Annotated in this window: 50 protein-coding genes and 1 tRNA gene (1 of these 51 running past the window's edge); 17 read left to right on the top strand and 34 right to left on the bottom strand. The window is 69.1% G+C overall.

Translation table 11 applies throughout. The features are described 5' to 3' along the window. The 3 genes from HXX10_RS07130 to HXX10_RS07120 all read left to right on the top strand — a co-directional run. Positions 1 to 55: the end of a phasin family protein gene (locus HXX10_RS07130; RefSeq protein WP_296521101.1), read on the top strand. Its footprint begins 377 nt before the window's first position; the window shows 55 of its 432 coding nt (coding positions 378–432); the start codon falls outside the window, past its left edge; its stop codon occupies positions 53 to 55. A 525-nt stretch (positions 56 to 580) separates the two neighbouring features. Next, a complete protein-coding gene (gene recG / locus HXX10_RS07125) occupies positions 581 to 2,680 on the top strand; it encodes an ATP-dependent DNA helicase RecG (protein ID WP_296521099.1) in 2,100 nt (699 codons plus the stop codon). Positions 2,681 to 2,858: 178 nt separating this feature from the next. Continuing rightward, on the top strand, positions 2,859 to 3,173 hold the full coding sequence (locus HXX10_RS07120) for an HdeA/HdeB family chaperone (protein ID WP_296521097.1): 315 nt from the start codon (positions 2,859 to 2,861) through the stop codon (positions 3,171 to 3,173). Positions 3,174 to 3,315: 142 nt separating this feature from the next. On the opposite strand, the gene HXX10_RS07115 is transcribed toward HXX10_RS07120, so the two are convergent. The 4 genes from HXX10_RS07115 to glmU form a co-directional block, all read right to left on the bottom strand. Beyond that, positions 3,316 to 3,858, bottom strand: a complete 543-nt coding sequence (locus tag HXX10_RS07115; RefSeq protein ID WP_296521094.1) for a hypothetical protein — start codon at positions 3,856 to 3,858, stop codon at positions 3,316 to 3,318. A gap of 5 nt (positions 3,859 to 3,863) precedes the next feature. Next, positions 3,864 to 4,637 (bottom strand): DUF502 domain-containing protein, encoded by a 774-nt coding sequence (locus tag HXX10_RS07110; RefSeq protein WP_296521125.1) that lies wholly within the window; start codon positions 4,635 to 4,637, stop codon positions 3,864 to 3,866. Between the two features lie 135 nt (positions 4,638 to 4,772). After that, entirely contained in the window at positions 4,773 to 6,596 is a 1,824-nt protein-coding gene (glmS, locus tag HXX10_RS07105; protein ID WP_296521092.1) for a glutamine--fructose-6-phosphate transaminase (isomerizing), read from the bottom strand. Positions 6,597 to 6,840: 244 nt separating this feature from the next. Continuing rightward, entirely contained in the window at positions 6,841 to 8,205 is a 1,365-nt protein-coding gene (gene glmU, locus HXX10_RS07100) for a bifunctional UDP-N-acetylglucosamine diphosphorylase/glucosamine-1-phosphate N-acetyltransferase GlmU (protein WP_296521091.1), read from the bottom strand. Between the two features lie 199 nt (positions 8,206 to 8,404). Between glmU and HXX10_RS07095 the strand changes: the two genes are divergently transcribed. Beyond that, positions 8,405 to 9,394 carry a hypothetical protein gene (locus tag HXX10_RS07095; protein ID WP_296521089.1) on the top strand — a complete coding sequence of 330 codons (990 nt, stop codon included), beginning with the start codon at positions 8,405 to 8,407 and terminating at the stop codon, positions 9,392 to 9,394. A 78-nt stretch (positions 9,395 to 9,472) separates the two neighbouring features. Next, positions 9,473 to 9,850 (top strand): hypothetical protein, encoded by a 378-nt coding sequence (locus HXX10_RS07090; protein ID WP_296521087.1) that lies wholly within the window; start codon positions 9,473 to 9,475, stop codon positions 9,848 to 9,850. Here HXX10_RS07090 and HXX10_RS07085 read toward each other — a convergent pair. Further along, positions 9,813 to 11,423, bottom strand: a complete 1,611-nt coding sequence (locus HXX10_RS07085; protein ID WP_296521085.1) for a beta-(1-6) glucans synthase — start codon at positions 11,421 to 11,423, stop codon at positions 9,813 to 9,815. The two genes, HXX10_RS07090 and HXX10_RS07085, sit on opposite strands and share 38 nt — an antisense overlap. 230 nt (positions 11,424 to 11,653) lie before the next feature. On the opposite strand from HXX10_RS07085, the gene HXX10_RS07080 reads away from it, so the two are divergent. Together HXX10_RS07080 and HXX10_RS07075 are read left to right on the top strand one after the other, a co-directional pair. Beyond that, positions 11,654 to 12,217, top strand: a complete 564-nt coding sequence (locus tag HXX10_RS07080) for a beta-1-3, beta-1-6-glucan biosynthesis protein (RefSeq protein ID WP_296521083.1) — start codon at positions 11,654 to 11,656, stop codon at positions 12,215 to 12,217. A gap of 190 nt (positions 12,218 to 12,407) precedes the next feature. Continuing rightward, a complete protein-coding gene (locus tag HXX10_RS07075) occupies positions 12,408 to 15,065 on the top strand; it encodes a glycosyltransferase (protein ID WP_296521081.1) in 2,658 nt (885 codons plus the stop codon). 190 nt (positions 15,066 to 15,255) lie between these two features. On the opposite strand, the gene HXX10_RS07070 is transcribed toward HXX10_RS07075, so the two are convergent. Further along, complete coding sequence (locus tag HXX10_RS07070; RefSeq protein WP_296521079.1) at positions 15,256 to 16,428, bottom strand: M20 aminoacylase family protein; 1,173 nt, start codon at positions 16,426 to 16,428, stop codon at positions 15,256 to 15,258. Positions 16,429 to 16,653: 225 nt separating this feature from the next. Between HXX10_RS07070 and HXX10_RS07065 the strand changes: the two genes are divergently transcribed. From HXX10_RS07065 to HXX10_RS07055, 3 genes are all read left to right on the top strand, one after another. Continuing rightward, positions 16,654 to 16,729, top strand: a tRNA-Lys gene (locus HXX10_RS07065). A gap of 144 nt (positions 16,730 to 16,873) precedes the next feature. Next, on the top strand, positions 16,874 to 17,098 hold the full coding sequence (locus HXX10_RS07060; protein WP_296521078.1) for a DUF3222 family protein: 225 nt from the start codon (positions 16,874 to 16,876) through the stop codon (positions 17,096 to 17,098). Positions 17,099 to 17,468: 370 nt separating this feature from the next. Beyond that, positions 17,469 to 18,260: a DUF2189 domain-containing protein gene (locus HXX10_RS07055; RefSeq protein ID WP_296521076.1), complete on the top strand. Its 792-nt coding sequence runs from the start codon at positions 17,469 to 17,471 to the stop codon at positions 18,258 to 18,260. Positions 18,261 to 18,436: 176 nt separating this feature from the next. Here HXX10_RS07055 and HXX10_RS07050 read toward each other — a convergent pair whose 3' ends face one another. From HXX10_RS07050 to HXX10_RS07035, 4 genes are all read right to left on the bottom strand, one after another. Further along, positions 18,437 to 18,880: a hypothetical protein gene (locus tag HXX10_RS07050; RefSeq protein WP_296521073.1), complete on the bottom strand. Its 444-nt coding sequence runs from the start codon at positions 18,878 to 18,880 to the stop codon at positions 18,437 to 18,439. Between the two features lie 350 nt (positions 18,881 to 19,230). After that, positions 19,231 to 19,728: a MaoC family dehydratase gene (locus tag HXX10_RS07045; RefSeq protein WP_296521071.1), complete on the bottom strand. Its 498-nt coding sequence runs from the start codon at positions 19,726 to 19,728 to the stop codon at positions 19,231 to 19,233. A gap of 220 nt (positions 19,729 to 19,948) precedes the next feature. Then, the gene (locus tag HXX10_RS07040) at positions 19,949 to 20,422 is read right to left on the bottom strand and encodes a hypothetical protein (protein ID WP_296521069.1); all 474 of its coding nucleotides are present in this window, start codon (positions 20,420 to 20,422) and stop codon (positions 19,949 to 19,951) included. Positions 20,423 to 20,645: 223 nt separating this feature from the next. Further along, a complete protein-coding gene (locus tag HXX10_RS07035) occupies positions 20,646 to 20,897 on the bottom strand; it encodes a hypothetical protein (RefSeq protein WP_296521067.1) in 252 nt (83 codons plus the stop codon). Positions 20,898 to 20,993: 96 nt separating this feature from the next. Between HXX10_RS07035 and HXX10_RS07030 the strand changes: the two genes are divergently transcribed. Together HXX10_RS07030 and trmFO are read left to right on the top strand one after the other, a co-directional pair. Further along, positions 20,994 to 21,155, top strand: a complete 162-nt coding sequence (locus tag HXX10_RS07030) for a DUF1127 domain-containing protein (protein ID WP_296521065.1) — start codon at positions 20,994 to 20,996, stop codon at positions 21,153 to 21,155. Positions 21,156 to 21,363: 208 nt separating this feature from the next. Continuing rightward, positions 21,364 to 22,770: a methylenetetrahydrofolate--tRNA-(uracil(54)-C(5))-methyltransferase (FADH(2)-oxidizing) TrmFO gene (trmFO, locus tag HXX10_RS07025; protein ID WP_296521063.1), complete on the top strand. Its 1,407-nt coding sequence runs from the start codon at positions 21,364 to 21,366 to the stop codon at positions 22,768 to 22,770. 71 nt (positions 22,771 to 22,841) lie between these two features. Here the strand turns inward: trmFO and HXX10_RS07020 are convergent, their stop codons facing one another. The 5 genes from HXX10_RS07020 to yajC form a co-directional block, all read right to left on the bottom strand. Continuing rightward, complete coding sequence (locus HXX10_RS07020) at positions 22,842 to 23,678, bottom strand: phytoene/squalene synthase family protein (RefSeq protein WP_296521062.1); 837 nt, start codon at positions 23,676 to 23,678, stop codon at positions 22,842 to 22,844. Positions 23,679 to 23,875: 197 nt separating this feature from the next. Continuing rightward, positions 23,876 to 24,259, bottom strand: a complete 384-nt coding sequence (locus tag HXX10_RS07015; RefSeq protein WP_296521058.1) for an Mth938-like domain-containing protein — start codon at positions 24,257 to 24,259, stop codon at positions 23,876 to 23,878. 7 nt (positions 24,260 to 24,266) lie between these two features. Then, positions 24,267 to 25,256, bottom strand: coding sequence for a protein translocase subunit SecF (gene secF, locus HXX10_RS07010; protein WP_296521056.1), 990 nt, complete (start codon positions 25,254 to 25,256; stop codon positions 24,267 to 24,269). 39 nt (positions 25,257 to 25,295) lie between these two features. Continuing rightward, positions 25,296 to 26,903, bottom strand: coding sequence for a protein translocase subunit SecD (gene secD, locus HXX10_RS07005; protein ID WP_296521054.1), 1,608 nt, complete (start codon positions 26,901 to 26,903; stop codon positions 25,296 to 25,298). Between the two features lie 64 nt (positions 26,904 to 26,967). Further along, a complete protein-coding gene (yajC, locus tag HXX10_RS07000; RefSeq protein WP_296521050.1) occupies positions 26,968 to 27,315 on the bottom strand; it encodes a preprotein translocase subunit YajC in 348 nt (115 codons plus the stop codon). 261 nt (positions 27,316 to 27,576) lie between these two features. Between yajC and HXX10_RS06995 the strand changes: the two genes are divergently transcribed. Further along, complete coding sequence (locus HXX10_RS06995; RefSeq protein WP_296521047.1) at positions 27,577 to 28,488, top strand: ATP-binding protein; 912 nt, start codon at positions 27,577 to 27,579, stop codon at positions 28,486 to 28,488. Between the two features lie 112 nt (positions 28,489 to 28,600). Here HXX10_RS06995 and HXX10_RS06990 read toward each other — a convergent pair whose 3' ends face one another. The 4 genes from HXX10_RS06990 to HXX10_RS06975 all read right to left on the bottom strand — a co-directional run bounded on the left by HXX10_RS06990 (position 28,601) and on the right by HXX10_RS06975 (position 32,831). Further along, positions 28,601 to 30,052 (bottom strand): LysM peptidoglycan-binding domain-containing M23 family metallopeptidase, encoded by a 1,452-nt coding sequence (locus HXX10_RS06990; protein ID WP_296521046.1) that lies wholly within the window; start codon positions 30,050 to 30,052, stop codon positions 28,601 to 28,603. Positions 30,053 to 30,341: 289 nt separating this feature from the next. Continuing rightward, complete coding sequence (locus tag HXX10_RS06985) at positions 30,342 to 31,109, bottom strand: ABC transporter permease (protein ID WP_296521044.1); 768 nt, start codon at positions 31,107 to 31,109, stop codon at positions 30,342 to 30,344. Beyond that, positions 31,106 to 32,032 carry an ABC transporter ATP-binding protein gene (locus HXX10_RS06980; RefSeq protein WP_296521042.1) on the bottom strand — a complete coding sequence of 309 codons (927 nt, stop codon included), beginning with the start codon at positions 32,030 to 32,032 and terminating at the stop codon, positions 31,106 to 31,108. Before HXX10_RS06980 ends, HXX10_RS06985 begins: the two co-directional genes overlap by 4 nt. A 145-nt stretch (positions 32,033 to 32,177) precedes the next feature. Next, on the bottom strand, positions 32,178 to 32,831 hold the full coding sequence (locus HXX10_RS06975; protein WP_296521041.1) for a protein-L-isoaspartate(D-aspartate) O-methyltransferase: 654 nt from the start codon (positions 32,829 to 32,831) through the stop codon (positions 32,178 to 32,180). Between the two features lie 321 nt (positions 32,832 to 33,152). Between HXX10_RS06975 and HXX10_RS06970 the strand changes: the two genes are divergently transcribed. Continuing rightward, positions 33,153 to 33,542: a response regulator gene (locus HXX10_RS06970; RefSeq protein ID WP_296521039.1), complete on the top strand. Its 390-nt coding sequence runs from the start codon at positions 33,153 to 33,155 to the stop codon at positions 33,540 to 33,542. A 168-nt stretch (positions 33,543 to 33,710) separates the two neighbouring features. Here the strand turns inward: HXX10_RS06970 and surE are convergent, their stop codons facing one another. The 11 genes from surE to HXX10_RS06915 form a co-directional block, all read right to left on the bottom strand. Then, positions 33,711 to 34,475 (bottom strand): 5'/3'-nucleotidase SurE, encoded by a 765-nt coding sequence (gene surE / locus HXX10_RS06965; protein ID WP_296521037.1) that lies wholly within the window; start codon positions 34,473 to 34,475, stop codon positions 33,711 to 33,713. A gap of 178 nt (positions 34,476 to 34,653) precedes the next feature. Beyond that, positions 34,654 to 36,090, bottom strand: a complete 1,437-nt coding sequence (gene serS / locus HXX10_RS06960) for a serine--tRNA ligase (protein WP_296521035.1) — start codon at positions 36,088 to 36,090, stop codon at positions 34,654 to 34,656. 85 nt (positions 36,091 to 36,175) lie between these two features. Beyond that, on the bottom strand, positions 36,176 to 37,012 hold the full coding sequence (gene tatC, locus HXX10_RS06955; RefSeq protein ID WP_296521034.1) for a twin-arginine translocase subunit TatC: 837 nt from the start codon (positions 37,010 to 37,012) through the stop codon (positions 36,176 to 36,178). Beyond that, positions 37,009 to 37,539 carry a Sec-independent protein translocase protein TatB gene (tatB, locus tag HXX10_RS06950; RefSeq protein ID WP_296521032.1) on the bottom strand — a complete coding sequence of 177 codons (531 nt, stop codon included), beginning with the start codon at positions 37,537 to 37,539 and terminating at the stop codon, positions 37,009 to 37,011. Before tatB ends, tatC begins: the two co-directional genes overlap by 4 nt. Before the next feature lie 212 nt (positions 37,540 to 37,751). Further along, a complete protein-coding gene (locus HXX10_RS06945; protein ID WP_296521030.1) occupies positions 37,752 to 37,997 on the bottom strand; it encodes a twin-arginine translocase TatA/TatE family subunit in 246 nt (81 codons plus the stop codon). A 284-nt stretch (positions 37,998 to 38,281) separates the two neighbouring features. Beyond that, positions 38,282 to 39,313: an SMC-Scp complex subunit ScpB gene (scpB, locus tag HXX10_RS06940; protein ID WP_367141937.1), complete on the bottom strand. Its 1,032-nt coding sequence runs from the start codon at positions 39,311 to 39,313 to the stop codon at positions 38,282 to 38,284. Positions 39,314 to 39,376: 63 nt separating this feature from the next. Beyond that, on the bottom strand, positions 39,377 to 40,306 hold the full coding sequence (locus HXX10_RS06935) for a ScpA family protein (RefSeq protein ID WP_296521028.1): 930 nt from the start codon (positions 40,304 to 40,306) through the stop codon (positions 39,377 to 39,379). 10 nt (positions 40,307 to 40,316) lie between these two features. Then, positions 40,317 to 41,339, bottom strand: coding sequence for a beta-N-acetylhexosaminidase (gene nagZ / locus HXX10_RS06930; protein ID WP_296521122.1), 1,023 nt, complete (start codon positions 41,337 to 41,339; stop codon positions 40,317 to 40,319). 332 nt (positions 41,340 to 41,671) lie between these two features. Beyond that, on the bottom strand, positions 41,672 to 43,459 hold the full coding sequence (locus HXX10_RS06925) for an SPOR domain-containing protein (RefSeq protein WP_296521026.1): 1,788 nt from the start codon (positions 43,457 to 43,459) through the stop codon (positions 41,672 to 41,674). Between the two features lie 80 nt (positions 43,460 to 43,539). Continuing rightward, complete coding sequence (gene argS / locus HXX10_RS06920) at positions 43,540 to 45,360, bottom strand: arginine--tRNA ligase (RefSeq protein ID WP_296521024.1); 1,821 nt, start codon at positions 45,358 to 45,360, stop codon at positions 43,540 to 43,542. Positions 45,361 to 45,398: 38 nt separating this feature from the next. Continuing rightward, positions 45,399 to 46,604 carry a deoxyguanosinetriphosphate triphosphohydrolase gene (locus HXX10_RS06915; RefSeq protein WP_296521022.1) on the bottom strand — a complete coding sequence of 402 codons (1,206 nt, stop codon included), beginning with the start codon at positions 46,602 to 46,604 and terminating at the stop codon, positions 45,399 to 45,401. A gap of 74 nt (positions 46,605 to 46,678) precedes the next feature. On the opposite strand from HXX10_RS06915, the gene erpA reads away from it, so the two are divergent. Continuing rightward, positions 46,679 to 47,005: an iron-sulfur cluster insertion protein ErpA gene (erpA, locus tag HXX10_RS06910; RefSeq protein ID WP_296521020.1), complete on the top strand. Its 327-nt coding sequence runs from the start codon at positions 46,679 to 46,681 to the stop codon at positions 47,003 to 47,005. Positions 47,006 to 47,175: 170 nt separating this feature from the next. After that, the gene (locus HXX10_RS06905; RefSeq protein WP_296521018.1) at positions 47,176 to 48,198 is read left to right on the top strand and encodes a tripartite tricarboxylate transporter substrate binding protein; all 1,023 of its coding nucleotides are present in this window, start codon (positions 47,176 to 47,178) and stop codon (positions 48,196 to 48,198) included. Between the two features lie 12 nt (positions 48,199 to 48,210). Here the strand turns inward: HXX10_RS06905 and HXX10_RS06900 are convergent, their stop codons facing one another. Further along, complete coding sequence (locus HXX10_RS06900) at positions 48,211 to 49,440, bottom strand: sensor domain-containing diguanylate cyclase (protein WP_296521016.1); 1,230 nt, start codon at positions 49,438 to 49,440, stop codon at positions 48,211 to 48,213. A 237-nt stretch (positions 49,441 to 49,677) separates the two neighbouring features. Beyond that, a complete protein-coding gene (locus HXX10_RS06895; protein ID WP_296521015.1) occupies positions 49,678 to 50,646 on the bottom strand; it encodes a tripartite tricarboxylate transporter substrate binding protein in 969 nt (322 codons plus the stop codon). A gap of 130 nt (positions 50,647 to 50,776) precedes the next feature. Here HXX10_RS06895 and HXX10_RS06890 point away from each other — a divergent pair, with 130 nt between their 5' ends. Then, positions 50,777 to 51,544, top strand: a complete 768-nt coding sequence (locus HXX10_RS06890; RefSeq protein ID WP_296521014.1) for an SDR family oxidoreductase — start codon at positions 50,777 to 50,779, stop codon at positions 51,542 to 51,544. A gap of 54 nt (positions 51,545 to 51,598) precedes the next feature. Here HXX10_RS06890 and HXX10_RS06885 read toward each other — a convergent pair whose 3' ends face one another. Together HXX10_RS06885 and HXX10_RS06880 are read right to left on the bottom strand one after the other, a co-directional pair. Next, positions 51,599 to 54,799 carry an efflux RND transporter permease subunit gene (locus HXX10_RS06885; RefSeq protein WP_296521010.1) on the bottom strand — a complete coding sequence of 1,067 codons (3,201 nt, stop codon included), beginning with the start codon at positions 54,797 to 54,799 and terminating at the stop codon, positions 51,599 to 51,601. An 82-nt stretch (positions 54,800 to 54,881) separates the two neighbouring features. After that, a complete protein-coding gene (locus HXX10_RS06880) occupies positions 54,882 to 56,033 on the bottom strand; it encodes an efflux RND transporter periplasmic adaptor subunit (RefSeq protein WP_296521008.1) in 1,152 nt (383 codons plus the stop codon). Positions 56,034 to 56,277 lie beyond the last annotated feature (244 nt).

Here is a 56,277-nt window from a genome sequence, read left to right as displayed (position 1 = left end):
TGGGTTCATCGGCCGCGCCACGAACGGAAGCGCAAAACCGGTGACTGACGGGTGAGTCGGCGCCGCGTGCATCGAGCACCGGATTGCCGGCCGACCGATGTCTGTCGCCATCGTCATGCACCGGGTGAGCCATGCATATGCGCCAAGGAGCCGAACGCACCCGCCAAGTCGCCAGGTCGCCCGATACGATAAGTCAAGCGCCCAAGACGTTTGGCGCGAAGACCCGCAGCCGAAAGATCGGGAAAAAGCCGACGGACCTCACGTCCAGCTCCTGGTACGAGAAGGCTGGGTTGTCGGTCGCGATCCCGATCGACCGACGCGACTGTCGCTGAACGGGGCGGCGACGCCGGGGTGAACTGCCGGCCGGGGTGCGGTATAGGGCAAGGACCACGACCGCGTAAGCATGCCCGGCCGCCCGGCTCTCTCCGACGGAGCTCCACACTCCTCTCAGTCCCGCGCAAGCGCGAATCCAGCCGTCTGGACGTCTGGGGCCCGGCTTTTGCGGGGACGAGCGGAAGAAGCCGCGAGAGCAAATCCGGACCGAGCGTCGCTGCGCCACAGCGGACCACGGACCGAACCCTTGCGACCGGATGCATTGAATCCCCTGTTCGCCGCCGTCACGACCCTGCCGGGGATCGGGGCGAAGATGGAGCGGCTGTATCGTCGGCTGCTCGGCCGCGACGACGTCCCGCGCGTGCTCGATCTCCTGTTCCATCTGCCGAGCGGCGTCGTCGATCGGCGGTCCCGTCCCGTGCTGCGCGACGTGAAGGTCGGCCAGGTCGCGACCGTCGCCGTCACGGTCGAGCGCCACCGCCCGCCTGCCCCCGGCCGCTCGCGCGCGCCGCATCTCATCTATGCGAGCGACGGCACCGGCGACCTGATCATCACGTACTTCAAGGCGCGGCCCGAGGTGCTGGAAAAGCTGCTGCCGGTCGGCGAGACGCGCTGGGTGTCGGGCACGGTCGCCCAGTACGACGGCATGCTGCAGATGGTGCATCCCGACCGGGTGGTGTCGGAGCAGGATCTGGCAAAAATGCCGGCCGTCGAGCCGGTCTATCCTTTGACCGAAGGGCTGGCCATCTACGGCGTGCGCCGCGCCATCGAGGCGGCCGTGACGAAGCTGCCGGCGCTGCCCGAGTGGCAGGACCCGGCGTTCCTCGTAAAAATGCGCTTTCCCGCCTTCGCCGATGCGCTGCGCACCGTGCACCGGCCCGCCGTCCCCGAGGATCTGGCGCCCGAGCAGCCGGCCTGGTCGCGGCTCGCCTATGACGAGTTTCTGGCCGGCCAGCTCGCCCTGATGATGGTGCGGGCCCGGATGAAAAAGGCGGCCGGGCGCAGCACCGCCGGCGACGGGCGCCTGCGTGAAAAGCTCGCCGCCGCCCTGCCCTGGTCGCTCACCGGCTCGCAGGCCAAGGCGGTCGCCGACATCGCCGCCGATCTGGAAAAGCCCGAGCGCATGCTGCGGCTGCTGCAGGGAGACGTCGGCTCGGGCAAGACCGTGGTCGCGTTGTTCGCCTGCTCCGCCGCCGTGGAGGCCGGCAGCCAGGCCGCCATCATGGCGCCGACCGAAATCCTGGCCCGACAGCATCTGAAAACGATCGCGCCGCTCGCGGAAAAAGCCGGCCTGCGCGTCGCCATCCTGACCGGTCGCGAGCGCGGCCGCGAGCGGTCCGAGACGCTGCAAAGGCTCGCGGACGGCGAGATCGATATTCTGGTCGGGACGCACGCGATTTTTCAAGACGAGGTGACGTTCAAGGATCTGGCGCTCGCCGTGGTCGACGAGCAGCACCGCTTCGGTGTCCACCAGCGGCTCGCGCTGGCGCAAAAGGGCCGCGCCGTCGACGTGCTGGTGATGACGGCGACGCCGATCCCGCGCACGCTCGTGCTGACCTACTTTGGAGACATGGACGTCTCCGAACTCCGCGAAAAACCCGCCGGGCGAAAGCCGATCGATACCCGCACCATCGCGCTCGACCGGCTCGACGACGTGGTCGCCGCGGTCGGCCGGGCGCTTCACGACGGCCGGCAGGTCTACTGGGTGTGTCCGCTGGTCGAAGAGTCCGAGACCATCGACCTCGCCGCGGCGGAAGACCGTTTTCGCGACCTCTCGGGCGTGTTCGGCGACACGGTGGGACTCGTGCACGGAAAGATGCGCGGCTCCGAGAAGGACGCCGCGATGGCGCGCTTTTCCGCCGGCGAGACCACCCTCTTGGTCGCCACCACCGTGATCGAGGTGGGCGTGGACGTGCCGCGGGCGAGCGTCATGGTGATCGAGCACGCCGAGCGCTTCGGCCTCGCCCAGCTTCATCAGCTCCGCGGCCGCATCGGCCGCGGCGCGGAGAAATCGACCTGCCTGCTGCTCTACAAGGCACCGCTCGGCGAAGCGGCCAAGGCGCGCCTCGCCACCATGCGCGACACCGAAGACGGCTTCCGCATCGCCGAAGAGGATTTGAAGCTGCGCGGCGAAGGCGACGTGCTCGGCACTCGCCAGAGCGGCCTGCCGGGCTTTCGCGTCGCCCGCATCGAGACGCACGGCGGGCTCCTCGAAGCGGCCCGCGACGACGCCGGTCTGGTACTGTCGCGCGACCCTGATCTCAAGACAGAGCGCGGCCAGGCGCTGCGCACGCTGCTCTATCTGTTCGGCCGCGACGAGGCCGTGCGGCTGCTGCGGGCCGGGTGAACCACCCGCTGGTCTCGACGCACTTCTGTCACATCACACGCTTGTGCACGAAGCGGTCACCATCCTGCGCCGAAAGAGAGGACAGCGACCCGACGTCTTCACCATAATCGCGCCGCCGCGAATCGCAGGCCGTGGCCAGGCGCCGCGCAAACCCCCGTCCAGCTCAGGAGCCCATTCCATGAAGGCCCGTCTCGCCCCCGTGACGACGCTGCTCTCTCCGATCCTCGTCGCCGCGGCCCTCGGTCTCGCCTCACCCGCCGCCGCCGAAAAGATCGACCTGTCGACCAGCACCTGCAAGCAGTTCCTCTCCAGCAGCAAGGACGACATCACGATCACGCTCGCCTGGCTCGACGCCTACTACAAGGACGAGGACGCGCCGCCCGTGATCGACTCCGACAAGCTCGCCGAGAACGCCAAGAAGCTCGCCGAATACTGTGTCGCCAACCCGACCATCGGGCTGATCACGGCCGCCGACAAGCTGTTCGACAAGTAGGTCCAACGGCACGAGCCATCGACTCGTCATTCGCGGGCTCGACCCGCGAATCCATCCTCGAAACATGTTTATTTCGAAGCGATGGACCGCCGGATCAGGTCCGGCGGTGACGGCCTGGGCGGATAGGCACCCTTGCCCTCGGCTATGGCTCTGATCGCACCAGCATGGCGCGGTAACGCTCGTGAACGACCGCTATCGGCGTGCCGTCGGGCAGGTCCAGGATCGCCCGGTGCTCGAGGACGTGCAGCGGGGGCGCGGGCCCGTCGACGGCTTCGCGCGCGGCAAAGCGAACCAGGAAGGTTTTTCGGCGCGGCTCGAGTTCGCAGATCGCCTCCCCGAACGGCGTGTCACCGAGCAACCGTTCGTGCATGGCCGGTGTCAGGCGGTCGGCGAAATACCAGTTGGCGGCGTCGACCAAAGTGATGCCGCCCAGGCGGATGTCGACCCGGCGGAAGACGAGGCCGCGCGGGTCGCCGCCGAGCAGCGCCAGACTGTCGGGATCGAGCGGTTCGGGCGCGGGCGCCTCGTTCCGGCGAACCACGATCGTCCCGTCCGCGATGCCGCGTTCGCGACACCACGGCTCCAGCGCCCGGGTGGCGAGCGGCGTGGCGAGCAGCCGCTCACTCAGCTCCTCGGCCGCGCGAAAACCGCGCGACAGGCCGCGATCGAGCACGTCCTGCAACATGAACTTTACCCGGCCGTGGCCGTCGCCTTCTCGGCGGTCCCGGCCGGAGCCGGATCGGCCGTGCCGGAACCGCCTGCCTGCGCCGCCTGGGCCGCCTGGACGGTCTGCGCGGCGGCGGCGAGCGCGGCGAGCTTCTTCTGCCCGTCATTGCCGTTCGGCTGGATCATGCCGGCCGACATGACCAGCTTGGCGGCGGCCTCGACCGTCATGTCGAGCTCGATCAGCTTGCTGCGCGGCACATAGAAGAAGAATCCGGTGGTCGGATTGGGCGTGCACGGCATGAAGGCGGAGACGTGCTCCTCGGGCGGCAGGCGGTCCGACACCTGCTGGCCCGGCGAGACCGACAGAAACACCAGCGACCACATGCCGGGCGACGGGAACTCGACCAGCCCGACCTTGCGGAAGCTCGACCCGGTCTCCGAGAACAGCGTCTCGAACACCTGCTTGAGCCCCTTGTAGAGCGAGCGCACCAGCGGCATGCGATCGAGCAGCCGCTCGCCGAACTCGACCAGGGTCCGCCCGACCAGGTTGGCGGTGAGGAAGCCGAGCATGGTCAGGGCCACGAACGCGATGATCAGCCCGGAGCCGGGAATGACCCAGGGCAGATAGGTCTCGGGCCGGTACTGGACCGGGACGAGCGGCCGCACCAGCGCGTCCACCCAGGTGACGAACGACCAGGTCAGCCACGCCGTGATGGCGAGCGGCCCGGCCACCACCAGGCCGGTGAGGAAGTAGTTGCGCAGGCGCGCCCCCGCGCCGAGCCCCGGCCCCGGAAGCACCGGCTTGTCGGACGTCGTCTTGGGCTCGGCGGTGGACGGCTTGGGCTTGGGCGTCTCGGTCACGGTGATGGGACCCTGTGTCGTCACGGTCGAGGATCGGCGCGGCACGGCGCCGCCGTGGCGGCCGAAACGAGTCTATTCGACCGTGACGGACTTGGCGAGGTTGCGGGGCTGGTCGACGTCGGTGCCCATGATGACGGCGGCATGATAGGCGAGCATCTGCACCGGCAGGGCATACACCATCGGTGTGACGGAGGCCGGCATGTGCGGCAGCACCAGGGTGGCGAGCGAGTCGACCGTCGCCTCCTTGGCGCCCTGCGGGTCGGTCACCAGGATGATGCGTCCGCCGCGCGCCGCCACCTCCTGCATGTTCGACACGGTCTTCTCGAAGACGCGGTCGTGCGGCGCGATGACGATCACCGGGATGGTCTCGTCGATCAGCGCGATCGGGCCGTGCTTGAGCTCGCCGGCGGCGTAGCCCTCGGCGTGAATGTAGGAGATTTCCTTGAGCTTCAGCGCCCCTTCGAGAGCCAGCGGATAGCTGGTGCCGCGGCCGAGATAGAGCACGTCGCGGTTCTTGGCGATGTCGCGGGCGAGCTTCTCGATCGTCGGCTCGAGCGCCAGCGCCGCCGTCATGTGGCGCGGTACCTCGATCAGCGCCCGCACCAGCCGCCGCTCGTCCTCCTCGGACAGATTGCCGCGGGCGCGCCCCGCCGCGATGGCCAGGCAGGCCAGAACCGTGAGCTGGCACGTGAACGCCTTGGTCGAGGCGACGCCGATCTCGGGGCCGGCCAGCGTCGGCATCACCACGTCGCTCTCGCGCGCGATCGTCGAGGTCGGCACGTTGACGACGGAGATGACGTGCTGGCCGTTCGCCTTGGCGTGGCGCAGCGTCGCCAGCGTGTCGGCGGTCTCGCCCGACTGCGACACGAAGACCGCGAGATTGCCGGCCGCGAAGGGCGCATCGCCGTAGCGCAGCTCGGAAGCGATCTCGACCGCGACGGGCAGCCGTGCGAACCGCTCGAACCAGTATTTTCCGACCAGCCCGGCGTAATAGGCGGTGCCGCAGGCCGCGATGGTGACGCGCTGCAGGTCGCGAAAGTCGAAGGGCAGCTCGGGCAGCACGATCCGCTCGGCGGCGAAGTCGACGTAATGCGCCAGCGCGTGGCCGACCACCTCGGGCTGCTCGTGGATTTCCTTGGCCATGAAGTGGCGGAAATTGCCCTTGTCGACCAGGAAGGCCGAGGCCGACGACTTCAGCACATGGCGCTTCACCGGCGCGCCGGCCTCGTCGAAGATCTGGACGCCGCCACGCGTGAGCACGGCCCAGTCGCCGTCCTCCAGATAGCTGATGGTCGACGTGAAGGGGGCGAGCGCGATGGCGTCGGAGCCGAGATACATCTCGCCGTGGCCGTAGCCGATGGCGAGCGGCGAGCCGCGCCGCGCCCCGATCAGCAGGTCCTCCTCGCCCTCGAACAGGAAGGCGAGCGCAAAGGCGCCGCGCAGCCGCGGCAACGCCGCCTTGACGGCCTCGACCGGGCCGAGCCCTTTCGCCATCAGGTCGTTGACGAGATGAGCAACCACCTCGGTGTCGGTCTCGGTGGCGAAGTGGGCGCCGCGGCCTTCCAGCTCGCTGCGCAGCTCGTTGAAGTTCTCGATGATGCCGTTGTGGACGACCGCCACCCGGGCGCTCGCATGCGGATGGGCGTTGGTCTCGTTCGGCCGCCCGTGGGTCGCCCAGCGGGTGTGGCCGATGCCGATCGTGCCGGCGAGCGGCTCGCGCTCCAGGCGGTGCTCCAGGTTCTTGAGCTTGCCCTCGGCGCGGCACCGGGTCAGGTGCCCGTGCTCCAGCGTCGCCACCCCGGCCGAATCGTAGCCGCGGTATTCCAGCCGCTTGAGGGCGTCGACCATCTGGGGTGCGACCGCCTCGCGCCCGAGAATTCCGATGATTCCGCACATGGGAGCAGCACCTCTTTCCGGCAGCGGGATCGCCCGGAGGCGATCCGCGACCGGCACCGTGACGAGAGCTTAAAGCGGGTTCAGCAAAACTGGATTCCGGTTTTGCGTCCGAAAACGCTCCAATATTTTAAAGTTGGGGCGTTTTCTTCATGCGAGCCGGCCCCCGCTTTGCTCGACAACGCTCGAACAAGAACGAGACCGCAAGAACGAGACCGCCGAATGGCCTGCCCCGACGGCGGCGAGTTCAGGGCGGCGATCCGGGCTTTTTCTTGGCGGCCGCCGCGATCTTGCGCCAGCGCGCCGCCCAGCCTTCCTTGACGATCTGCCGGCCGCGCGCCACCGCGAGACCGTCCGGCGGCACATCTTTCGTCACCACCGAGCCCGACCCGACATAGGCGCCGTCGCCGATCTTCACAGGCGCCACCAGCGACGAGTTGGAGCCGATGAAGGCGCCGGCGCCGATGTCGGTGCGATGCTTGAGGACGCCGTCGTAGTTGCACGTGATGGTGCCGGCCCCGACATTCGCCTTCGCACCCACCCGGGCGTCGCCGATATAGCTGAGGTGGTTGGTCTTGGCGCCGGCCTCGATCGTGGACGCCTTGATCTCCACGAAATTGCCGACATGCACGTCGTTTTCCAACACGGCGCCGGGCCGCAATCGGGCGTAGGGACCGACCAGCGCGCCGGGGCCGACTGTCGCTCCTTCGAGATGCGAGAACGCCTTGATGACGGCGCCCTCCGCCACCGTGACGCCGGGGCCGAACACCACATAGGGCTCGATGACGACATCGCGCGCGAGCGTCGTGTCATAGGCGAGATGCACGGTCTCGGGGGCCGCCATCGACACCCCTCCATCGAGGGCGGCGGCGCGCAACCGCTGCTGCAGCACGGCGCCGACCTCGGCGAGCTGGGCCTGCGTGTTGACGCCCAAAACCTCGCTGTCGTCGTCGGCCGCCGTCGCGACGGCCCGCAGGCTGGCCGAACGGGCGAGCGCGACCGCGTCGGTCAGATAGAACTCGCGCTTGGCATTGTCGTCGCCGATGCGGTCGAGCAGCGTCAGGGCGTGGTCACCCGACAGGCCCATCAACCCGGCATTGCAGAAGCCGATCGCCCGCTCGGCCGGGCTCGCGTCCTTTTCCTCGCGGATGGCGACGAGGTCATCTCCGTCGGTCACCAGACGCCCGTAACCGGTCGGATTTTTCGGGCGAAAACCCAGCACCGACACGGCGGCGCCGGCGGCGAGCGGCGCCCGCAGGCCCTCCAGCGTCTCCGGCCGGATCAGCGGCGTGTCGGCGAAGGCGACCAGCACGTCGTCGGCGCCCCGTTCGAGCGCGGCGCGGGCGGCCAGCACGGCATGCGCGGTGCCGCGCCGCTCGGCCTGGACGAACACCTCGGCCTCCGGCGCCAGGCTTTTCACCGCCGCCGTCACGGCGTCGGCGCCGGGCCCGACCACCACGGCGATGCGGCTGCCGGTCGCCTGCACGGCGGCCAGCACATGGGCGATCAACGGCCGGCCCGCGATCGCATGCAGAACCTTCGGCCGGGACGCGCGCATGCGCGTCCCTTCGCCGGCGGCGAGAACGATGGTCAGGCAGGATCGCGCCGGCATGGAGTCTCCTCGTGGCGCCCGGACGGTGCGCCCTCATAGCCTGCAAAGGCGCCAGCGAAAAGCGGCATCGAGGATTGTCCCGAAGCGGCGAGGGCCGCGGAAATCTGGTAAATATCCGTGACTTGATTCGAAGTTTTAGAGCGTCATGGCGGACCGGCCCCGACAACGACTGATCGACGACGGCGACGAGCGGGTCGACATGAGTCCTCTGCTGCGGCTGGTCGCATGGGGCATCGCCGCGTCCGGCGCTCTGGCGATCGCCGTTCTGGCGGCCCAATCCGACATGGGCGAGCGCCGGGTCGCCGCCGCGACGGCACCGCTTGCGGCCCAGACCGAGGCGGCCCGCGCCGCCACGGCGCAGGCGATGGTGCGGGCGCTCGACGCCGAACGCGAGGCCAAACGGCTCGGCGACACGGTGCGCAGCCTCCAGGCCGACCGCGACAAGCTCGCCGGCCGGTTGGCGGCGCTGGAAACCAGCGTCGAGGATCTCACCGGCTCGATCGCCCAGGCGAACCGCCGCAGTCCGGTCGGGTCCGACCTGTTCATGGTGCCGCCTGGGACCCCGCCGGCCTCGTTCAAGCCGCCCGAACCCGCGGCGGCACCGAAATCCCTGGCGGCCGCGGCCGAGGCGCACCCGCCCGTCCCTGACCCGCGCGCGCTGCCGCCGATCGAGCCGCGCGAGGCGCCGGCTCCGCCGCCCACCACGGTGGCGACCGCCGTGGTGCCGCCGACAATGGTGGATCCCGTGGTCCCATCGGTGGTCGGTACGGTGGCCGGCATGGACCCGAGCGAGATCCCGCTGCCCCGACCCAACCCGCTGGCCAACAACCTCGCCACCCAGGCGGCGGCGACCCGGACGCCGCCGCCCATGGAGGCCCCCGCCCCGGCCCCGGCCCCGGACACCGGAAACAAGCGCTTCGCCATCGAGATCGGCGGGCCGGCCAGCATCGACACGCTGCGGGCGCTGTGGACCAAGGTTCGGGAAGGCCAGTCGGGCGATCTGGTGGCCGATCTGAAACCCGCCATCGCGCTGCGCGACGCCGCCAAGCCGGGGCTCGTCGAGATGCGGCTGGTTGCCGGGCCGGTGCCGACCTCGCTCGCCGCCGCACGGTTGTGCGCCTCGCTCTCCATCAGCGGCATCGCCTGCCGGGCGACGCCCTACGAAGGCCAGATGCTGACGCTGCCGTGACCCCGGCGAGGCGATGCCCTTCAAGATGGGCTCCGAAGCCGCTATACGGACCGGTGTCGCCCTCAGCCCAGGCCCCGCATGCGTCCACGCTTCCTGCCCTCCTGTCGCACCACCAACTGGCTCCTCACGGTCGGCTTCCTGGCGCTCGGCTACGCCTTCTACGTCCGCTATCTGGTGATCGAGAACACGCCGGTCGGGCTCGCCTGCGACGCCGGACAGCAGAGCACCGTCTGTCTGGTGCGGCTGGTGGCGACCCGGCTGTTCAACGTGCAGGTGTTCGGCTGGGTGGCGCTGGGGGCGGCGCTGATCAACCTGATTCGCCCCGCCGTGCCACTGTTCGGCCTGGCGCTCGCGGCGACCGCGCTCGGGCTCGTCCTCTACAATGCCGGGCTCGCCGGCGTCGCCGCCGCGGTCCTGTTCATGAGCCTGGCGCGACCCGCACGCGACGAAGCGTGACGGCGAGCGCCACCAGGCAGACCGTCAGCCACACCGCCTGCCAGTTCGCCGGCGTCTCGTTGAAGACGATGAACACGGCCGAGAGGCCGAGCACGACCGCGATCGCCGTCTCGGCCGGCCCGCGCAGGCCGGGTCCGGCCGGCTGCAGCACGGCGAGCAGCAGGAACGGCACCGTGCCGGCCGTCAGGGCCGCAAACGGAAAGTCGCGATAGCGCGGATCGAACACGAGGCCGAGCGCCGTCTGCACGGCCAGCACCGCCACCAGCACCAGGAGCCAGGCGCCGGCGGCGACAAGCGGATCGGCGGCGCGGTCCTGGCGGGCGCCGAGCGCCAGCACGAAGGCCGGCGGCCGGGCGCCGCGCACCATCAGGGCGGCGCCGATGATCGGGGCCGCGATGGCGGTCACGGCCAGCGCCGTGCCGCGAAAAACGCCGCCCCAGCCGAGGCTCTCGACCATGATCTTCTCGGCCGCCCAGCCGGTCAGCATGCCGGCCGCGAGCGCGTCGACGGCGACGGCGACCCACACGACCGGGGCAAGCTTGCTGCGCCCTGCCCCGGCCGAGACGAAGGCGGCGGCAAACACGGCCAGCACCACGGCGAGCCCGAGCCCCGCCTGCCGCGGCCAGTCCGGATGGTCCGACACCGGCTCTCCGACGACGAATTTCGGCGTGCGACCGGCATCGGTCAGCAGGCCCCAGTGGCCGCCGACCGTGCCCTCGAGGATGCGCTTCCAGGGCTGATCGAAAGCCTCGATCACATTGACCCGAAAGCCGCCCCGCCCGGCCCGCGCCAGCACGTCCTGCACCACCAGCGCCTGGTTGGAGAGCGACGGCAGCGCGCTCTCGCGCATGCGGCCGGCACTCGGCCAGCCGACCTCGCCGACCAGGATATCGCGGCCGGGAAAGACCGCGGCAACGCGCCGCACGATCGATTCGACATGGGCGCCCGCCTCGGCGGCCGGGATCGGGATGTCCTCCCAGTAGGGCAGGATGTGGATGGTGATGAAGTCGGCGACATTGGCGAGGTCGCGGTTGCGCAGCCAGAACTCCCAGACATCCGCATAGGTGACCGGCACCGGCACGGCAGCCTTCACCTCACGGATGATGGCGCCGAGATCGACGGCCGACAATTCGCCGCGCAGCAGCACCTCGTTGCCGACCACGATGCCGGTGATCACCTGGGGAAAACGCTTGGCGAGCGCGACAGTGCCGTCGATCTCGGCGCGGTTCTTCTCGCGATGGCTGCTCAGCCACAGGCCCTGCAGCACCTTCAGGCCGTGCCGCTCGGCGATGGCCGGAATCTGGTCGAGCCCGTGCTGGATCGAATAGGTGCGGATGCACTTGGTCACGGGCGCCAGTCGGGCCAGGTCTTCCTCGATCTGCCAGGGCTCGACCCGGATGCTCTGGTCGAGCGGGTTCTGGGCGCCGCGGAACGGCGAGTAGGACACGCATTCGAGCTTGCGGTCGCCCGCCGCCTGCGCAAACGACGCCATCGGCACCGGCCAGCCGAGCCACCACCAGAAGGCGGCCACGAGCGCGGCGGCGATCACGAGCAGGCTGAGCGGGAGACGCATGGAGGGTCCGTGCTGGAGGCCGCGGTGAAAGGCAACCGTCAGGGCCTAGCGCGCCGTCGCCGCCGCGCCAAGGGGGCGTACGAGGCGGCGTTCGATCTGCGTTCGCCTGCGCGGCTCACGAGGAGCAGAACGGCGCGCGGACAAGTGGACAAGTCGTTTGTTCCGTCGCAAGATTGACATTGTCGCCATGCCGTAATGCCGCTCCGGTCCGCGATGGCGTGTGCGCCGTCATGGACGATCTCGCCCAGAATCACAGCATCGTCATGCCCCTTCCTGGTTTGCGCGTCGCTGCCGTTGCCGTCTCAGCAGCGGTCATTTTTCTTGCGCCTTGCCTCGGTCCCGCCTCTGCCCAGGCGCCCGAGCAGAAGCCTCCTGAACAGACCGCACCGCCGCAGCCGCAGCCACAACCGACGGCGCCGGCGCAGCCCGGCGACGCGGCGCGAGCCGAGCGCAAGACCCGCGCCGACCAGACCGTCGAGGCGGGGCGTGCCCTGCAGGGTCCGGCGGCGGCGGCCGAATGCGTCTGGCTCGGCGAGCGGGTGGTCGGCCTGCTGTGGCGCGACGACCTCGACACGGCGTTCCGGCACCTCGAGCTGTACGACCGCTTCGGCTGCCCGGGCGGTCACGTTCAGACGACGTTCAGGTGCGTCGTGCGACAGGGGAACATCGATCCCAAAGCGACCGAAACACTGAATGCGCGCGTCCATGCTTGCTGGCTCGACCCCGACTTCGTCCCGGCCCCTGCGGCCGCGGCCGCAGCGCCTCCCGCGCCGCAAGGAACGAATGCGCGTTAGAGTCGTTTACGGCTCATTGTACATGCGGCGCACGGTGGTCGGGTCGCCCTGAATTCGCCATGTCCAAAGTCTACTTGAACGTGCCGGCGCGGTATCCATATGGTGCAGCGCAAGGGCATCCCCGGTCCCGGTCGAGCCTAGGGGACAGGCTCGAGACCGCTTACCTCCGCCCCATTCGGTAGAACAGGCCATGCGCTCCGTCGCTGCCGTGGTCGCGCTCGTTGCGTGTGTGCACGCGGGCGCGTGGGCCATTTGGCAAAGTCAGACGTCTGCTCCCAATGTCTCCGGGCCGCTGACCAGCGTCTCTTACTCGCCCTTCGAAGGGCATCCGGAGGACGGCAACCGGCCGACCACCGCGTCGATCCGAAACGATCTGAAGACGCTGTCCCCCTACACCCGCGCGATCCGAACCTATTCGGCGACCGGCGGGGCCGAGCTGGTGCCGCCGATCGCCGCCGAATTCGGTCTCAAGGTCGCGGCCGGCGCCTGGCTCGACAAGAACCGCGACCGCAACGAGCGCGAAATCCGCGCCGTGGTCGACATGGCCCGCAAGAACCGCAACATCAACGCCATCGTGGTCGGCAACGAGGCGATCTACCGCGACGACTTCAAGATCGACGAGCTGATCCGCTACATCCAGCAGGTCAAGCGCGAGGTCGGCGGGTCGGTGCCGGTGACCACCGGCGAAATCTACTCGACTTGGCTCGATCATCCCGAGCTGGCGTCGGCCGTCGACTTCATCGCCGTCCACATTCTTCCCTACTGGGAAGGCTTCTCGGCGACCGAGACCGTGGATCTCGCGGTCAACAACTACTTCAAGCTCCGCCAGGCCTTCCCGGGCAAGCGCATCGTCATCGCCGAGTTCGGCTGGCCGAGCGCCGGATACAACCGCCGCGCGGCGGAGCCGGGCCGCATCCTGCAGGCGACTCTCCTGCGAGATTTCGTCGCACGGGCCGAGGCGCTGGGCATCGACTACAACATCATCGAAGCGTTCGACCAGCCGTGGAAGACCTTCGAAGGCAGCGTCGGCGCCTACTGGGGCCTGTTCGACGCCGCCCGCCAGCCCAAGTTCGCCTGGACGGGACCGATCTACGATCCGGCCTTCGTGACGGTCGCGGCCGTCGCCGTGGTCGCCGGCTTGGTCATCTCGCTGCCGATCCTCTTCCTGGCGGGCGCCACCCTGCTGCAGGCACTGCTGCTCGCCGTGTTCGCCAATGCGGTCGGCGCCTGGGTCGGCGTCATCTGGGACTACTGGAGCGGCCACTACTTCGTGGTCGGCTCGGCAATCGCGCTGGGCGTCGGCCTCTTGATGATGATCCCGCTGGTCGTCATCGCCATGTGGAAGATCGACGAGATCGCGGCGGTGCTGTTCGGCCGCCGCCCACAGCGGCTGATCCCGGCCGGCCTGAAGGCGCCGGAGGGCTTCGCCCCCAAGGTGTCGATCCATGTGCCGGCCTATTTCGAGCAGCCGGAGATGCTGAAGGCGACGCTCGATTCGGTGGCGCGGCTGGACTACCCCAACTTCGAGTGCGTGGTGGCGATCAACAACACCACGGATCCGGCCTACACCGGCCCGATCGAGGAGCACTGCCGCCTGCTCGGCGATCGCTTCAAGTTCCTGAACCTCCAGAACGTGACGGGCTTCAAAGCCGGTGCGCTGCGCATCGCCATGCAGCACACCGCGCCGGACGCCGAGATCATCGGCCTGATCGACGCCGACTACACGGTCGCGCCCGACTGGCTCAAGGACATGGTGCCGGCCTTCGCGGATCCGCAGATCGGCCTCGTACAGGCCCCGCAGGACCATCGCGACGGCGAGAAGACCCCGCTGCACAAGATCATGAACGGCGAGTATGCCGGCTTCTTCGACATCGGCATGGTCCAGCGCAACGAGGTCGACGCCATCGTGACGCACGGCACCATGTGCCTGATCCGCCGCGCCGCCATGGACGACGCCGGCGGCTGGTCGAGCGACACGATCTGCGAGGACACGGATCTCGGCCTCACCATCTTCGAGCAGGGCTGGCGCGCCCTCTACACCAACCGGCGCTACGGCCACGGCCTGCTGCCCGACACCTTCGAGGCGTTCAAGAAGCAGCGCCATCGCTGGGCCTATGGCGGCTTCCAGATCGTCAAGAAGCACTGGCGGCGTTTCCTGCCCGGCGTGAGCAACCTGACGTCGGCGCAGCGGCGCGAGTTCGCGCTCGGCTGGCTGAACTGGATGGGCGCCGAGAGCCTCGGCGTCGTCGTCGCCATGCTCAACCTGATCTGGGTGCCCGTGGTCGCCTTCGTCGGCATCGCTATCCCTGACAAGGTACTGACCATCCCGATCCTGGCCGCCTCGGTGGTCTCGATGCTGCACTTCGCGACCCTCTACCGGGCCCGCGTCGGCATCGGCCCGGCGCATGCGACCGGCGCCATGCTGGCCGCCATGGCCATGCAGTGGACGGTCGCCAAGGCGGTCGCGGCCGGCCTGATCAAGGACCACCTGCCCTTCGTGGTCACCGCCAAGGGCGGCAAGGCCAAGAAGCGGATGTCGTTCCCGGCCTTCGACGAGGCGGTGTTCGGCATCCTGCTGCTGATCGGCGCACTCACGGTCTACGTGACCAATTACGAGAGCGTGCGCGAGGTGAACCTGTTCGCCGTCGTCCTCGTGGTGCAGAGCCTGCCGTTCCTCTCGGCCGTGGCGCTGGCCGGGCTCGAGGGCTCGCGGCTCAACGACTTCGCCTTCTGGCGCAGCCTGCAGGCCCGCACCGCCGAGCTCCTCGGTCTCGCCCCGGCGCAGCCGGCGGCCCGCCTCGTCGAGCCGTCCGTGACGGCCGACAAGGGCATCGAGCCGGCGCAGTAAAACTGCTGCTCGAACGATCGCACAGAAACAAAGGCCCGGCTCGCGCCGGGCCTTTTTGTTTGCGATCCGTCATTCCGAGGCGCACCGCAGGTGCGAACCCGGAATCCAATCACGACCGCGGAGTTCTTAGCTGGATTCCGGGTCCGGCGCGTTGCACCGGCCCGGAATGACGGCCTGAATGCCAGCAATCTCACCCCGGCAGCGCGGTCTCGACCAGGCGGACCCAGTAGGAGGTCCCGAACGGGATGACGTCGTCATTGAAATTGTAGGACGGGTTGTGCAGGCCGGCACTGTCGCCGTTGCCGACGAACACGAAGGCGCCCGGGCGCTTCTGCAGCATGTAAGAGAAGTCCTCGGCCCCCATGAAGGGCGGAATGTTCGGGTCGACATTGTCGGCCCCGATCACGTCCGCCGCGACGGCGGCGGCGAACTCCGCCTCGCGGGCGTGGTTCACCAGTACCGGATAGCCGCGCCGATACTCGAACCGCGCCTTGGCGCCGTAGGCCTCGGCGATCGCCGGGATCATGTGGGTCAGCCGCTTCTCCAGGAGGTCGCGCACCTCCGGCGCGAGGCTGCGGGCCGTGCCCAGAAGCTTGGCGGTCTGCGGGATGACGTTGTCGGTGTTGCCGGCCTGGAACATGCAGATCGACACCACGGCGTTCTTCAGCGGGTCGACGTTGCGCGACACGATCGACTGGATCTGGTTGACGATCTGGGAGCCCACCAGGATCGTGTCGATGGCGAGGTGCGGCCGCGCCGCGTGGCCGCCGACGCCCTCGATATCGATGTGCAACGTGTCCTGCGCCGCCATGATCGGCCCGATGCGGGTGGCAAAGCGGCCGACCGGCTGGCCCGGCCAGTTGTGCATTCCGTAGACCTCGTCGATGCCGAAACGCTCGAACAGGCCGTCCTCGATCATGGCGCGGGCGCCTGCCCCGCCCTCCTCGGCGGGCTGGAAGATCACCACGGCCGTGCCGGCGAAGTTGCGGGTCTCGGCGAGATGGCGGGCGGCGCCGAGCAGCATCGCGGTGTGGCCGTCGTGGCCGCAGGCGTGCATCTTGCCGGACGTCGTCGACTTGTAGGGAAGGTCGTTCGCCTCCTCGATCGGCAGCGCGTCCATGTCGGCGCGCATCCCGATCACCTTGCCGGGCGAACCGTTGCGCTTGGCGCCGCGGATGACGCCGACCACGCCGGTGCGGCCGATGCCGGGCACCACCTCGTCGCAACCGAAGGCCTTCAGCTTCTCGGCAACGATCGCGGAAGTGCGCGGCAGGTCATAGAGGAGCTCGGGATGCGCGTGAAAATCCCGCCGCCATTCGGTGATCTCGGCATGCAGGTCGGAGACACGGTTGACGATCGGCATCGGCATCCTCGTTCGGTCGGCAGCTCGAGCCGAGTATCGCGCGCGGGACGGTGGATTGCCACACACGGACCGGTGCGCGCCGGCGTCGTCATGCCCGGGCCGCGTCCGACGCATCGGAGCACCGCGGGGGGCGGCACCGCAGCAGGCCAGAGCGGCCTGCGAAGCCGTCGCGCAGCGTCTGCGACTTGCCACTGCGGCGCCGGGTCTTTACACACGCTGGCGCAGGAGCCCGTAGCTCAGTCGGTAGAGCACGTGACTTTTAATCATGGGGTCCCGGGTTCGAGTCCCGGCGGGCTCGCCAGCAAAACGACGAATTTCAAAGCGGAGCGCGACTCGTTGGAGTCGGCCGATCTCTCGCTCCGTTCAGGACCGGCCTCGGACCGAGGCAGATCCTTCGGACTCGCGGCGGTCCTGGACCACCGCGGATAACCACGGAACACCGACAATGCCCGAACTGACCGCAGACGATGCCCGCAAGATCGCCACCGCCCTCTTGAAGACAGCCATCGAGACCGTCTCCGAGGAGGACGGCGGCGCCCGCAACCAGTGCAAGCTGTGCGGCGCCTCCGTGCCGTGGGCGCAGACGGGCGACACGATCGTGCACAAGCCCGACTGTCCGGTCGTGGTCGCGCAGAGCGTGCTGGCGCGGCCTCGGCCGCACGGCGTCTAGACGCGCGCCGCGCGTCGTCCGTTTCGTTTCCGCCGGATTGCCGTGACGACCCGGCGGACGGGATTGCGTCACCATCCGCGTGCCCTCGCCCCTCGGTGCGATGGCACGCGCCGAGGGGCGGCACCTGCGGCATTCGGACCGCCCTGCCCGTCTCCTCCCGCCGTCCCGCGCGCGGCGCGATCGTCCGTCCATCGGTATCTGCGTGCGGTCGCGATGCGACAAAACGCGCGGTTGTGCTGCCGTGTTCGTGATGCCGCGTGACCGCCGCCGACGGCTACCCTGCGAGACTGGACAGGCGACGCGCTGCAAGCGGCCGGCCGAGCCGCATCGTCGCCGCCACCGAATCCTTGCCGTCTCGAGGGAGGAGACCATGGCCACGCTCCACGTCTTCGCGGGTTCGATCGAGCAGCCGGTGCGGCCGGCAATTCGTCGGATCGGCCTCGCCGACCTCGGCGACGCGCTCCGCCGCGGCCTCGATGATTTCCGCGCCATGCCGAGCCACGTCATCTTCCTCAGCATGCTCTATCCGGTGGTCGGCCTGGTGCTGGCACGGCTGAGCTTCGGCTACGACGTGGTGCCGCTGCTGTTCCCGCTGGTCGCCGGCTTCGCCCTGCTCGGACCGTTCGTGGCGCTCGGCCTCTACGAGCTCAGCCGCCGCCGCGAGCAGGGCCTGCCGGTGCGCTGGACCGACGCCTTCGGGGTGCTGCGCTCGCCCTCGCGCGATTCGATCGCGCTCCTGGGCGGCCTGCTGATGGTGCTGTTCGTGATCTGGCTGGCGGTCGCCGAAAGCCTTTACCAGGGCCTGTTCGGTTATGGCGCGCCGAGCTCGCTGTCGGCTTTCGTGACCGACATTTTCGGCACCCCGCACGGCCGGACCCTGCTGCTGGTCGGCAACGGGATCGGCTTCCTGTTCGCGCTCGCGGTGCTGGTCGTCAGCGTGGTGTCGTTCCCGATGCTGCTGGACCGCGACGTCGGGGCGGTCACGGCCGTGCAGACCTCTGTGAGGGCCGTGGCGACCAATCCGATCGCCATCCTGGCCTGGGGCCTGATCGTCGCCGTGTCGCTGGCGCTCGGCGCCCTGCCGTTCTTCATCGGCCTCGCCGTGGTGCTGCCGATCCTCGCCCACGCCACCTGGCATCTCTACCGCAAGGTCGTGGCTTAGGACGGACGTTCGGGGCACCACGGCGACGAGCGGCTCGACGATCGGTCGAGAGCAATACGTCGCGGGCAATACTCGGTCGCGAGTGAGTCGCGAGTGATCGGTCGCGATAAACTGGTTGCGCAGCAATTTACGGCGCGGCGGGCAGACGCCGCGCTCCATCCGGCGAGGCAACCGCCTCAGCCGCCCGCCGGCGCGCTGATCTCGTCCGGCCCGCAGCCGCGCAGCGCGCTGAGGATGCTCAACGTCGTCGCGTTCGGACAGTAGTTGCGCCAGTCCTGCCACCCTGGATCGGAGAACTCGTCGCCGAGATCCCGGGCGCAGCGTGCCGGAACGCTGCAGGTGGCGCACAGCTTGCGCAACACGCTGAACGCCCGCGGCTCGTTGCAATAGAGCTCGTCCGGATCGAGGCGCAGGGCCCGCATGCGCCGGCACAGAAGCAGATCGTCCACGCCCGCGTCGGTTGCCGGCTCGACGCCGAAATCGACCTCGAACTCCGACGCGACATGACCTCCGACATTGCTGGTCGAGAGCGAACCCGTGGCTGGTGCACCGAGCGGCCGGCCGTTCCTCATGCGCAGGATCGCGGCGAGCTCGCCCCAGGCTTCAGGTGGAGGAGTCATCCGACTCTCCTCTTGGAGGAAGCGCGTCGACCAAAAGTGAAGTCCGGTTTTGGGTCCGAACGCGCTCCGAGAGTCCATCGACAGAGCGTCTTCTCCACACGAACCGGTTCTCACTTCGCCTGAGGACGCTCCAACTACCCCTTCATCTCCGCGTGCACGCACAAGTATACACGCTCTCTCACATCCGGCTAATTCAAACGCCGTATGTGACTGTCGCACGCTGTTATGCGGCTCGCTGAGACGCCCACGCGCGCCTTCCCGGGACCGCGACTTGTGTCGCGGCGCCGCGGTTATGCGAGCGTCGGGAGCGGGCCGCCGTCATGGCTTCGACGCGTTTGAGCCTGCCGCCGTCACGCCTTGGGTGCGCCCGGCTTCGGGGCGTCCGGCTTCGGGGCGTCCGGCTTGGGCAGCCGCGACGGCACCTTCACCCAGGCGTCGCCGTCCAGCACCACCTCGCCCGCCACCGTGCAGGTGCAGGCGATCCTGGCCCGGCACTTCTCCGGCATCAGCTCGGCGATCTCGAGCCGCACATGCACCACGTCGCCGATCCGCACCGGCCCCCGGAAGTTCAGGGTCTGCGAGAAATAGATCACGCCCGGGCCGGGCAGCCGCATGCCGAGCACGGCCGAGATCAGGCTCGCCGTGAAGACGCCGTGGGCGATGCGCGACTTGAACAGCGTGCCGGCGGCGTAGTCGGCGTCCAGATGGATCGGATTGCGGTCGCCGCTCACCTCGGCGAAGGCCCTGACGGCGGCGTCGGTGACGGTGCGCTGAAGGCTCTCGCTCATGCCGATGGCGAGATCCTCGAAAAACAGGCTGCGCGGCTCCAAAACGGTGTCGGCGTCCATGGTCCCACTCTCGTTGCAGGTCGTTCGCGTTGCGGGTCGGTCGCGTTGCATCAAACGGGTCAAGAGCACCATGGGATGTGGGCCGTGACAAGCGGTAACCCGGAGTGGCGCGGCGCTCCTGCCGGCCGCACACCAAAAAAGCGGGCCGCCTTTCGGCAGCCCGCTCGTCGATCGATCGCCATCGGCACAGCCGGGGGCCGTGCCAGTGCCGTCCCGCGGCTCAGCGCTGCGGAACGAAGCCGCCGCCACCGCCACCGCCACCCATGCGAGGGGGCGGGCCGCCATCACCGCCCACACGAGGCGGCGGGCCGCCGCCACCGCCCATACGCGGCGGCGGGCCTTGCCGATACATCGGGCGCGGCGGCGGGGGCGGACCGACGCGGCCCGGGCCCGGGCCGTAGTAGGCGCGCGGCGGCGGACCGCCATAGCTCCAGCCGCGCCAGCCCATCGGGCCACCCCAGCCGAAGCCTTGGCGCCAGGCGAAGCCGCAGCGATACCAGCCCGGCCCGCGCCAACCACCCGGGTACCAGCAATATTCGGCGCCGCCGTAATAGTACTGGACGGTCTCGCCGATCGCCGCGGCATCCGCGGCTGCGCCGAGCCCTGCGGTCGCGCCGAGCGGCGCGGCCTGAAGGCCCGGACTGAACGTGATCGCGGCGGCAGCGGCCGCCAAGGCAATCAAGTGACGACTCATTCGTGTCCTCCGGTGAGATGCACACAATAATGCATTAAAGGCTCGGACGTTTCGGCATCGGCGGCCTATCTTGGCGAGACGCCCGGGCGGGTCGTCGCAGACGCAGCCGCGGCGGCGCACGATGTCGGCGTGCCGCAGAGCGTGAATGGCTGGCTCGTTCGCTGGCCCATGAACGGGCGCTTTCGTCCCCTGCACCGCCCCCCGCGGCGGATCCTCATTCTGGTCAGTCGTGGCAGCCGTCGGAGAGGTTCATCCGAATCTTGTGCCCGCCCGAAGCGGCGACACCATGGCGTGCATTCCCCTCCATCACCCGCGCCGACCGCTCCGAACGATCTTTGAAATGCCGATCCTCGTCCCGGATCGGTGTCCCGGTAGTCCGGATGAACAGCCGAAAAGCATCGCAGCCGACGAAGGAGCTGTTGCCTAATTTCTGATCTTTGACCTGCACGCGACTGCAGCAGATGAATAGCTGCATCGCAAAATTTGAGGGTTTCGCTCCCATTTCAGCAACTTATTTATGCAACAACAAGCCTGCGCGGGACCACCCGCGTACCGGAAATCGGGGGTCAAAATGTATCTCGTCTCCAGTCTGGTCCGGATGGTCCGGGTGTGGCGCAAGTACAACGAGAGCCTTCGCGAGCTGAGCCGCCTCGGCGACCGCGAGCTGGCCGACATCGGCATCCTGCGCGCCGACATCCAGAAGATCGCCTGGGATGCCGCCAAGGCCGACTGAGGCCCGAGTCCCGGCGAACGGTGGACGACTGGCGCATCGATCCGCGCCGGCCCTGGAGGTTCCTGCCCGTCGTCGACTGCCCTCCTCGAACACTGCATGAAAAGTCGCCCGCCCCCAAGGCGGGCGCTTTTCATTTTTGGCCCGGGCCTCCTATATCGGGCCGACGCCGCCCGGACGCCCCGGGCGGAACCAGGAGACGAGCGGTCCGATGGAGCCCATCCATGTCGTCGGCGGCGGCCTCGCCGGCAGCGAGGCCGCCTGGCAGATCGCCTCCCGCGACGTGCCCGTGGTGCTGCACGAGATGCGGCCCGTGCGCACCACCGCGGCCCACAAGACCGAAGGGCTCGCCGAGCTCGTCTGCTCCAACTCGTTCCGCTCCGACGACCCCTCGACCAATGCGGTCGGCCTGCTGCACGAGGAGATGCGGCGGCTCGGCTCGCTGGTGATGCGGTCAGCCGACGCCAACCAGGTCCCGGCCGGCGGCGCGCTCGCGGTCGACCGCGACGCCTTCTCGGGTGCCGTGACGGCGGCACTCGAAGCCCATCCGCTGATCGAGATCTGCCGCGAGGAGATCGACGGCCTGCCGCCCGACGACTGGGACAACGTCATCGTCGCCACCGGCCCGCTGACCTCGGCGGCGATGGCCGAGGCGGTGCGCAACGTCACGGGCGCCAAGGCGCTGGCCTTCTTCGACGCCATCGCCCCGATCGTCTATCGCTCTTCGGTCGACATGTCGGTCGCCTGGGCGCAGTCGCGCTACGACAAGGCGGGGCCCGGCGGCTCCGGCGCCGACTATCTCAACTGCCCGCTCGACCGCGCCCAGTACGACGCCTTCGTCGATGCGCTGCTGGCCGCCGAGAAGGTGTCGTTCCACGAGTGGGAGGCGTCGACCCCCTATTTCGACGGCTGCCTGCCCATCGAGGTGATGGCCGAGCGCGGCCGCGACACGCTGCGCTACGGCCCGATGAAGCCGGTCGGCCTCACGGATCCGCACCGGCCGGAGCAAAGACCCCATGCGATCATCCAGCTTCGCCAGGACAACCGGCTCGGCACGCTGTTCAACATGGTCGGCTTCCAGACCAAGCTGAAGCACGCCGAGCAGGTGCGCCTCTTCCGCACCATCCCGGGCCTGGAGCGGGCCGAGTTCGCCAGGCTCGGCGGCATGCACCGCAACACCTTTCTCGATTCGCCGCACCTGCTCGACCCGGCGCTGCGGCTCAGGGCGATGCCGCGGCTGCGCTTCGCCGGCCAGATCACGGGCTGCGAGGGCTACGTCGAGTCGGCCGCCGTCGGCCTGCTGGCCGGCCGCTTCGCGGCAGCCGAGCGGCGCGGCGAGCCCGTGCTGCCGCCGCCGCCGACCACGGCGCACGGCGCCCTGCTCGGCCACATCACGGGCGGCCACGTGGTGACGACGATCGATGCCGGGCCGCGCTCGTTCCAGCCCATGAACGTCAATTTCGGCCTGTTCCCACCGCTGACGCGGTCGGTGGTCAAGCTCCCCGATGGCGGTCGCCTGCGCGGCACGGCAAAGACCCTCGCGCGAAAACAGGCCCTGTCGGCTCGCGCGCTCGCCGATCTCGACGCCTGGCGGGGCGCGGCGGGGCACAATCCGTAGGGCGTAATGAGCGCAGCGAATTGCGCCGCCAAGAATTCGAGGCCGGCGCAATTCGCTGCGCTCATTGCGCCCTACTGGTGCGCCCGACTGGCGCGCCACAAAATCCATTGCCGCCGCCACGCCGGCAGGTCGACGAGTGCAAACGGGTCGGCAGCCTGCTGCCGCTCGAGCCGGTCGAGCAAGGGCCCGGCGAGCGCGACCGGCAGGAAGGCCGGCGCCGCCGCAACCGGCAGCATTTTGGTCGCGCGTGCGGCCTCGGCCAGTTCCAGACGGGCGCGAGCGCGGAGATCGGCCAGCGCTGCAGAAAATCCCGGGCCGGTGCGCCGCGCCAAAATGTCGGCCGGATCGACGCCGTGCTCTCGCAAGAAATCGGCCGGCACATAGACTTGGCCGCGCGCCGCATGCAGCGGCACGGCCTGAAGGATGCGCGCGAGGCCCCAGCCGATGCCGGCCGGCCCGGCGAGCGCCGCGATAAAGGGATCAGGGCCGGCGAGGATGCGGGCCGCGCTGTCGATCAACCCAGACGAGGTTTTTCGCACATAGCCGTAGAGCGCCTCGAGGCTCGGCATCGGGTCGTCGTAGAGATCGAAGCTGCGCGCCTCGATCAGATCGAGAAGCGGCGCGACCGGCAAGCCATGCGCCGCGACGGTGGTCAGCAGCGCGTCGGCGACCGGATTGGCCCGCACCTCGCCATGGCCTTCGCCCGAAAGCGCGTCACGCCACCACTGCAGGCGAATTTCGCCCGCTATCGGGGTCTTCGCCGCGTCGCGCACCCGCGCCACCTCGGCATTGAAGGCGTAGAGCGCGAAAAGATGCGGCCTGAGGCCGGCCGGCGCGAACAGCGCCGCCAGGAAGCGGTCGCGATCCGCCTCCCGCACCAGCACCTCGCAGTGGCCGTAGGAGTCCATGCTCTCTCGCCTTCACCCTCCCCTGGAGGGGGAGGGTCGGGCGCGTGCATCGCACGCGCTCGGGGTGGGGTGAAGCCCCAAACGCCGGCTTCGCCGATCACCCCCTCCCGGCGGACTGCGTCCGCCGACCTCCCCCCTCCAGGGGGAGGTGGAGTGTAATGCCACCGGCTCGGCCCAACGGTCAGCCCGATTCGATCTCACGCCACCGCGATCAGCAGCGCCCCGACGCGGCGGCGCTCGACCAGCAGCATGTTCCAGGTCCGCACCGCGGCGCCCGTCGTCATGCTCTCGGTGACGATCCCGTTGTCGCGCAACTGCGTCCTCAGCGCCTCGGGGAGCGGCCAGGGATCGCGCCCCGCCCCGATCAGCAGATGCTCGACCGGCGGCGTGCTGCCGAGCAGGAGCTCGATCTCGCTTGCACCGATCTCGGCCGGCGTCGCCGCGGCGATCGCCCAGACGCCGTCCGGCAGGCACAGCACCGAGCCGCGATGCGACAGATGGCCGAACCGGAAGCCGCCGTCCCCGTATGAGTCGATCAGGGCCGGGCGGGGAAGATGCGGGCTCGCGCGGTCGGCCGGCACCGCCGCCTCAGGACTTGGTCTTGGCCTTGGCGGGCGGCTTCGCGGGCGAGCTGGCGGGCGGCTTGCCGGCGCCGGACGACACCTCCTCGGCGTCGCGGCGTGTCGTGCCGACGCCGAGATAGAGCAGGATCGGCGAGGCGATGAAGATCGACGTGTAGGTGCCGACCAGCACGACGCCGAACATCATGGTGGCCGTGAAGCTGTGGATCGCCTGGCCGCCATAGACCAGCAGCGCCAGCAGGGCGAGCGACACCGTGACGTGGGTGATGACCGAGCGCGACAGCGTCGAGTTGATCGAGTGGTTGAGCAGCTCCGGCATCGGCATCTTCTTGTAGCGCCGCAGCATCTCGCGGATACGGTCGTAGATGACGACGGTGTCGTTGAGCGAGTAGCCGAGAATGGTCAGCAGCGCCGCGATGCTGGTCAGGTCGAAGTCGATCTGCGTCACCGACATGAAGCCGATGGTGAGCACGATGTCGTGCATGTTGGCGATCATGGCGCCGAGTGCGAACTGCCATTCGAACCGGAACCAGAGATAGATCAGGATGCCGACGATGGCGAAGAACATGCCGATCGTCCCCATCGCGAGCAGCTCGCCGGAGACGCGCGGGCCGACCACCTCGACGCGGCGATAGTCGACGCTGTCGCCGAAGGCGGCCCGGACCTTGCGCACCGCCGCCTGCTGGGCCTCGTCGCCGCCCGGCTGCTGGGCGAGCCTTATCAGCACGTCGGCGGGCGAGCCGAACTGCTGGAGCTGGACGTCGCCGAGATCGAGGCCGGCGAGCGTCGAGCGCATCTGCGCCAGCTCGGCGACGCCCGACTTGGCCTGCACCTCCATCAGGGTGCCGCCGCGGAAGTCGATGCCGAAGTTCAGACCGTGGAAGAAGTACAGCACGATGGCCAGGATCGACAGCGCCCCCGAGACCGGGAAGCTGATCCGCCGAAAGCGGATGAAGTCGAAATTGGTGTCGTCCGGGACGATGCGGAGGAGGCGCACGGGGTTTGGTTCTCGTCGGTTATGGGCCGGTGGCGCGGGTCAGATCGGCACGGTCTGCGGGCGCCGCCAGCGGACCCACCAGGCGACGATCAGCCGGGTGAGCGTGAAGGCGGTGAACAGGGTCGTCAGGATGCCGATCCCGAGCGTGACGGCGAAGCCGCGGACCGCGCCGGTGCCGATGAAGAACAGCACGGCGGCGGCGATGAAGGTGGTGATGTTGGAGTCGAGAATGGTCGCCAGCGCGCGCGAGAAGCCGGCGTCGATCGCCAGGATCGCCGAGCGGCCGGCGCGCACCTCCTCGCGTATGCGCTCGTAGATCAGCACGTTGGAGTCCACCGCGATGCCGACCGTCAGCACGATGCCGGCGATCCCTGGCAGCGTCAGGGTGGCGTTGAGCAGCGACAGGATGCCGAAGATCATGGCGACGTTGACGGCCACCGCGATGTTGGCGAACAGGCCGAACAGGCCGTAGGTCGCGAACATGAACACCACCACCAGCGCCGCGCCCAGATAGGAGGCGAGCTTGCCGCGGGCGATCGAGTCCTGGCCGAGGCCGGGGCCGACCGTGCGCTCCTCGATGATGGTGAGCGGCGCCGGCAGCGCACCGGCGCGCAACAGGATGGCGAGGTCGTTGGCGCTCTGGACCGTGAAGTTGCCGGAGATCTGGCCGGAGCCGCCGAGGATCGGCTCGCGGATCACCGGCGCCGAGATCACCTCGTTGTCGAGCACGATGGCGAAGGGCCGCCCGACATTCTCCTGCGTCGCCTGGGCGAAGCGGCGTGCGCCCGCCGTGTTGAAGCGGAACGAGACGATCGGCTCGCTGGTGCGGTTGTCGAAGCCCGGCTGGGCGTCGATGAGGTCCGCGCCCGACACCATCACGCGCTTCTCGACCAGGACCGGCACGCGCTGCCCGCCCCGCCCCTCGTAGAGGAGCAGGTCGTCGGGCGGCACGCGGCCGCTCTGCGCCGCGTCCTGAGGGTTGTTGTTCATGTCGACCATCTGGAAGTCCAGCTTGGCCGTGGTGCCGATCAGGGCCTTCAGGCGCGAGGGATCCTGCAGGCCGGGCACCTGCACCAGGATACGGTCGACGCCCTGGCGCTGGATCGACGGCTCGACGGTGCCGAGCTCGTTGACGCGCTTCTCGATGATCTGGATCGATTGCTCGACCGACTGGCGGATGCGCTCCGTGATGGCGGCCTGCGTCACGGCGAGGCGAATCGTGCCGTTGCCCTGGTCGGAGACGTCGATGGTGCGTTGCCCGGTGTTGCCGAGGATGCCGCCGAGCGGCTGCGACAGCTCGCGCAGCTTGGTCAGCGCGAGGGTCGAATCGCTGCCCTCGCGGATGCGCACCTCGACGCCGTCGCCACGGATGGCGAGGCCGGTGTAGCCGACCTTGGCGTCGCGCAGCACGCGGCGGACGTCGTCCTGCAGGTTGCGCAGCTTCTCGGTGCGCACGAAGTTCGAGTCGACCTCGAGCAGGATGTGCGAGCCGCCCTGCAGGTCGAGGCCGAGCACGAGGTGGCGCTGGGCCCATTTGGGCCAGGTGTCCACCACCTTGTCGGGGAAGAAGTTCGGCACCGCGCAGAGGCACACGAGCAGCGCCACGGCCAGGATGCTAGTCGCCTTCCACCGCGAGAAATAAAGCATCGGTCTCGGATTCCCGTTTCGGCGCGCCGGTCGGCGCGCGGCCTCCTGGGTCGGCTCGCGCCGCTCAGCTCTGCTTGGCCGTCTCGTCCTTCACGGGCTCGCCCTTGGCCCGGACCTCCGCCACCATGCTGCGGATCTGGCGAGCCCGGACCCCGTCCGCAAGCTCGATCTCGATCTCGTTGTCGTCGATCACCTTGGTGACCTTGGCGACGATTCCGCCCGAGGTGACGACGCTGTCGCCGCGGCGGACGTTCTTGATCATCTCCTGGTGCTGCTTGGCGCGACGCTGCTGCGGCCGCAGGATCAAAAAGTACATGATCACGAAAATGAGGACGAAAGGCAGCAGCGACATCATCATTTCGGTGCTGCCCCCGGCACCGGAGACCTGGGCAAAGGCAGGCGTCACGAACATCGGTCGAACTCCTTCGGAAGGCGGATGGCCTGCAGGCCCCGGCGCGGCATGCGCGGGTCCAGGGGCGAAAAACCGCCGGGACTATACCGGTGGGCCGGCTGATTGCAACGCCGCCAGCCGGGTCGCCGTGTCGCGGCACACCCGACCATGCCGCCCGAGCGGGGCTGGCGAGGTCGTGCCGACAACGCGGCCGGGGCCCGCGATTGGGCGCCTTGCGGCGCGGCCCGGGCCCCGCTAAGGGAACGGCCGGAACCCAAAACCATGCATCAGACCTCAAAAAATTCCATCGCTGCGTCCCCCGCGACCTCGGATGCCCGCCAGGACGCGCTCCTGGAGCGTATCGCCGCGGCGCTCGAGCGCCTCGCTCCCCCTGCCCCGGCCGCGCCCGATTTCGCCGTCGCCGACGCCTTCATCTGGCATCCGGAGGGCCACCGGCTCGCCCCGGTGCCGCGCGTCAACCGGGTCGACATGTCGCTTTTGTGCGGCATCGACGCGGTGCGCGACCTTCTGCTCGCCAACACGGAGCGGTTCGCCCGCGGCCTTCCGGCCAACAATGCGCTGCTGTGGGGCGCGCGCGGGATGGGCAAGTCGTCGCTCGTCAAGGCCGTGCATGCCGGCGTGAACGCCTCGCTGGGGCCGAAGGCCGGCACCCTCAAGCTGATCGAGATCCACCGCGAGGACATCGAGAGCCTGCCGGAGCTGATGGGCCTCGTCCGCGGCCTGTCGCTGCGCTTCATCGTGTTCTGCGACGACCTCTCCTTCGATGCCGCCGACACCTCCTACAAGTCGCTCAAGGCGGTGCTCGAGGGTGGCATCGAGGGCCGGCCCGAGAACGTCATCCTCTACGCCACCTCCAACCGCCGCCACCTGATGTCGCGCGACATGATGGAGAACGAGCGCTCGACCGCCATCAATCCCGGCGAGACCGTCGAGGAGAAGGTGTCGCTGTCCGACCGCTTCGGCCTGTGGCTCGGCTTCCACCGGTGCAGCCAGGACGAGTATCTGTCGATGGTGCAGGGCTATGTCGCCCACCACGCGATCCCGATCGAGGCAGACGCGCTTCGCCGCGAGGCGCTGGAATGGGCGACCACCCGCGGCTCGCGCTCCGGCCGCGTCGCTTGGCAGTTCATCCAGGATCTGGCCGGCCGCCTCGGGGTCGGGCTGAGCGAGTAGGCCGTAGGGCGCAATGAGCGACAGCGAATTGCGCCGGAAATGCCTCTTCGCGGCGTAATTCGCTTCCGCTCATTACGCCCTACGAAGATTTACGCCCTACGAAGACGGGCGCTCACGCCCCGGGCAGATGCTGCATCGGGTCGACCGGCGCCGAGCCCTTGCGGATCTCGAAGTGGAGCTGCGGCGACGTCACGGTGCCCGACTGGCCCGACTTGGCGATCACCTGGCCGCGCCGCACCTGGTCGTTGCGCTTCACCATCAGCTCGCTGTTGTGCGCGTAGGCGGTGACGAAGCCGTTGGCGTGGCGGACCAGGACCAGATTGCCGTAGCCCTTGAGCTCGCTGCCCGCATAGGCGACGACGCCGTCCTCGGCGGCCCGCACCTGCGTGCCCTCGGGCACCGCCAGGTTGATGCCGTCGTTCTGCTGGCCGTTGGCCTTGCCGAACGTGGTGATCACCCGCCCCTTGACGGGCCAGCGGAACGCCAGCCCGGCACCGGTGCGGTCGCCGCGGTCGTCGTCGGCGGGCGGCGTCTCGATGCTGGTGCGGTGGACCGAGGCGGTGGCGGCCGGCTCGGTCGGCCCCTGGGCCAGCCGGGTATTCGGTTGCGCCGGCGGCTGGACGGGTGCAGGCGCCGCGACCACGCGGGTCGGGGGAGCCGGCTGGGCGACCGGAGGCGCGGCGACGGGTGCCGGCGCCGGCTGCGGTGCCGCGCCAGGCGTCTGCAGCAGCGCCGTGCGGCCACCGCCGCGGCCCGGAATGACCAGTCGGTCGCCGATCTTCAGCACCGCATGCGGCTGGATGCTGTTGGCCGAGGCGATGTCGACGATCTTGACGTTGTAGCGCTTGGAGATGCCGACCAGGGTGTCGCCCGGGGCGACGACATGCACGCCCGGGCTGCCGACCCGCGGCCCCGCGGCGACCGGCGTGACCGGGGGCATGGCCGCCGGCGCCGCCGCGGTCGGACCCGCGTAGCGCGGAATGACCAGGCGCCGGCCCGGCTGCAGCACGGCCGGCCCGGCGAGGCCGTTCGCCTCGGCGATCACATTGGCCGGCACGCCGTAGCGCTTGGACAGCGACGACAGGGAATCGCCCGGGGCGACCGTGACGGGCGTGCCGCCTTCCCACTGCCAGCCCGGCGCGCTCGCGGCCGGCTTGGCAGGAGATTGCAGGCGGGGAACCGAGCCGGTGACCTCGGGCGCCGACGCCGTGCGGTCGCCCGCCGGCATCGGCTGGTAGGAGCCCAGCCCGCGACCGCCTCCGGCGACCCCGCCGCCCGCGACCGATCCATGCGACCCCGGCGTATAAGTGGAAGGCGGTGGCAGGGGCTGCGCCGCCACGGTCTGACCAAGCGGCCGGGAATCGACGCGTCCGACCGGGGCGCCCTGGCCCGGCACCGAGCCGGTGGCCTCGGGCGACGGCCGGCCGGAGTATGGATTCTGGAGGGGGCTTTCCGTCAGCCGGGTCGAGTCCGTGCTGCAGTTCGCCAAGCCGAGCCCGACCATGAGCACCACCAGCACCCGCGAAACGCAATACGGGCTCGACGACTCGACGATCGTACGCATCGGCTTACTCACTCTACGCGACGGACACACGGCAACGGATACGCGAGTGAGTTAAGCACCGGTCGAGTAAAGATTGATTTAACCCTCGCCGGTCGGCAAAGACGTTTCCTTTACGATTACAATGGAACCCGCGGCGAGTATTTTCGTTTCGGCGCCGCTGCTTGGTAAATGGCCGGCTCCTTTACGATCCCGTTATGTTCTATTTACGTTCTATTGGCAACAACCGCCGGCTGCCGCCCGTCCAGCGGCCGGCGGCGCTCCGTGTCGGCGCCTCCCCCCGCCCTGCCGATCATGCTTTCAGGCGATAGCCGGTCCGGAAGATCCAGGCGATGCCGGCGAGGCAAAGCCCCAGGAACAACAGCGTCATGGCCAGGCTGACCCCGACATGGACGTCGGCGGTCTCGAAGAAGCTCCAGCGGAAGCCCGAGATCAGGTACACGACAGGATTGAACAGGGCCACGGTCTGCCATGGGGGCGGGAGCACCGAGATCGAGTAGAAGGTGCCGCCCAAGAAGGTCAGCGGCGTGATCACCAGGAGCGGCACGAGCTGCAGCCTCTCGAACCCCTCCGCCCAGATGCCGATGATGAAGCCGAGCAGGCTGAACGTCACGGCGGTGAGCACCAGGAAGGCGAGCATCCAGACCGGATGGGCGATGCGCAGCGGCACGAACACGCCGGCGGTGGCGAGCACGATCAGGCCGAGAATGACCGACTTTGTGGCCGCGGCCCCGACATAGCCGAGCACGATTTCCCCATAGGACACCGGCGCCGAGAGGATCTCGTAGATGGTCCCGGTGAAGCGCGGAAAATAGATGCCGAACGAGGCGTTGGCGACGCTCTGGGTCAAGAGCAGCAGCATGATCAGCCCGGGCACGATGAAGGCGCCGTAGGGCACCCCGTCGATCTCGCTGATGCGCGACCCGATCGCCGCCCCGAACACGATGAAATAGAGCGAGGTCGACAGCACCGGCGAGACGATGCTCTGCAGGAGCGTCCGCGCCGTGCGGGACATCTCGAACATGTAGATGGCGCGCACCGCCCGCAGATTCGAGATCATCGGCGCTGCCTCACCAGATCGACGAAAATGTCCTCGAGCGAGCTCTGCGTCGTGTGGAGATCGTGGAATTCCAGTCCGGCGCGCGAGAGATCCTGGAGCAGCGCCGCAATCCCGATGTGCTCGCCCTGCGTGTCGTAGCTGTAGACCAGCGCCTTGCCGTCCTCGGCAAGCGTCAGGGCATGCGCGGCGAGCGCGTCCGGAACCGCGTCGAGCCGCCGATTGAGATTGAGGGTGAGCTGCTTGCGGCCGAGATCGCGCATCAGGGTCGCCTTGTCCTCGACCAGAATGATCTCGCCCTTGTCGATCACCCCGATGCGGTCGGCCATCTCCTCGGCTTCCTCGATGTAGTGCGTGGTGAGGATGATGGTGACGCCGGCGTCGCGCAGCGCCCGCACGACGTCCCACATGGTCTTGCGCAGCTCGACGTCGACGCCGGCCGTCGGCTCGTCGAGGAACAGCACGCGCGGCTCGTGCGACAGCGCCTTGGCGATCAGCACGCGGCGCTTCATGCCGCCGGACAGCGTCATGATCTTGCTGTCCTTCTTGTCCCACAGCGCGAGCTCGCGCAGCACCTTCTCGATATAGGCGGGGTTCTTCGGCTTGCCGAACAGGCCGCGGCTGAACGAGACCGTGTCCCAGACGCTCTCGAACGCGTCGGTCTTCAGCTCCTGCGGGACGAGGCCGATCAGCGAGCGCGCCGCCCGGTAGCCGGAGACGATGTCGTGGCCGTCGACCGTGACGGCGCCGGTCGAGGCCCGCACGATGCCGCAGACGATGCTGATCAGCGTGGTCTTGCCGGCGCCGTTCGGTCCCAGCAGCGCGAAGATCTCGCCGCGCCTGATGTCGAGATCGATGGTTTTCAGCGCCTGGAAACCGGTGTCGTAGGTCTTCGACAGGCCCTTGATGGCAATCATGGTCGACATTGAAGGCAGGCGGCTCCGGCGGGCGATCGGGGGATTTTTGGCGCGGCCGAGCCGCCCGGCGACATATCGGGGCCTCCAGGCGGAACGGCAACCCCGTCCGGACGCTATTCGGGCTTGCGGGGCCGGCAGCGTGGCCGGAACGCCACTACAGCTCGCGCGCCTGGCCGGGCAGCAGCGGAACGAATCGCACCGCGATGAAATTCTCCCGCACCAGCCCCTGCGCCGACTTGGTCAGCCGCACGATGATCTGGGCGCCGTCATGGGGCCCGACCGGCAACACCATCATGCCGCCCTCGACCAGTTGCTCGGTGAGCGCGCGTGGAATCGACTCGGCCGCGGCCGTCACCAGGATGCGGTCGAAAGGCGCGCGCTCCGGAACGCCCTTCAGCCCGTCGCCGACCACGACCTCGATATTGCCGTAGCCGAGCGCCTCGAATTTCGTCCGCGCGGCGTCGGCGAGCGTGCGGTAGCGCTCGATGCTCACCACGACGTGCGCGAGCCGCGACAGCACGGCGGCCTGATAACCGGAGCCGGTGCCGACCTCGAGCACCCGATGGGTCGGCTCCACGGCGAGCCGCTCGGTCATGTAGGCGACCACATAGGGCTGGCTGATCGTCTGTCCACAGGCAATCGGCATCGCCTGGTCCGCATAGGCGGCCTCGATGTCCTCGTCGCGCACGAACTGGTCGCGCGGCACCTCGTCCATGGCGCGCAGCACGCCCGCATCCGCGATGCCGCGGCGGCGGAGGTTGAGGAGGAACTCCATTCGGCCGATACGCTGATCGGCGAGGGTCGTCATGGGCCCGATGTCCTTTTCGGCGGGGCCGCGGCGCGGCGGCCATCGCCAACTTGCCCCATTCGGTCCTCACCGACCATACAACCAGCGCTAGCCAATTACGGTTATAATATCGCCGATCCGGAGGAACCAATCCGGCCCGAATGGATTGGTTCACGGGTTTGTTCGTTCGAGCCGACGGTCGGCGCATTCCGCGCGCCGTGAACGGCTGTTACAAAGGACGGATAATCGGCAGACCCTTGGTCGCCCGGGGGGACGTTCGTGGTGATCCGGGTTCCGCCCGGACAATCATCACGCCGGCGAAAGGGAATATAGGACGGAGCAATGATGGACAAGGCTGTGAACCTGGCCGCCGAATCAAAGAACATCCTCGTCGTCGAGGACGAGATCATGATCCGAATGCTGCTGGAGGACATGCTGGGCGATCTCGGTTACACCATCGCCGGGGCGGTGGGGCGGATCGAAGACGCCATCAAGCTGGCCAGGACCGGCGAGTTCGACATGGCGATCCTCGACGTCAATCTCAACGGCCAGACCGTCAGCCCGGTCGCCGAGATCCTCGAGGCGCGTGGCCTGCCCTTCGTGTTCGCGACCGGTTATGGCGAGCGCGGCCTGCCCGAGCGGTTCATGAACCGCCCGACCCTGCAGAAGCCGTTCCAGCAGGAAAACCTCGGCAAGATTCTCTCGCTGGCCTTCGAGCGCGCCGCCGCCTGACCGCCTCGCCTCGGCAAGATTGTTCGATCCGGGTCGACCCATGGTCGGCCCGGATTTTTTCATGGTCGCGGGTAGCGAATGGCGATTGGGGAGTAGGGAGCGGGGAGCGGGAACAACGACTGGCCCCTAGCCGGCCCCCTACTCGCCAATCGCCATTCGCTACTCGCCCTACCCGAACACTTCGGCGAGCTTGGTCATGAACGGCTCGTCGGTCAGGTCGATCCGCAGCGGCGTCACCGTGATGCGCCCGGCGGCGATCCCGGCGAGATCCGTGCCGCTGGACGGCTCGGGCTTCGGACCGCGCGAAAAGGCGATCCAGAAATACGGATTGCCGCGGCCGTCCTGGCGCGGATCGATGCGGATCCATTCCTGGTCGCGCTTGCCCTGCGTCGCCACCGCGATGCCCTTGACGCCGTCCGGCGTGCAGTCGGGAAAGTTGATGTTGACCAGCACGTCGCGCGGCATGCCGGTGTCGAGCACCTTTCGCACCAGATCCGGCGCATGGCGGAGCGCCGTTTCCCAGTGCGGCCGCTGGCGGCTGTCGGCCCCGTAGGCCTGCGACAGCGCGATCGAGGGAATCCCCAGGATCGTGCCCTCGATGGCGCCGGCGATGGTGCCCGAATAGGTGACGTCCTCGGCCGTGTTGGAGCCGCGATTGACGCCGGAGAGCACGAGGTCGGGCGCCTTCCCCTCGACGATGTGGCGCACCCCCATGATGACGCAGTCGGTCGGCGTGCCCTTCACGGCGAAGCGGCGCTCGTCGATGGCGCGCAGCCGCAGCGGATCGTTGAGCGACAGCGAATGCGAGACGCCGGACTGGTCGAACTCGGGGGCGACGACCCAGACGTCGTCTGCGAGCGCGCGGGCGATCTCGACGCAGACGTCGAGCCCGGGCGCGTTGATGCCGTCGTCGTTGGTGACCAGGATACGCATCAGCGAAATCTGCTCCAATACAGATCCTGCCCGGCAGCCGTCATTCCGGGGCGCGCTGAAAGCGCGAACCCGGAATCCACCCGCGAAGCAGGAGCCTGCCGCTGGATTCCGGGTTCGCGAGCCTTCGGCCCGCGCCCCGGAACGACCGCGGTATGTGACGAGGTCGATACGGTCGCTCTCACGCCGTCGCCTCGATGACCTTCAGTCCGCCCATATAGGGCTGCAGCACGTCGGGCACGGCGATCGACCCGTCCGCCTGCTGGTAGTTCTCCATCACGGCGACGAGGGCGCGGCCGACCGCGACGCCCGAGCCGTTGAGCGTGTGGACGTGGCGCACCGCACGCCCTTCGGTGGTGCGATAGCGCGCGCCCATGCGACGCGCCTGGAACTCGCCGCACACCGAGCAGGACGAGATCTCGCGAAACAGGCCCTGCCCCGGCAGCCACACCTCGATGTCGTAGGTCTTCTGGGAGGCGAAGCCCATGTCGCCGGTGCACAGCGTCATCACGCGGTAGTGCAGCCCGAGGCGGCGCAGCACCTCCTCGGCGCAGGCGAGCATGCGCTCGTGCTCGTCGCGACTCTTCTCCGGCGTCGTCACCGAGACCAGCTCGACCTTGTAGAACTGGTGCTGGCGGATCATGCCGCGGGTGTCGCGTCCGGCGGCGCCCGCTTCCGCACGAAAACAATACGTTCCGGCCGTGAGCCGCAGCGGCAGCGCCTCCTCGTCGACGATCTGCTCGCGGACCAGATTGGTCAGCGGCACCTCGGCGGTCGGGATCAGCCACATGCGCTGCTGGCGCGCCTCGCGGGTCTCGGCCTCGCCGGCGGCGTCGCGAAGCCGCGCCAGCCGCTCGCCGACCCATTCGTGAGCGACCTCGCGCTCGGCGAGCTCGGTCAGGGTGCGCTCGATGGCGCGGTTCTCGCGGTCCGCGACGGTCGCCTCGCGGTAGACGGCGAACTGGTCGTCCAAAAACTTCGGAAGCTGCGCCGTGCCGAACATGGCGTCGTCGCGCACCAGGAGCGGCGGCGACACCTCGGTGTAGCCGTGCTCGGTGGTGTGGAGATCCAGCATGAACTGGGCGAGCGCCCGCTCCAGCCGGGCGAGCTTGTTTTTCAACACGACGAACCGGGCGCCCGACAGTTTGGCCGCCGCCTCGAAGTCCATCTGCTCGAGGCCTTCGCCGAGCTCGAAATGCTGGCGCGGCGTGAAGTCGAGCTTTGGCGGCGCGCCGAAGCGATGGTGCTCGACATTGCCATGCTCGTCGGCGCCGTCCGGCACGTCGTCGAGCGGCGTATTGGGGATCTGCGCCAACACCTCGTCGAGCGCGGCGGACGCCTCCTTCTCCTCGGCCTCCATGGCCGGGATAGAGGTCTTGAGACCGGCGACCTCATCCATCAGGGCTTTCGCCGCGGCCTCGTCCTTGCGCTTCTTGGCCTCGCCGATCTCCTTCGAGGCGGCGTTACGGCGCGCCTGCGCGGCCTCGAGCGCCCCGATGGCGGCGCGGCGGCGCTCGTCGAGGACGAGGATCTCGTCCGTGAAGGGCTCGATGCCCCGACGGGACAGCCCACGGTCGAACGCGGCACGGTTCTCGCGAATCCAGCGGATGTCGTACATGGAGCTCGGCTCAGAGGTGTCGGCGGAGAATCGGAACGCCCTTATACCACCGTCGCACCCGGCCGGATGCGACGGGCCGGCCGGTCTAGCCGGCCGGCGTCGAGGCCGGATCGGGCGGGCCCCCGGACGCCTTGGCGGCCTTTTCGGCCTTTTCGGCCTTTTCGGCCGCCGCCTTCTTCTCGACGATGCGGACCGCGACGATGGCGCCCTCGTAGAGGATCAGCAGCGGGATCGCCAGCGAGAGCTGCGAGAGCACGTCGGGCGGCGTGAGCACCGCGGCGATGATGAAGGCGCCGACGATGAAGTAGCGCCGCTTCTCCTTGAGCATGTCGGCCGTGACGATGCCGATGCGGCCGAGCAGCGTCAGGATCACGGGGAGCTGGAACGCCACCCCGAAGGCGAGCACCAGGCTCATCATCAGGGACAGATACTCGCCGACCTTGGGCAGGAGCTGGATCTCGGCGTTGTCGGGGCTGCCGAGCTGCTGCATGCCGAGCGAGAAGCGCACGATCATGGGCATGACGACGAAATAGACCACCGCCGAACCGAGCACGAAGAACACCGGCGTCGCGACGAGGTACGGCAGGAAGGCCTGCCGCTCGTGGCGGTAGAGGCCGGGGGCGACGAACATGTAGATCTGCGTCGCGATCACCGGAAACGCCAGAAAGACGGCGCCGAACATCGCGAGCTTGAGCTGGGTGACGAAGTACTCCAGGAGCGCCGTGTAGATGAACTTGGAGTTCTCCGGGCCGGCGACGAACACGAACGGCCACACCAGCACGTTGTAGATCTGCTTGGCGAAGACGAAGCAGAGGATGAACATGACCATGAAGGCGATGAGCGACTTGATGAGCCGCGCGCGCAGCTCGATCAGGTGATCCATCAACGGCGCCTTGGTCGCCTCGATGTCCTCGTGGGTCATGCCGGCCGGTCCCCTGACGGCGCCACGGGCGTGGGAGGTTCGGCTCCGGCAGGTGCCACCGACGCGACAGGCTCGACCGTTGCAGGCGCGGTCGCGGCCGGGGCCGTCGGCGTCTCGGCCGGCACGCCGCTGGCGACGATCGGCTCGCTGCTCGGGGCCGGCAGCGGCGCGGGCTCGGCCGCCGCGGCTTCACCCGGCAACGCGGTCTCGCTCGGGGGCGGCGGATCGCCCCCCGCGACATCGGAGACGGTGGTCGGGGCGGCCGGCTTCGGCTGCTCGGCCATCGGATCGAAATTGGTGAAGGAGCGCGCCGCGTCGTTGAGATCGTCGACATGCTTCTTCAGGTCGGCCATCTCGGCCTCGCGCAGCGCCTCCTGGAACTGCCCCTGGAACTCGGCCGCCATGCGGCGGATCTTGCCGGTCCACTGGCCGACGGCGCGCAGCACGCCCGGCAGCTCCTTCGGCCCGATCGCGATCAGCGCGACCACGCCGATGAGCAGCAGCTCGCTCCACCCGATGTCGAACATTATGGCTCCGACGGTCACGGTCCTGCCGGACGAAGTCCGGACGGACGAGGTCCGGGCGGACGCGTGCCCCACATTGGCCGGCATGCGCCGGCGCGACGCCCAGCGGTTTGCCGCAGAACGACCAAAGGTTCAAGCGGTTCGGCTGGGCCGCCTGGGCGCGCGGCGCGGCCCCGGCCCGCGGCGTGCGTCTGGCCCGCGGTGCGGGACTGGGGTCAGCCGACCTTGCGGCTCTCGGGCTGCGGCTGCGTCGACTGGGCCGACTGGTGATCGAGGGTCTTCACCGGGTCGCCGGGCTTGGCGGGCTCCACCTTGACGGTGTCGTCATCGCTCATCCCCTTCTTGAACGCTTTGATGCCCTGGGCAACGTCACCCATCATCTCGGAGATCTTGCCGCGGCCGAACAGCAGCAAGACCACACCGATGACGATGATCCAATGCCAGATGCTCATGGAACCCATCGGACTACCCTCCAACCGACGGGCCGCGCGTTTTTGGGGCTCGCCTTCGGTTTTGCCGAGAACCTAGGCGGACGATCCGCCAAAAACAAGGACCGCCCGCGCGTCCATTGCGCACGGCCACGCGGATGGCTGCCGGGGCTCACGGCAGATTTGGAGCGAACCCTCGAATTCTGTCATGCCCGCGCGTGTCGCGGGCATCCACGCCTTCACGGCAGAACGGTGAGGACAGACGTAGATGGCCGGGACAAGCCCGGCCATGACGGCTCTGAGCTCCAGATTGGGGGTCAGTCGCCCTCTTCCCGCTGCTGCGGTGCCTCCTCGGCCGGCGGCTCGTCAGCCTCCGGCTCCCGAACCTCCGGCTCCTCGGCCGCCTCCTCGGCGGTCGGCTCCTCGGGGCGCGGAGCAAGGACGAGATCGAGCTCGATGGCGTCGAGCGGATCCTCGTCCTCGCGCAGCGAGGGGTCGTCGGAGGGTGCGGGCACGCCGAAGCCGCCCGGGAGCTGGCCGTCGAACAGCCCTGCCCCCTTCAGCTCGTCGAGGCCCGGCAGATCGCCGAGCGCCTCGAGGCCGAAATGCGACAAAAACTGGTCGGTGGTGCCGTAGGTCACCGGGCGGCCCGGCGCCTTGCGACGCCCGCGCGGACGGATCCAGCCGGTCTCCATGAGCACGTCGAGCGTGCCCTTGGCGACGGCGACGCCGCGAATCTCCTCGATCTCGGCCCGGGTCACCGGCTGGTGGTAGGCGCAGATGGCCAGGGTCTCGACGGCAGCACGGGACAGCTTCTTGGGCTCGGCAGCCTCGTGAGTGAGCAGCCAGGCGAGGTCGTTGGCGGTGCGGAACGCCCACTTGCCGCCGACCCGCACCAGATTGACGCCGCGCGGAGCGTATTCGAGCTGCAGCCGCTTGAGGCCGGCGTGGACGTCGGTGCCCGACGGCAGGCGCTTGCCCAGCGCCTTCTCGTCGAGCGGCTCGGAGGCGGCGAACAGCAGCGCCTCGATCAGGCGCAACTCGTCCGGCCGGGTCTCGGGGCCGGCCTCGTCGTCGCCGGCCGGGGCCGCCTCGGCGGCTGCCAGCGCCTCGACGGGCTGCCCGGCGGTCTCGCCCGCCGACTCGGCCGCGGATTCGCTGTCCTCGTCGACTTCGGTCGCATGGGCCTCGGTCGCCGGCGCGTCGGCGGTCTCACCCGCCTCGCCACCGTGCAGCACCTCGGACTCGGACGAATCCATCATGTCGGCCGGGCCTCCGGCCGCCACCTCGGCCGCGGGCTCGCCAACCGGCGTCGCATCCCCCTGGCCCGTCTCGTTCTCGGGGATCATGGTCGCCTCTTCGGCCAATTTCGCAATCCGCCATCCGTCGCGGCTCATCTCGGCATCCCCTTGTTATTGGACGGTCTCGCTCGCCGCGGACGGCGGCGGCGGCACGTCATCGTCGGGAGCCGCCGTGTGCTTGCGCACATAAATGGGCGCGAATGCGGTGGGCTGATGAACATCCATCACGCCCTCGCGCACCAGCTCCAGCAGGGCGGCGAGGCTGGAGGCATAGACGGTCGGCCGCATCGCCGGCTCCACCGCATAGGTGAAGAGAAAGCCGTCCAGCGCGCTCCAGTCCTCGGCGGCGGCGCCGACCAGGCGCTGCAGCACATCGCGGGCCTCGGCGAGCGACCACACGTTGCGCTTCTTCATGCGCACATGGGCGAGCGCCTGGCGCTGGCGCTGCGACGCGTAGGCCGAGAGCAGGTCGTAGAGGGTCGCCGACCATTCGGGCCGCTTGATCTCCTCGATCGGCTCGGGATCGCCGCGCCCAAAGACCTCGCGGCCGAGCTGCGGCCGGCTCATCAGCTTGCTGGCGGCGTCGCGGATCGCCTCCAGGCGCTTCAGGCGCAACGCCAGGGCGGCGGCCAAGTCGGTCGCGCTCATGCCCTCGGGCTCCGCCCCCTCGGGCAGCAGCAGGCGGGATTTCAGGTAGGCGAGCCAAGCCGCCATCACGAGATAGTCGGCGGCGAGCTCGAGCCGCAGCCGCCGCGCCTCCTCGATGAAGATCAGATACTGCTCGGCCAGCGCCAGGATCGAGATTTTGTGCAGGTCGACCTTCTGCTGCCGGGCGAGCGCCAGCAGCAGGTCGAGCGGGCCTTCGAATCCCTCCACGTCGACGATCAGGGCGGGTTCGTCGGTCGCCCTGTCGACCACCTCGATCGGGAACTGGCCGGCCTGGTCCGCGGCCGCCGCGCCCGCGATCGGCGGAGCCGCGACGGACGGATCGGTGCCGGACGGATCGGTCCCGGATTGGTCGCTGCCGGATTGCTCGGTCATTGGGCCTTTCTCACCCCGCGGCTGCCGTCGGGCCGATCATACGAGAAAACGCCGCCCTCGCGCCCGCGAGCGCCTCGGCGTCGGGTGTCCGGCGCGCCGCCAGCGCCGCCGCACAGCGCGTATCGGCGGCCCCGGACAGCACCGGGGATTCCGCCGCAACCTCTTCCATTTCCGAGAGATTGCCGTTGCAATGCAAGGCCAGGTCACAGCCTGCGGAGAGCGCCGCACGGGTGCGCTCGGCGAGGCTGCCGGACAGCGCCCCCATCGACAGGTCGTCGCTCATCAGGGCCCCGGTGAAGCCGATCGCGCCGCGAATCACCGTCTCGATGACGACCGGCGACAGGGTCGCGGGCCGCATCGGGTCGATCGCCGTGAACACCACATGGGCCGTCATGCCGAAGGGCAGCCCGGCCAGCGGCCGGAATGCCTCGAAGTCGCTGCTCTCCAGCGTGGCGCGATCGCACGCCACCACGGGCAGGCTCTTGTGGCTGTCGCAGGCGGCGCGGCCATGGCCGGGCAGATGCTTCACGACAGGCAGGACGCCGCCGGCCATGAGGCCCTCGGCGATGGCGCCGGCGATCTCCGATACGGCCTCGGCCGTGTCGCCATAGGCGCGGTCGCCGATCACCGGATCGCCCTCCGGGGCCGGCACGTCGGCAATCGGCAGGCAGTCGACCGTGATGCCGAGCGCGGCGAGGTCGGCGGCGATCAGCCGGCCGCCCAGCCGGGCGGCGGCGAGCCCGGCCGCGTGGTCGCGGGCATAGAGGGCGCCGTACCGGGCGCCGGCCGGGTAGGCCGGCCAGTGCGGCGGCCCGAGCCGCTGCACCCGGCCGCCCTCCTGGTCGACCAGAACAGCCGCCTCACGCCCCGCAGCGTCCCGAAACTCGTCAACCAGCGCAGCAACTTGCGCCGGATTATCGATGTTGCGCTTGAACAGGATCAGGCCAAACGGACGCGCCGCGCGGAAAAACTGCCGCTCGGCGTCGGTCAGGCGCAGACCGGCCACGCCGGTGATGAAGGCTCGAGCCGTCATGCGCCGTTTATCCCGGTCCGCAGCGCGAAGGTCAAAGCGCGCGGGGCACGCGGGCGCACTTATCCCCCGTCCGGACAAGCATAGGCGTCCGGACAGACCTCTTTCGACAGGCCGGCGGATCAGGCCGCGTCAGACACGAGCCGGGTGAACGCTTCGGTGGTCATTCCGGGACGGCGCACCGATCCCGGGCTTGCCCTGGATCGGCATCGTATGGTGCCGAAGTCGGCAGCAGCCGACTTCTGTGCGCCGGACCCGGAATCCAGCCGAGAACTCTGCGTTCGTCGCTGGATTCCGGGTTCGCACCTGCGGTGCGCCCCGGAAAGACCAGCGTATCAGTTGCGCTGGACGATGCAGTTGCCGCCCGCGGCCTTCAGGCTCTCGCAGAGCTGGACGGCGTCCTCGCGGCTGGCGAAGGGCCCGACCTGGCTGCCGTAATAGATGCCCTTGGCGCCGAGGTCCTTCTTCTTGACCAGGACCTGGCGGCTGGACAGCACCGACGGGTACTTGTCCTGCATGGCGCGGAACGAAGCGCGCGCCTCCTCGGGCGTCTTCTGGGCCGAGAGCTGGACGACGTAGTTGCCGCCGTCGGTGGCGCTCGGCACCGGGGCCGCCATCGCGGTCTGCGGCGCCGCACGGGCGGCAGGCGCCGGCGCAGCCGGCGGCGTGATGGCCATCGGGGCGTTACCGGCGGCAGCCGGCGTCGCCGGACGGGCCGGAACCGGGCGGGCCGCAGCCGGAGCGGCAGCCGGAGCCGCTGCAGGCGGCCTCGCGGCCGGGGCGGGCTCGCCGTCCGGCCGGATCGTCACGGTCCGGACCGCCTTGGGACCGGTCGTCGCGCCGCCGGACGCCGGCACGGTCGCCGGGGCGCTGAGCGAGGGCGGCAGGTTCGAGGTGGCGTCCGGATAGCCGCTCGGATCGCGGATCGCGACCGGCTGCTCCTCGCGCGGCACCACCCGCTCGTTCTGGCTGCCGATGCGCTCGTAGATCTGCTTGTCGCCGCTCTGCACCGCGGAAGCGATCTTCTTCGGCGAGGTGTCGGCGCGGATCACCGGCGGGCTGCCGTCGGCCGTGCCGCCGCCCTTCATGGCGCGAAAGCCGTAGGCGCCGGCCGTGCCGACCACCGCCAGCGCCATGATGGCCGCCGCGATGGCGAAGGCCTTGCCGCGTCCCTGCCGCGGGGCGTCGTCGTGCTCGTCGGCGTCATGGCCCGACAGCTCTCCGAACGGCTCGTGGCCGCGCTCGGGATCGTAATACTCGCCGCTCTCGAACGCTCCGTCGGCGCCGGGCGCATAGCGCGGATCGTATTCGAGCGGCTCGTCGCGGCCGAGCGCGAGGGCCTCGGTGCGGGCCGGGAACATCGGCTCGGAGGCGGCATAGCGGTCGCCGAGCGGCCGCCCGCCATGCGGATCGACGTTGCTTTCCTCGTAACCAGGATCGGCGGCGGGTTGCGACGGGACCTGGTCGCGCAGCGACGACTCGCGCGGACGCGGCGGCTTCCAGCCGACGGGTTCGGCCCGCGACTCGGCCATGCGTGGCTCGACTACGCGTGGCTCGGCGGCGCGGGGGGCCGACGCGCGCGGCTCGGGAATCGGATCCGGCGCCCGCGGATTGGACAGCCACGCCGGCGGATCCACCCGGCGGGACTCGGACGGGCGCGGCGGCTCGGTGTAGCCACCGTAACGCTGGTCGGGATAGCGCGGCTCCGTCTCGAAGGGCGGGTCGGCGTCACGCTCGTCGTAGCCGCCGCCGGCATCGCGATCATCGGAGCGCGGATTGGAGAACCGCGGCTCGGACTGACCAGGCTCAGGGTAGCGTTGCTCGGAATAGGACGGCTCGGACACCGGCGCGCGCGGCGCGTAGGACGACGGCGCGAAATTCGGTTCCGGCGCGCGCGGCAAGGGCGCCGGCTCGCTGCGCCGCGGCGGCGCGGGAGCCCGCTCGACGCGGCTTTCGACACCGTCGCGGGACCGCATCGCGCTGCGCGGCTCGTAGGCGACCGGGTCGTTCTGCCCGATCAACCGCGCCAGCTCGACCAGCGGATCGGCCGCCGGTTCCGGACGTGCCGAACTCCGTGCTGCCGCGGTTGCCCCGTCCGTTCGACGATATCGGTCGTCTGCCATGCCAGCCAGCCACCGGTCGCGGTGCCACTCAACACTTCGGAGGCGGCAGCATCACCGCACTTCCGGCACGCCAGCGAGGGTCACCGCATCTCGTCAGGCGCTTCGACCCCGAGCAGACCAAGCCCCACGGAGAGCACCGTGATCACACCTTGAACAAGCGCGAGACGGGCCAACGTCAGTTGTGGATCATCCTGGATAATGAAACGTAAATGTGGCGAGTCCTTGCCTCCACGCGTGTATTGGCCGTGGAACGCGCTGGCGAGGTCGTAGAGATAAAAGGCGATTCGGTGCGGCTCGTGCGCCACCGCGGCGGCCTCGACGAGTCGGGGGAACTGGGCGACGGCCCGCATCAGCGCCAGCTCGCCCGGATCGTCGAGCCTGTCGAGCGACGCCCCGGCCAGCAACGCGGCCCGCGCCGCCCAGTCTTTCGGATCCTCCGGCAGGTCCGGCAAAACCTCGCGGGCATTGCGAAAGATCGACTGGCCGCGGGCGTGGCCGTACTGGACATAGAAGACCGGGTTGTCGCGTGACTGCTCGATCACCTTGGCGAGGTCGAAGTCCAGCACGGCGTCGTTCTTGCGGTACAGCATCATGAACCGCACGGCGTCCTTGCCGACTTCGTCGACGACTTCACGAAGCGTCACGAAGTCCCCGGCCCGCTTCGACATTTTGACCGGCTGCCCGGCCCGCAAAAGCTTCACGAGCTGGACGATCTTGACGTCGAGGGCGGCGCGGCCGTCGCTCACCGCCTTCACGGCCGCCTGCATGCGCTTGATGTAGCCGCCATGGTCGGCGCCCCAGACGTCGATCAGGTCGTCGAAGCCGCGGGCGACCTTGTTCTTGTGATAGGCGATGTCGGAGGCGAAATACGTGTAGGAGCCGTCCGACTTCTTCAGCGGCCGGTCGATGTCGTCGCCGAAATCGGTGGCCCGGAACAGCGTCTGCTCGCGGTCCTCCCAATCCTCCGGCGGGGCACCTTTGGGGGGCGGCAGCCGGCCCTCGTAGACCTTCCCCTCGGCCCGCAGCGTCGCGATGGTGGCGCCGACCTGGTCGCCGGTCTTCGCCCCTTCGGCGCCCTCGATCAACGAGCGTTCCGAGAAGAAGACGTCGTGGCGCACATTGAGGGCCGCGAGGTCGTCCCGGATCATGCCCATCATCATGTCGATGGCGATTTGCCGGACCTCCGCCAGCCAAGCCGATTCGGGCTGCTGCCGGAGCGCCGCGCCGAATTTTTCCGCGAGTGCCTGCCCGACCGGCACCAGATAGTCGCCCGGATAGAGCCCCTCGGGGATCGGGCCGATATCCTCGCCCAGCGCCTCGCGGTAACGCAGGAAGGCCGACCGGGCCAAGACGTCGACCTGGGCGCCGGCGTCGTTGATGTAGTACTCGCGCGTCACCGGCCGGCCGGCGAATGCGAGCAGATTCGCCAGCGCGTCCCCGAAAACGGCGCCCCGGCAGTGGCCGACATGCATGGGGCCGGTCGGGTTGGCCGAGACATACTCGACATTGACGGGCGGGCCGCCCGCGGTGCCGTGGGCGTAATCGGGACCGGCCGCGACGGCGGCGCCGAGCGCGGCACGCCAGACCTGCGGCTTCAGGGTCAGGTTGATGAAGCCCGGCCCGGCGATGTCCACCTTGGCGACCCAGTCGTCGGCACGGAGCTTTGCGGCAATCTCCTCGGCGAGGTCGCGCGGCTTCCGGCCGGCGTCCTTGGCCAGCACCATGGCGGCGTTGGTGGCGAGATCGCCGTGGCTCGGATCGCGCGGCGGCTCGACCAGCACGCGGCTGCGGTCGATCGCCGCCGGCAGCGCACCGGCCGCCACGAGCGCGGCGACGACGGCCTGCACGCGGTTGAGGACGGCCGCCGTGACGTGACTGGTTTCGTCAGTGTTTTCAAACATTTTGTTCTATCCAGGGGCCGTTCGCGCCGGCCGGGCCACTAACGCAATTGCGGCGTCGAGTCAAAGAGCCGGGCGTGCTCGATCAGGGCATACCGGTCCGTCATCCCGGCGATGAAGTCGGCGATCAGCCGGGCGCGGGCGCCCTCCTGGTCCGGCAGGTCATGGCGCCACTCCGCCGGAAGCGTCTTCGGGTCGCCCGCATAGCGGGCGAACAGGTCGGAAAGCACTCCTTCGGCGTCTCCCATCACCTTCATGACCCGCGGATGCCGGTACATGTGGGTCATCAGGAAGGCCTTGATGGACCGGTCGGCGGTCGCCATGCTGGCCGAGAATGCAACCAGTGGTGATTCGGCGGCCCGCACATCCGCCACCGACGCGGGTTGCTGCTGTGCAACACGGCGCCGCGTCTCGGCCACCACGTCGCCGATCATCACCGTGATGATTCGCCGAATCAGCTCGTGAACGAGCCGGGACGGCTCGATGTTTTTGTGCTCTGCACCAATGTCCTGCAGTATGTGCGCAGCAATTTCCACCTGAACCAGGTCGTCCAGGCCGAACAGGCCGGCTCGAAGTCCGTCGTCAATGTCATGGGCATCATAGGCGATATCGTCCGCGATGGCACCGACCTGAGCCTCCAGGCTGGGAAAGCCCCAGAGATCCAGATTGTGCAGCGCATCATAGTCGCGAATCACCGGCGCGAGAATTTGTGCCGCGTCGCACAGATCGTCACCGCCGATTCGGCGAATCAGCGGACCGTTGTGCTTGACCAGCCCCTCCAGGGTCTCCCACGTCAGGTTGAGTCCGTCGAAGCCCGGGTAGCGCCGCTCGAGCCGGGTGACGACGGCGAGCGTCTGGGCGTTGTGGTCGAAGCCGCCATGGGCGGCCAGACAGCGGTCGAGCGCCCGCTCGCCGGCATGGCCGAACGGAGTGTGCCCGAGGTCATGGGCGAGCGCGCAGGCCTCGGCCAGGTCCTCGTCGAGCCCGAGCGCACGGGCGATCGAGCGGGCCACCTGGGTCACTTCGAGCGTATGGGTCAGCCTCGTGCGAAAGTGATCGCCCTCGTGATAGACGAAGACCTGGGTCTTGTGGGCGAGCCGGCGGAACGCGGTCGAGTGGATCACCCGATCGCAATCGCGGCGGAAGACGCTGCGGCCAGGGCTCGGCGGCTCCGGGTGCAGCCGCCCGCGGCTCGCCGCCGCATCGGCCGCATAAGGCGCACGCGCGCACGCTTCCTGAACCGCCATCGAGGCCTCGCCGCATTGACCCGCGCCAGTGCAGCACTTACCTTTTTTGCACCAGCACAGGCAATGTGAGAGCCATGACAGACGTCACCCTCACGGACAGCGCCGTCCGACGCATCGGCGAAATCCTGCGGTCCGAGCCGGCCGGCGCAATGCTCCGCGTCAGCGTCGAAGGCGGCGGCTGCTCGGGCTTCCAGTACAAGTTCGACCTCGATCGGGAGCGCGCCGAGGACGACCTCGTCCTGGCGCGGGACGGTGCCACCGTGCTGATCGACCCGGTGTCGCTGCAATACATGGCCGGCGCCCAGATCGACTTTGTCGACGACCTGATCGGCGCCGCCTTCAAGATCCACAATCCGGTCGCCTCCGCCTCCTGCGGCTGCGGGACGAGCTTCTCGATCTGAGCGGCGGCCGTCGAGCGGCGGGGCAACTGCGAAGGCCGCAGCCCTGTCCCTCGGACACGGCGGATCGACGTTTACGGCCCCTTCGGCATTCTCGGCTTACAGTGGTCGACGAGGCTCGGCCTCGCCGGCGGCCGGTTGCGGCAGCGGCATCCACGCGATCCTTTTCGGCCATGCTCACGCGGCGGCACTCCTGCTCGGCCCTGCTCGGCGCTCTCGCCGGCTTCGGCTCGGGTTGGGCCGCGCGCCCGGCGCTCGCGCTCGACTACCCGACCCGCACGGTCCACATCGTCGTCCCCTTCCTGGCGAGCGGCGGCACCGACATCCTGGCCCGCCTCGCCGCGAACCGGCTCGCCGAGCGCTGGCGGCGCCCCTGCGTGGTCGACAACATGCCGGGCGGGTCCGGCGGCATCGCGACGCGCGCCGTGATGCGGGCCGCCCCGGACGGCTACACGCTGCTGATGGCCTCGACAGGCGCCCTGCTGGCCGCCGCCAGCGGCCCAGACGGCAGCCCGGCGGACGACTTCGACATCACCAAGCTTCTCGCCCCGATCGCGCTGCTCGCCGCCCCGCCCTATGTCGTCACCGTCAATCCGGCCGTGCCGGCCCGATCGGTGGCCACGCTGGTCGATCTGGCCCGCGCCCGGCAGGCCCGCGGCGAGCCGCTGCGCTACGGCTCCTCCGGGGCGGGTGCCGCCTCCCATCTCATCGCCGTGCTGTTTGCAAAGGAGACCGGAGTCACGCTCACCCATGTGCCTTATCAGGGCACCGGCGAGGCCATGCAGGAGCTTCTCAGCGGCCGGATCGACCTCCTCTTCGCGCCGCCCCAGACGGTGCGGCCCGTGGTCGATGCGGGCCGCCTGGTTCCGGTCGCGCTCACAGGGGCGACCCGCTCGCCGCTGTTCGCGCGCGTTCCGACGCTCGCCGAGGCCGGCATCGCGGGTTTCGACTCGGTCGGCTGGTTCGGTCTCCTCGCGCCCCGTCACACCCCGGACGACATCGTCGCGCGGCTCGAGAGCGAGGTGACGGCCGTGCTGGCCGAGCCGGCCGTGCTGACGCGCCTCGCCGAGCTCGGCGCCGAGCCGCAGCCGATCACCGGCACAGCCTTCGCCCGCTTCATCAACACCGATATCGCCCGCTGGACCCCGTTGATGCGCGACGCCGGCATCGTGCCGGCCGGCGGCCCGCGGCGCTGAAAGCACCTCGCGTCAGCCCACCACCACCTTGTTGCGCCCGCTGTTCTTGGCGACGTAGAGGGCGCGGTCGGCGGCCGCGACCAGCGCGGCGACCGGAGCCTCGGCGCTGTCGGCCAGCACGGCTCCGAAGCTCGCCGTGATGGTCCGGGTCGCGCAACCGAGATCGAACGGCGTGCCGGCGATCGCCGCCCGCAGGCGTTCGGTCGTGCTGCGGATGCCGTTGGTGTCGACGTTCCTGAGCAGCACCAGAAACTCCTCGCCGCCGTAGCGGCCGACCAAGTCGCCCTCGCGCAGCGCATCGCCGAGCCGACGGGTGAACTCCCGCAAGGCGGCGTCGCCGGCGGCGTGGCCGCAGGCATCGTTGATCGGCTTGAAATGATCGATGTCGGACAACACGACGCCGATCGGCCGCGACGCCGCGCAGGCGTCGCGCAGGGCCTGCTCGACCGCCGTCATGATGGCGCCGCGGTTGAGCGCCCCGGTCAGGGGATCGTGGCTCGCCGCCTCGGCGAGCAGGCTGCGCTCCTCCTGCAGGCGCCGATTGTGGTCGACCATGTCCTGATAGAGCCGGCTCTTTTCGATGACGATCGCCACCTGGGCGGCGATCTGCCGGAAGACCGCCTGATGGATCTCGCGATAGGTGTCCTTCTCCCGGCTGGTGAAGAACAGCACGCCGATCGGCCGGCGGCCGACGATCAGCGGACAGGTGAAGCTGGAGCGACCGCCCTCGCGCACGATGCGGCGGGTCGAATCGGAGTCCGGATGCTCGGCGAGATACTGCTCGAGATTATTGAGGATGCGCGGCTCGCCGCGCGTCAGGACGGCCTGCAGGCTGCTGCCGGCGAGCGGCTGCGAGTAGCCGGCCGAAATCTGGACCGGCCCCAGCACGGAGCGGGCCCAATGCGCGGCGAGATGTTGGCCGTCGGGGCTGACGAAGGCGCAGCCGATGCGATCGTAGGGGATGAGGTCGACGAACCAGTCGAAGATGCGGTTGAGCACGTCGTCGAGCAGGACGCCCTGATCGACCATGTGGACGAGATCGAACAGGCGGTCGAACTCGCGCTCGCGGCGGCTGATCTGGTCGGCGAGCATCTCGAGCTCGCGGGCGAGCGCCGCCAGCGGATCGGCCGCGTCGGCGTCGAGGCGCGCCACCGGCCGGCCACAGCGGAGCTGCCGCACCCAGGTCGTGTAAGTGTCCAGACGGGATGCGAGAGGCTCGGCGGGCGCAGTCACGACGGGCATCGATATCCCCTGGCCGTAATCGGCAGACCGTGCGTCGGATCGAAGCGAACGAGACGCAATGCAAGATTGCGATACCGTCGGAGATAGGTCTTAAGGAACGATTACACCACCAGGATTAGTCCCGTATTCCGAGCATCTGGAGCCGGCGCCGCGGCGTATCCGCCGCGGCGGTGGAGAGCATCGCCCGGCGACGGCGTCCCGCCCACTCGCCCCGGTGGTCGCCTGGTGCCCTGCCCGTCAGTTCACCTTCATGCCGATCGCCTTGGCGAAGGCCGCATAGGTCGAGACCTCGCGGCTTACCTGGGTGCCGAACTGCACGGTCGAGAGCGGCATCGGCTCGACCCCGATCTGGGCGAACTTTTCACGCACGGCCGCCGAGTCGACCGCCCTGCGGATCTCGCGCTCGAGCGTGGCGACGATCGCCGGGCTGGTCCTGGCCGGTGCGAAAAAGCCGATCCACAGCGTGTAGTCGGAATCCGGATAGCCGGCCTCCAGCGTGGTCGGCACGTCGGGCAGCGCGGCGGCGCGCGTCGGGCTCGACACCGCCAGCGCCCGCAGGCGGCCGGATCGGATGTGCGGCAGCGCGGTGGCGATCGGACAGAAATAGTAGGTGACGCGGCCGGCGATCACCTCGGTCAGCGCCTCGGCGCCGCTTTTGAACGGGATGTGCACGGCCTCGTAGCCGGCGCTGGCGCGGAACCGCTCGGCGCTGAGATGGACGGCCGAGCCGATGCCGACCGAAGCGAAATTGAACGAGCCCGGATCGGCCTTGGCGGCGGCGACGAACTCCTGCACGGTGGTGTAGCCGGTCGACGGCGCGACGATCAGCACATTGGGCAGATTGCCGGCGACGCCCAGCGGCACGAAGTCCTGGACGACGTCATAGGAGAGGTTCGGATAGAGCGCCGGCGTGATGGTGTGGGCCGACGAATGGGCGAGCAGCGTGTAGCCGTCCGGCTCCGACTTGGCGACCGCCGCCGTGCCGATGGTGCCGCCGGCGCCGCCGCGGTTCTCCACCACGAAGGGATGGCCGAGCTGCGTCGAGAGCTGCTCCAGCACGACACGCGGCACCACGTCGGTGGCGCTGCCGGCTCCGAACGGAATGATCACGCGGACCGGCCTGGTCGGCCAGTCCTCGGCTCCGGCGGCCGCGGTCGCGGCCAGGAGCCCGGCCAGTGCGGCAATGACAATCCTGCGCAGTCTCATCCTGTGGTCTCCCGATTTTGAGAGACACACTGGCAATATGCATGCCAGCGCAGGGGGTTCCAAATTGCCGTGGCTGCATTACCTCGGTGTCGGCGGCAGCCGTGTGCGCTGCCCGGCAAAGGACGACACCATGCAGATGAGCGGCAACACCATCCTGATCACGGGCGGCGGCACCGGGATCGGCCGCGGCCTCGCCGAGGCCTTTCACGCCCTCGGCAACCGGGTGATCGTCGCCGGGCGCCGGCAGGCGGCGCTCGATATGACCACAGCCGCCAATCCGGGCATGGCCTCGATCACGCTCGACATCGAGGATCCGGCCGCCATCAAGGCCTTTGCGGCCGAGGTCACGGCCCAGCATCCCGACCTCGACATCGTCATCAACAATGCCGGCATGATGAAGATCGAGGACATCCTGGCGCAGCCCGAGGACGTCGGCACGGCGGAGGCGACGGTCGTCACCAACCTGCTCGGCCCGATCCGCCTGACGGCGGCATTGCTGCCCTTCCTCATGAAGAAGCCGCGCGCCACCGTGATGACGGTGTCGTCCGGCCTCGCCTTCGTGCCGCGGGCGTCAACGCCGAGCTACAGCGCCACCAAGGCGGCGATCCACTCCTACACGCAGTCGCTCCGCTTCCAGCTCAGAACCACGGCCGTCGAGGTGATCGAGATCGTGCCGCCCTATGTGCAGACCGAGCTGATGGGACCGCAGCAGGCGATCGACCCGGCCGCCATGCCGCTCGCCGATTTCATCGCCGAGACGATGGCGCTTCTCGCCACGGGCGCCCAGGAGATCTGTGTCGAGCGGGTGAAGCCACTGCGCTTCGCCGAGGCGCGCGGCGACTACGATACGCTCTTCAAGACGCGGAACGAGCCCCGGATCCCCGAGCCGGCCCGCTGAACAGGCCAGCCGCCACGGGAGCCGACATCGATGGGGAGATGAGCCTCCCCGCTCCTACTCGGCCGCGACCGGGGCGTGCTCGCGCTCTTCGCGCTCGCCGACCGTCTCGAGCTGCGGCTCGAGGCGCTGGCGCAGGCGGCGGTCGATGCGGTCGAGATAGATGTAGATCACCGGCGTGATGAACAGCGTCAGGAGCTGCGAGAAGACGAGGCCGCCCACCACGGCGACGCCGAGCGGCTGGCGCAGCTCGGCGCCGGCGCCGGTGCCCAGCGCGATCGGCAGCGCCCCGAAGATCGCCGCGAAGGTGGTCATCATGATCGGCCGGAAGCGCAGCAGGCAGGCCTCGCGCATCGCCGCCTCGGCGCTGAGCCCGACGCGCCGGCGCTCGACCGCGAAGTCGATCATCATGATGGCGTTCTTCTTGACGATGCCGACCAGCATGACGATGCCGATCATGGCGATCACCGACAGCTCCATGTTGAACAGCATCAGGATCAGGAGCGCGCCGACGCCGGCCGAGGGCAGTCCCGAGATGATGGTGATCGGATGGATGAAGCTCTCGTAGAGAATGCCCAGCATCACATAGGCGGCGAACACGGCGGCGAGGACGAGAACGCCCTGCCCACGCAAGGAATCCTGGAACACCTGGGCGGAGCCCTGGAAGCCGGTGGCGATCGAGGCCGGCAGGTTCGACTCGCGCTCGATCTCGCGGATGGCGTCGACGGCCTGGCCGAGCGAATAGCCGGGCGCCAGGTTGAACGAGATGGTCACGGCCGGCTGCTGGCCCTGGTGGTTGACCTGCAGCGGTCCGACCGTGCGCACCGTGCGGGTGACGGCCGAGAGCGGGATCGAGGGCCCGTTCGCCGCCGTGTTGCCGGTGACGCCGCCGCCCGGGGTGAGCACGTTGCCGGCCGCGCCCGTGACATTGGTCTTGAGGAAGATCCGCTCGAGCCCCGATGGGTCGGCCTGGACCTCGGGCAGGCTCTCGAGGATCACCTGATAGTCGTTCGACGGCGTGTAGATGGTCGCCACCTGGCGGGTGCCGAAGGCGTTGAACAGCTCCTGGCGCACCTGGTCGACCGAGATGCCGTAGAAGGCGGCGCGCTCGCGGTCGATCTCGACCGTCATCTGCGGATTGCTGATGTAGAGATCGGTGGTGACGTCACGCAGCCCCGGCAGGGCCGCGATCTTCTCGCGCAACTCCGGGGCGAGACGGTAGAGCTGCTCGGTGTCGCTTGACTGCAGCGTGTACTGGTACTCGCTCTTGGAGATGCGGCCCGTGATGTTGATGTTCTGGACGTTCTGGAAATAGGTCGCCATGCCGACCGCGACGCTGGTCTTCTGCCGCAGCCGCTGGATCACCGCATTGGCATTCTCGCGGCGCTCCTTCTTGGGCTTCAGCGCGATGAACATGCGGCCGTAGTTCGGCGTCGGGTTCGGCCCGCCGACCCCGACCGTCGAGTTGACGTAGTCGACCGCCGGATCGGCCCGCACGATCTCGGCGATACGCGCCTGCCGCTCCAACATCGCCTTGAACGAGATGTCGGCCGGCCCCTCGACGGTCGCCGAGATGAACCCGGTGTCCTCGATCGGGAAGAAGCCCTTCGGCACGACGACATAGAGCCAGACGGTGGCGATCATGGTGAGCGCGGTCACCACCAGCACGACCGGCTTGTTGCGCAGCACGAGGTCGAGCGCCACCTCGTAGGCGCGCAGCATGCCATTGAAGCCGCGCTCGAACAGCCGCAGCACAAAATTCTGCTTGTCGTCGGGGTGATGGGCGCGCAGCACGCGGGCGCACAACATCGGCGTCAGCGTCAGGGAGACGAAGCCCGAGATCAGGATGGCGACCGCGATCGTCACGGCGAACTCGCGGAACACCCGGCCGACCAGTCCGCCCATCAGCAGCACCGGGATGAACACCGCGATCAGCGAGAAGGTGATCGACACGATGGTGAAGCCGATCTCGCGCGAGCCCTTCAGCGCCGCCTCGAAGGGGCGCATGCCGCCCTCTATATGGCGCACGATGTTCTCCAGCATGACGATCGCGTCGTCGACCACGAAGCCGACCGACAGGGTCAGGGCCAGCATGGTCATGTTGTTGATGGAGAAGCCGAACGCGTACATCACCGCGAAGGTGCCGATCAGCGACACCGGCACGGCGAGCGCCGGGATGAAGGTCGCCGAGAAGGTGCGCAGGAACAGGAAGATCACCAGCACGACCAGGCAGATCGCAATGGCCAGCGTCTCCTGCACGTCGGCGACCGCCTCGCGGATCGACGCCGAGCGGTCGTTCAAGACCTCCATGCGGATGGCGGCCGGGATCTGCGCCCGGTAGGTCGGCAGCCGGTCCATGACGGCATCGACCACCGCCACCGTGTTGGCGGCGGGCTGCCGCTGGATGGCCAGCACGATGGCACGTTCGTTGTTGAAGAAGCTGGCGATCTTGTCGTTCTCGACCGAGTCGATGACGCGCGCCACGTCCTCCAGCTTGACCGGCGTGCCGTTGCGGAAGGCGACCACCACCTTGCGGTACTCGGCCGCCTTGTTCATCGCGGCCGTCGCCGTCAGGGTGATGTTCTGCTCCTGACCCGAGATGGTGCCGACCGGCGTGTTGGAGTTGGTCTTGGCGACGACGTTGCGAATATCCTCGAGCGAGATGTTGCGGGCCGCCGCGGCGACCGGATCGACCTGCACCCGCACGGCGAAGCGCTGGGCTCCGTAGACCAGAACCTGGGCGACGCCGGGGATCTGCGAGATCTGCTGGGCCAGCGTGATCTCGCCATAGTCGTTGATGGTCGACAGCGGCAGGGTCGGCGACACCAGGCTGATGTAGAGGATCGGGAAGTCGCCGGGATTGACCTTGCGGAAGCTCGGCGGCGTCGTCATCTCGATCGGCAGCCGGCGCTGCGCGACCGACAGCGCCGTCTGCACGTCGAGCGCGGCGCCGTCGATGTCGCGGGCAAGATCGAACTGAATGGTGATCTGGGTCGTCCCGAGCGACGACATCGAGGTCATCGACGAGATTCCGGAAATGGTCGAGAGCTGCCGCTCGATCGGCGAGGCGACAGAGGCCGCCATGGTCTCCGGGCTGGCGCCCGGCAGGGTCGCCGTGATGGCGATGGTCGGAAAGTCGACGGTCGGCAGCGCGGCGACGGCGAGCAGCCGGTAGGCGAAGATCCCGAACACGATCATCGACGCCGTGATCAGCGTCGTCAGCACCGGGCGGCGGATGCAGGTCTCCGAGATCTTCACGGCGTCCGTCTCCTGGCAGTCCGCCCTGGGGTGGCGCGAGCCTGGGCCTGTACGGGAAGCGAGCTGCGGCGCGGGGCGCCGATCAAGCGCCGGCCTTGCGGGGCGCGCTTTGGTCGCCGCGCACCGTGACGCGGGCGCCGTCGGTGAGGTGCAGGTGGCCGTCGGTCACCACGGTCTCGCCGCCGGTGAGACCCGAGTCGACGACGGCCTGCGGACCGTTGGTCCGCAGCACGTTGACGGCCTGCACGCGGGCGACACCGTCCTTCACCACATAGACGAAGCTGCCCTGCTGGCTGACCTGGATGGCCGAGGCCGGCACCGTGACGGCATCCTCGACCCGCAGGGTGAGCCGCGCCATCACCAGCGTGCCGGGCCACAAGAGCTCGTCCTGGTTCGGCATCGCCGCCCGGATGGTCGCCATGCCGGTCGCCGAATCGACCGCGTTCTCCACCATGGCGATCTGGCCGCGAGCGCGCCGGCTCTCGCCGGGAATGATCGCCTCGACGGACGAGTCCTCGTCGTTGATGGCGGCGCGGATCTGCGGAAGCACCCGCTGAGGCACCGTGAACGACACGTAGACGGGCGCCATCTGGTTGATGGTGGCGATCGGCGAGATGTCGGCGGTGCGCACCTGGTTGCCGACCTTCACATTGGCCTGGCTGATCCGGCCCGTGATGGGCGCCCGGATGGACGTGTAGCCGAGTTGCACCTTGAGGTTCTCGATCGTCGCCTGGCTGGTCAGGATCGCGGCCCGGTAGACGTCGGACTGTGTCTTGGCGTTGTCGAGATTGACCTGCGGGGTCGCTGCACGCGCCACCAGCTCGGTGTAGCGCTTGAAATCGCGCTCGGCGCCTTCGAGCTGCGCCTTGTCGCGGGCGAGCTGCCCTTCGGCCTGGCGGATCTGGGCCTCGATGGCGCGGCTGTCGAGGGTGACCAGCAGGTCGCCCTTCTTCACCAGCGCGCCGTCCTCGAAATGAATGGCGAGGATCTCGCTGTCGATACGGGTGCGCAGCGCGACAGTGGCGAGCGGCGTCACCGAGCCGAGCGCCTCGATCAGCACGGGCGCCTTCTTGCGCGTCGCCGTGTCGGTGGTGACGACGACGGCCCGCGGGCCGGTGGCCCGCACGGCGGCGCCCGCACCCTTGTCACCGGTGCCGAGCCACTGAACCGCAAAGGCGCTGCCCGCGAGCGCAAGCACTCCCACCAAACCCCAGAAAAGGCGTTTTCGCATCATGTCGGGTCCGTCGTCGTCCGAATGCCGAGGGTCAAGTTCGGGAGAACCGGATGGGCCGCGCATGATGACCGCGACGCGCACTCTCGTCACCAAACCAGGAGTCGAACAGCAACGAGGCCATCGGATCCTCGATCAGCAACGGAACAGCGCCGGGGGTGCCGACCGTACTGGCAAGTTATACTACCAACTGCTGCAAATAGCATACCGCCGCAGGCCGTGCAGCGGCCCAGCCGCGGTTATTCCA

The organism is Rhodoplanes sp. (assembly GCF_013377085.1).
Classification (GTDB): domain Bacteria; phylum Pseudomonadota; class Alphaproteobacteria; order Rhizobiales; family Xanthobacteraceae; genus Rhodoplanes.
This window is presented reverse-complemented; position numbering and strand designations above follow the sequence as displayed.

What these genes read in the sequence shown, in the direction of transcription:
- HXX10_RS07020 (WP_296521062.1), bottom strand. Translation starts at nt 23,678, where the DNA reads ATGGACTCCTACGGCCACTGCGAGGTGCTGGTGCGGGAGGCGGATCGC.
- HXX10_RS07090 (WP_296521087.1), top strand. Translation starts at nt 9,473, where the DNA reads ATGCGTCCACGCTTCCTGCCCTCCTGTCGCACCACCAACTGGCTCCTC.
- scpB (WP_367141937.1), bottom strand. Translation starts at nt 39,313, where the DNA reads ATGATCCCCGAGAACGAGACGGGCCAGGGGGATGCGACGCCGGTTGGC.
- HXX10_RS07095 (WP_296521089.1), top strand. Translation starts at nt 8,405, where the DNA reads ATGAGTCCTCTGCTGCGGCTGGTCGCATGGGGCATCGCCGCGTCCGGC.
- trmFO (WP_296521063.1), top strand. Translation starts at nt 21,364, where the DNA reads ATGGAGCCCATCCATGTCGTCGGCGGCGGCCTCGCCGGCAGCGAGGCC.
- HXX10_RS07080 (WP_296521083.1), top strand. Translation starts at nt 11,654, where the DNA reads ATGGACGATCTCGCCCAGAATCACAGCATCGTCATGCCCCTTCCTGGT.
- surE (WP_296521037.1), bottom strand. Translation starts at nt 34,475, where the DNA reads ATGCGTATCCTGGTCACCAACGACGACGGCATCAACGCGCCCGGGCTC.
- HXX10_RS07075 (WP_296521081.1), top strand. Translation starts at nt 12,408, where the DNA reads ATGCGCTCCGTCGCTGCCGTGGTCGCGCTCGTTGCGTGTGTGCACGCG.
- HXX10_RS07115 (WP_296521094.1), bottom strand. Translation starts at nt 3,858, where the DNA reads ATGTTGCAGGACGTGCTCGATCGCGGCCTGTCGCGCGGTTTTCGCGCG.
- argS (WP_296521024.1), bottom strand. Translation starts at nt 45,360, where the DNA reads ATGTTTGAAAACACTGACGAAACCAGTCACGTCACGGCGGCCGTCCTC.
- HXX10_RS06970 (WP_296521039.1), top strand. Translation starts at nt 33,153, where the DNA reads ATGATGGACAAGGCTGTGAACCTGGCCGCCGAATCAAAGAACATCCTC.
- HXX10_RS07050 (WP_296521073.1), bottom strand. Translation starts at nt 18,880, where the DNA reads ATGACTCCTCCACCTGAAGCCTGGGGCGAGCTCGCCGCGATCCTGCGC.
- HXX10_RS07055 (WP_296521076.1), top strand. Translation starts at nt 17,469, where the DNA reads ATGGCCACGCTCCACGTCTTCGCGGGTTCGATCGAGCAGCCGGTGCGG.
- HXX10_RS06895 (WP_296521015.1), bottom strand. Translation starts at nt 50,646, where the DNA reads ATGAGACTGCGCAGGATTGTCATTGCCGCACTGGCCGGGCTCCTGGCC.
- HXX10_RS07035 (WP_296521067.1), bottom strand. Translation starts at nt 20,897, where the DNA reads ATGCAGCTATTCATCTGCTGCAGTCGCGTGCAGGTCAAAGATCAGAAA.
- nagZ (WP_296521122.1), bottom strand. Translation starts at nt 41,339, where the DNA reads ATGACGGCTCGAGCCTTCATCACCGGCGTGGCCGGTCTGCGCCTGACC.
- glmU (WP_296521091.1), bottom strand. Translation starts at nt 8,205, where the DNA reads ATGCCGGCGCGATCCTGCCTGACCATCGTTCTCGCCGCCGGCGAAGGG.
- HXX10_RS07070 (WP_296521079.1), bottom strand. Translation starts at nt 16,428, where the DNA reads ATGCCGATCGTCAACCGTGTCTCCGACCTGCATGCCGAGATCACCGAA.
- serS (WP_296521035.1), bottom strand. Translation starts at nt 36,090, where the DNA reads ATGTACGACATCCGCTGGATTCGCGAGAACCGTGCCGCGTTCGACCGT.
- HXX10_RS07060 (WP_296521078.1), top strand. Translation starts at nt 16,874, where the DNA reads ATGCCCGAACTGACCGCAGACGATGCCCGCAAGATCGCCACCGCCCTC.
- HXX10_RS07030 (WP_296521065.1), top strand. Translation starts at nt 20,994, where the DNA reads ATGTATCTCGTCTCCAGTCTGGTCCGGATGGTCCGGGTGTGGCGCAAG.
- HXX10_RS06900 (WP_296521016.1), bottom strand. Translation starts at nt 49,440, where the DNA reads ATGCCCGTCGTGACTGCGCCCGCCGAGCCTCTCGCATCCCGTCTGGAC.
- tatC (WP_296521034.1), bottom strand. Translation starts at nt 37,012, where the DNA reads ATGACCCACGAGGACATCGAGGCGACCAAGGCGCCGTTGATGGATCAC.
- HXX10_RS06905 (WP_296521018.1), top strand. Translation starts at nt 47,176, where the DNA reads ATGCTCACGCGGCGGCACTCCTGCTCGGCCCTGCTCGGCGCTCTCGCC.
- HXX10_RS06990 (WP_296521046.1), bottom strand. Translation starts at nt 30,052, where the DNA reads ATGCGTACGATCGTCGAGTCGTCGAGCCCGTATTGCGTTTCGCGGGTG.
- HXX10_RS07045 (WP_296521071.1), bottom strand. Translation starts at nt 19,728, where the DNA reads ATGGACGCCGACACCGTTTTGGAGCCGCGCAGCCTGTTTTTCGAGGAT.
- HXX10_RS06945 (WP_296521030.1), bottom strand. Translation starts at nt 37,997, where the DNA reads ATGGGTTCCATGAGCATCTGGCATTGGATCATCGTCATCGGTGTGGTC.
- secD (WP_296521054.1), bottom strand. Translation starts at nt 26,903, where the DNA reads ATGCTTTATTTCTCGCGGTGGAAGGCGACTAGCATCCTGGCCGTGGCG.
- HXX10_RS06915 (WP_296521022.1), bottom strand. Translation starts at nt 46,604, where the DNA reads ATGGCGGTTCAGGAAGCGTGCGCGCGTGCGCCTTATGCGGCCGATGCG.
- HXX10_RS06995 (WP_296521047.1), top strand. Translation starts at nt 27,577, where the DNA reads ATGCATCAGACCTCAAAAAATTCCATCGCTGCGTCCCCCGCGACCTCG.
- HXX10_RS06880 (WP_296521008.1), bottom strand. Translation starts at nt 56,033, where the DNA reads ATGATGCGAAAACGCCTTTTCTGGGGTTTGGTGGGAGTGCTTGCGCTC.
- HXX10_RS06925 (WP_296521026.1), bottom strand. Translation starts at nt 43,459, where the DNA reads ATGGCAGACGACCGATATCGTCGAACGGACGGGGCAACCGCGGCAGCA.
- HXX10_RS06890 (WP_296521014.1), top strand. Translation starts at nt 50,777, where the DNA reads ATGCAGATGAGCGGCAACACCATCCTGATCACGGGCGGCGGCACCGGG.
- HXX10_RS06935 (WP_296521028.1), bottom strand. Translation starts at nt 40,306, where the DNA reads ATGACCGAGCAATCCGGCAGCGACCAATCCGGGACCGATCCGTCCGGC.
- HXX10_RS06980 (WP_296521042.1), bottom strand. Translation starts at nt 32,032, where the DNA reads ATGTCGACCATGATTGCCATCAAGGGCCTGTCGAAGACCTACGACACC.
- glmS (WP_296521092.1), bottom strand. Translation starts at nt 6,596, where the DNA reads ATGTGCGGAATCATCGGAATTCTCGGGCGCGAGGCGGTCGCACCCCAG.
- HXX10_RS07085 (WP_296521085.1), bottom strand. Translation starts at nt 11,423, where the DNA reads ATGCGTCTCCCGCTCAGCCTGCTCGTGATCGCCGCCGCGCTCGTGGCC.
- HXX10_RS06985 (WP_296521044.1), bottom strand. Translation starts at nt 31,109, where the DNA reads ATGATCTCGAATCTGCGGGCGGTGCGCGCCATCTACATGTTCGAGATG.
- HXX10_RS07120 (WP_296521097.1), top strand. Translation starts at nt 2,859, where the DNA reads ATGAAGGCCCGTCTCGCCCCCGTGACGACGCTGCTCTCTCCGATCCTC.
- HXX10_RS07040 (WP_296521069.1), bottom strand. Translation starts at nt 20,422, where the DNA reads ATGAGTCGTCACTTGATTGCCTTGGCGGCCGCTGCCGCCGCGATCACG.
- tatB (WP_296521032.1), bottom strand. Translation starts at nt 37,539, where the DNA reads ATGTTCGACATCGGGTGGAGCGAGCTGCTGCTCATCGGCGTGGTCGCG.
- erpA (WP_296521020.1), top strand. Translation starts at nt 46,679, where the DNA reads ATGACAGACGTCACCCTCACGGACAGCGCCGTCCGACGCATCGGCGAA.
- HXX10_RS06975 (WP_296521041.1), bottom strand. Translation starts at nt 32,831, where the DNA reads ATGACGACCCTCGCCGATCAGCGTATCGGCCGAATGGAGTTCCTCCTC.
- yajC (WP_296521050.1), bottom strand. Translation starts at nt 27,315, where the DNA reads ATGTTCGTGACGCCTGCCTTTGCCCAGGTCTCCGGTGCCGGGGGCAGC.